Annotated in this window: 49 protein-coding genes and 1 riboswitch (1 of these 50 running past the window's edge); of the genes, 28 read left to right on the top strand and 21 right to left on the bottom strand. The window is 71.8% G+C overall.

What is annotated here, in order from left to right:
• Positions 1 to 161: 161 nt before the first annotated feature.
• On the bottom strand, positions 162 to 881 hold the full coding sequence (locus tag ACIBJC_RS37625) for a copper homeostasis protein CutC (protein ID WP_399300875.1): 720 nt from the start codon (positions 879 to 881) through the stop codon (positions 162 to 164).
• A gap of 275 nt (positions 882 to 1156) precedes the next feature.
• Here ACIBJC_RS37625 and ACIBJC_RS37620 point away from each other — a divergent pair, with 275 nt between their 5' ends.
• The 3 genes from ACIBJC_RS37620 to ACIBJC_RS37610 all read left to right on the top strand — a co-directional run bounded on the left by ACIBJC_RS37620 (position 1157) and on the right by ACIBJC_RS37610 (position 5574).
• The gene (locus ACIBJC_RS37620; RefSeq protein WP_399300892.1) at positions 1157 to 3391 is read left to right on the top strand and encodes a heavy metal translocating P-type ATPase; all 2235 of its coding nucleotides are present in this window, start codon (positions 1157 to 1159) and stop codon (positions 3389 to 3391) included.
• A gap of 55 nt (positions 3392 to 3446) precedes the next feature.
• Positions 3447 to 4097, top strand: a complete 651-nt coding sequence (locus tag ACIBJC_RS37615; protein WP_399300873.1) for a hypothetical protein — start codon at positions 3447 to 3449, stop codon at positions 4095 to 4097.
• Positions 4098 to 4275: 178 nt separating this feature from the next.
• Positions 4276 to 5574, top strand: a complete 1299-nt coding sequence (locus ACIBJC_RS37610) for a Cmx/CmrA family chloramphenicol efflux MFS transporter (RefSeq protein ID WP_399300890.1) — start codon at positions 4276 to 4278, stop codon at positions 5572 to 5574.
• Here ACIBJC_RS37610 and ACIBJC_RS37605 read toward each other — a convergent pair.
• The 3 genes from ACIBJC_RS37605 to ACIBJC_RS37595 are packed head-to-tail and all read right to left on the bottom strand — an operon-like array spanning position 5528 to position 6933.
• Complete coding sequence (locus tag ACIBJC_RS37605; protein ID WP_399300870.1) at positions 5528 to 6187, bottom strand: TetR/AcrR family transcriptional regulator; 660 nt, start codon at positions 6185 to 6187, stop codon at positions 5528 to 5530. The genes ACIBJC_RS37610 and ACIBJC_RS37605 overlap by 47 nt on opposite strands.
• Before the next feature lie 39 nt (positions 6188 to 6226).
• Complete coding sequence (locus tag ACIBJC_RS37600) at positions 6227 to 6529, bottom strand: DUF4031 domain-containing protein (protein ID WP_399300868.1); 303 nt, start codon at positions 6527 to 6529, stop codon at positions 6227 to 6229.
• A complete protein-coding gene (locus ACIBJC_RS37595; protein WP_399300888.1) occupies positions 6526 to 6933 on the bottom strand; it encodes a hypothetical protein in 408 nt (135 codons plus the stop codon). Before ACIBJC_RS37595 ends, ACIBJC_RS37600 begins: the two co-directional genes overlap by 4 nt.
• A 169-nt stretch (positions 6934 to 7102) precedes the next feature.
• Between ACIBJC_RS37595 and ACIBJC_RS37590 the strand changes: the two genes are divergently transcribed.
• From ACIBJC_RS37590 to ACIBJC_RS37580, 3 genes are all read left to right on the top strand, one after another.
• Entirely contained in the window at positions 7103 to 8026 is a 924-nt protein-coding gene (locus tag ACIBJC_RS37590; protein ID WP_329824916.1) for a MurR/RpiR family transcriptional regulator, read from the top strand.
• A gap of 156 nt (positions 8027 to 8182) precedes the next feature.
• Positions 8183 to 9181 carry an N-acetylmuramic acid 6-phosphate etherase gene (gene murQ, locus ACIBJC_RS37585; RefSeq protein ID WP_399300865.1) on the top strand — a complete coding sequence of 333 codons (999 nt, stop codon included), beginning with the start codon at positions 8183 to 8185 and terminating at the stop codon, positions 9179 to 9181.
• Positions 9182 to 9214: 33 nt separating this feature from the next.
• Positions 9215 to 10762 carry a PTS transporter subunit EIIC gene (locus ACIBJC_RS37580; RefSeq protein WP_399300863.1) on the top strand — a complete coding sequence of 516 codons (1548 nt, stop codon included), beginning with the start codon at positions 9215 to 9217 and terminating at the stop codon, positions 10760 to 10762.
• A 75-nt stretch (positions 10763 to 10837) separates the two neighbouring features.
• Here the strand turns inward: ACIBJC_RS37580 and ACIBJC_RS37575 are convergent, their stop codons facing one another.
• Positions 10838 to 11245: an amidase gene (locus ACIBJC_RS37575; RefSeq protein WP_399300861.1), complete on the bottom strand. Its 408-nt coding sequence runs from the start codon at positions 11243 to 11245 to the stop codon at positions 10838 to 10840.
• 145 nt (positions 11246 to 11390) lie between these two features.
• On the opposite strand from ACIBJC_RS37575, the gene ACIBJC_RS37570 reads away from it, so the two are divergent.
• Genes ACIBJC_RS37570 through ACIBJC_RS37555 form a run of 4 tightly spaced genes read left to right on the top strand, consistent with a single transcriptional unit; the run spans position 11391 to position 16115 of the window.
• The gene (locus ACIBJC_RS37570) at positions 11391 to 12233 is read left to right on the top strand and encodes a helix-turn-helix domain-containing protein (RefSeq protein ID WP_399300859.1); all 843 of its coding nucleotides are present in this window, start codon (positions 11391 to 11393) and stop codon (positions 12231 to 12233) included.
• Positions 12214 to 12522 carry a DUF397 domain-containing protein gene (locus ACIBJC_RS37565; protein ID WP_399300857.1) on the top strand — a complete coding sequence of 103 codons (309 nt, stop codon included), beginning with the start codon at positions 12214 to 12216 and terminating at the stop codon, positions 12520 to 12522. Before ACIBJC_RS37570 ends, ACIBJC_RS37565 begins: the two co-directional genes overlap by 20 nt.
• Before the next feature lie 28 nt (positions 12523 to 12550).
• Entirely contained in the window at positions 12551 to 13162 is a 612-nt protein-coding gene (locus ACIBJC_RS37560) for a hypothetical protein (RefSeq protein ID WP_399300855.1), read from the top strand.
• Positions 13163 to 13175: 13 nt separating this feature from the next.
• Entirely contained in the window at positions 13176 to 16115 is a 2940-nt protein-coding gene (locus tag ACIBJC_RS37555) for a M48 family metallopeptidase (protein ID WP_399300886.1), read from the top strand.
• Between the two features lie 4 nt (positions 16116 to 16119).
• Here ACIBJC_RS37555 and ACIBJC_RS37550 read toward each other — a convergent pair whose 3' ends face one another.
• Positions 16120 to 17595 carry an FG-GAP repeat protein gene (locus ACIBJC_RS37550; RefSeq protein WP_399300853.1) on the bottom strand — a complete coding sequence of 492 codons (1476 nt, stop codon included), beginning with the start codon at positions 17593 to 17595 and terminating at the stop codon, positions 16120 to 16122.
• A 381-nt stretch (positions 17596 to 17976) separates the two neighbouring features.
• Between ACIBJC_RS37550 and ACIBJC_RS37545 the strand changes: the two genes are divergently transcribed.
• On the top strand, positions 17977 to 18492 hold the full coding sequence (locus ACIBJC_RS37545; protein ID WP_329824907.1) for a hypothetical protein: 516 nt from the start codon (positions 17977 to 17979) through the stop codon (positions 18490 to 18492).
• On the top strand, positions 18492 to 19157 hold the full coding sequence (locus ACIBJC_RS37540) for a hypothetical protein (RefSeq protein WP_399300851.1): 666 nt from the start codon (positions 18492 to 18494) through the stop codon (positions 19155 to 19157). Before ACIBJC_RS37545 ends, ACIBJC_RS37540 begins: the two co-directional genes overlap by 1 nt.
• Positions 19158 to 19281: 124 nt before the next feature.
• Here the strand turns inward: ACIBJC_RS37540 and ACIBJC_RS37535 are convergent, their stop codons facing one another.
• Both ACIBJC_RS37535 and ACIBJC_RS37530 read right to left on the bottom strand, forming a co-directional pair.
• A complete protein-coding gene (locus tag ACIBJC_RS37535; protein ID WP_399300849.1) occupies positions 19282 to 19971 on the bottom strand; it encodes a hypothetical protein in 690 nt (229 codons plus the stop codon).
• A complete protein-coding gene (locus ACIBJC_RS37530; RefSeq protein ID WP_399300847.1) occupies positions 19971 to 20480 on the bottom strand; it encodes an RNA polymerase sigma factor in 510 nt (169 codons plus the stop codon). The genes ACIBJC_RS37535 and ACIBJC_RS37530 overlap by 1 nt, the downstream gene beginning before the upstream one ends.
• Positions 20481 to 20766: 286 nt before the next feature.
• On the opposite strand from ACIBJC_RS37530, the gene ACIBJC_RS37525 reads away from it, so the two are divergent.
• Together ACIBJC_RS37525 and ACIBJC_RS37520 are read left to right on the top strand one after the other, a co-directional pair.
• The gene (locus tag ACIBJC_RS37525; protein WP_399300845.1) at positions 20767 to 21699 is read left to right on the top strand and encodes a hypothetical protein; all 933 of its coding nucleotides are present in this window, start codon (positions 20767 to 20769) and stop codon (positions 21697 to 21699) included.
• Between the two features lie 56 nt (positions 21700 to 21755).
• Entirely contained in the window at positions 21756 to 22331 is a 576-nt protein-coding gene (locus ACIBJC_RS37520) for a Uma2 family endonuclease (protein ID WP_399300843.1), read from the top strand.
• Positions 22332 to 22484: 153 nt separating this feature from the next.
• Here ACIBJC_RS37520 and groL read toward each other — a convergent pair whose 3' ends face one another.
• The 4 genes from groL to thrC all read right to left on the bottom strand — a co-directional run bounded on the left by groL (position 22485) and on the right by thrC (position 26731).
• Positions 22485 to 24110 carry a chaperonin GroEL gene (gene groL / locus ACIBJC_RS37515; RefSeq protein WP_385007689.1) on the bottom strand — a complete coding sequence of 542 codons (1626 nt, stop codon included), beginning with the start codon at positions 24108 to 24110 and terminating at the stop codon, positions 22485 to 22487.
• Positions 24111 to 24540: 430 nt separating this feature from the next.
• Positions 24541 to 24744, bottom strand: a complete 204-nt coding sequence (locus tag ACIBJC_RS37510) for a cold-shock protein (RefSeq protein ID WP_005315736.1) — start codon at positions 24742 to 24744, stop codon at positions 24541 to 24543.
• A gap of 359 nt (positions 24745 to 25103) precedes the next feature.
• On the bottom strand, positions 25104 to 25379 hold the full coding sequence (locus tag ACIBJC_RS37505; RefSeq protein WP_385007531.1) for a ubiquitin-like small modifier protein 1: 276 nt from the start codon (positions 25377 to 25379) through the stop codon (positions 25104 to 25106).
• Between the two features lie 44 nt (positions 25380 to 25423).
• Complete coding sequence (gene thrC, locus ACIBJC_RS37500) at positions 25424 to 26731, bottom strand: threonine synthase (RefSeq protein ID WP_399300840.1); 1308 nt, start codon at positions 26729 to 26731, stop codon at positions 25424 to 25426.
• 17 nt (positions 26732 to 26748) lie between these two features.
• Positions 26749 to 26876, bottom strand: a riboswitch (SAM riboswitch).
• Positions 26877 to 27073: 197 nt separating this feature from the next.
• On the opposite strand from thrC, the gene ACIBJC_RS37495 reads away from it, so the two are divergent.
• The 3 genes from ACIBJC_RS37495 to ACIBJC_RS37485 all read left to right on the top strand — a co-directional run bounded on the left by ACIBJC_RS37495 (position 27074) and on the right by ACIBJC_RS37485 (position 29909).
• A complete protein-coding gene (locus ACIBJC_RS37495; RefSeq protein ID WP_399300838.1) occupies positions 27074 to 28042 on the top strand; it encodes a glucosyl-3-phosphoglycerate synthase in 969 nt (322 codons plus the stop codon).
• Between the two features lie 38 nt (positions 28043 to 28080).
• The gene (locus ACIBJC_RS37490; protein ID WP_329824899.1) at positions 28081 to 28242 is read left to right on the top strand and encodes a hypothetical protein; all 162 of its coding nucleotides are present in this window, start codon (positions 28081 to 28083) and stop codon (positions 28240 to 28242) included.
• 137 nt (positions 28243 to 28379) lie between these two features.
• Positions 28380 to 29909: a trehalose-6-phosphate synthase gene (locus ACIBJC_RS37485; RefSeq protein WP_399300836.1), complete on the top strand. Its 1530-nt coding sequence runs from the start codon at positions 28380 to 28382 to the stop codon at positions 29907 to 29909.
• A 22-nt stretch (positions 29910 to 29931) separates the two neighbouring features.
• Here ACIBJC_RS37485 and otsB read toward each other — a convergent pair whose 3' ends face one another.
• Genes otsB through ACIBJC_RS37470 form a run of 3 tightly spaced genes read right to left on the bottom strand, consistent with a single transcriptional unit; the run spans position 29932 to position 32393 of the window.
• Positions 29932 to 30777: a trehalose-phosphatase gene (gene otsB / locus ACIBJC_RS37480; RefSeq protein ID WP_399300834.1), complete on the bottom strand. Its 846-nt coding sequence runs from the start codon at positions 30775 to 30777 to the stop codon at positions 29932 to 29934.
• Between the two features lie 54 nt (positions 30778 to 30831).
• Positions 30832 to 31155 carry a DUF3263 domain-containing protein gene (locus ACIBJC_RS37475; protein WP_399300832.1) on the bottom strand — a complete coding sequence of 108 codons (324 nt, stop codon included), beginning with the start codon at positions 31153 to 31155 and terminating at the stop codon, positions 30832 to 30834.
• 20 nt (positions 31156 to 31175) lie between these two features.
• Positions 31176 to 32393 (bottom strand): extracellular solute-binding protein, encoded by a 1218-nt coding sequence (locus ACIBJC_RS37470; protein WP_399300884.1) that lies wholly within the window; start codon positions 32391 to 32393, stop codon positions 31176 to 31178.
• Between the two features lie 420 nt (positions 32394 to 32813).
• On the opposite strand from ACIBJC_RS37470, the gene ACIBJC_RS37465 reads away from it, so the two are divergent.
• The 4 genes from ACIBJC_RS37465 (at position 32814) to ACIBJC_RS37450 (ending at position 37152) form a co-directional block, all read left to right on the top strand.
• Positions 32814 to 33878, top strand: coding sequence for an ROK family protein (locus ACIBJC_RS37465; RefSeq protein WP_399300830.1), 1065 nt, complete (start codon positions 32814 to 32816; stop codon positions 33876 to 33878).
• Positions 33878 to 35050, top strand: coding sequence for an N-acetylglucosamine-6-phosphate deacetylase (gene nagA, locus ACIBJC_RS37460; protein WP_399300828.1), 1173 nt, complete (start codon positions 33878 to 33880; stop codon positions 35048 to 35050). The genes ACIBJC_RS37465 and nagA overlap by 1 nt, the downstream gene beginning before the upstream one ends.
• Before the next feature lie 175 nt (positions 35051 to 35225).
• Complete coding sequence (locus ACIBJC_RS37455) at positions 35226 to 36200, top strand: 1-phosphofructokinase family hexose kinase (RefSeq protein WP_399300826.1); 975 nt, start codon at positions 35226 to 35228, stop codon at positions 36198 to 36200.
• Positions 36201 to 36252: 52 nt separating this feature from the next.
• A complete protein-coding gene (locus ACIBJC_RS37450) occupies positions 36253 to 37152 on the top strand; it encodes a ketose-bisphosphate aldolase (protein ID WP_399300825.1) in 900 nt (299 codons plus the stop codon).
• A 28-nt stretch (positions 37153 to 37180) separates the two neighbouring features.
• On the opposite strand, the gene ACIBJC_RS37445 is transcribed toward ACIBJC_RS37450, so the two are convergent.
• Together ACIBJC_RS37445 and cdgB are read right to left on the bottom strand one after the other, a co-directional pair.
• Positions 37181 to 38170, bottom strand: a complete 990-nt coding sequence (locus ACIBJC_RS37445; protein ID WP_399300823.1) for a CBM35 domain-containing protein — start codon at positions 38168 to 38170, stop codon at positions 37181 to 37183.
• A gap of 255 nt (positions 38171 to 38425) precedes the next feature.
• Entirely contained in the window at positions 38426 to 40288 is a 1863-nt protein-coding gene (gene cdgB, locus ACIBJC_RS37440) for a diguanylate cyclase CdgB (protein WP_399300821.1), read from the bottom strand.
• 299 nt (positions 40289 to 40587) lie between these two features.
• Here cdgB and ACIBJC_RS37435 point away from each other — a divergent pair, with 299 nt between their 5' ends.
• Entirely contained in the window at positions 40588 to 41157 is a 570-nt protein-coding gene (locus tag ACIBJC_RS37435; RefSeq protein ID WP_399300819.1) for a flavin reductase family protein, read from the top strand.
• 37 nt (positions 41158 to 41194) lie between these two features.
• Here ACIBJC_RS37435 and arfB read toward each other — a convergent pair whose 3' ends face one another.
• Entirely contained in the window at positions 41195 to 41623 is a 429-nt protein-coding gene (arfB, locus tag ACIBJC_RS37430) for an alternative ribosome rescue aminoacyl-tRNA hydrolase ArfB (RefSeq protein ID WP_399300817.1), read from the bottom strand.
• 196 nt (positions 41624 to 41819) lie between these two features.
• Between arfB and ACIBJC_RS37425 the strand changes: the two genes are divergently transcribed.
• Entirely contained in the window at positions 41820 to 42395 is a 576-nt protein-coding gene (locus ACIBJC_RS37425; RefSeq protein ID WP_399300815.1) for a TerD family protein, read from the top strand.
• 283 nt (positions 42396 to 42678) lie between these two features.
• Complete coding sequence (locus tag ACIBJC_RS37420) at positions 42679 to 43176, top strand: hypothetical protein (RefSeq protein ID WP_329824886.1); 498 nt, start codon at positions 42679 to 42681, stop codon at positions 43174 to 43176.
• Between the two features lie 305 nt (positions 43177 to 43481).
• Here the strand turns inward: ACIBJC_RS37420 and ACIBJC_RS37415 are convergent, their stop codons facing one another.
• The gene (locus tag ACIBJC_RS37415) at positions 43482 to 44153 is read right to left on the bottom strand and encodes a pentapeptide repeat-containing protein (protein WP_399300813.1); all 672 of its coding nucleotides are present in this window, start codon (positions 44151 to 44153) and stop codon (positions 43482 to 43484) included.
• 106 nt (positions 44154 to 44259) lie between these two features.
• On the opposite strand from ACIBJC_RS37415, the gene ACIBJC_RS37410 reads away from it, so the two are divergent.
• On the top strand, positions 44260 to 45456 hold the full coding sequence (locus ACIBJC_RS37410) for an FAD-dependent oxidoreductase (protein ID WP_399300811.1): 1197 nt from the start codon (positions 44260 to 44262) through the stop codon (positions 45454 to 45456).
• A gap of 23 nt (positions 45457 to 45479) precedes the next feature.
• On the opposite strand, the gene ACIBJC_RS37405 is transcribed toward ACIBJC_RS37410, so the two are convergent.
• Complete coding sequence (locus ACIBJC_RS37405) at positions 45480 to 46019, bottom strand: ATP-binding protein (RefSeq protein ID WP_399300809.1); 540 nt, start codon at positions 46017 to 46019, stop codon at positions 45480 to 45482.
• Between the two features lie 215 nt (positions 46020 to 46234).
• Here ACIBJC_RS37405 and ACIBJC_RS37400 point away from each other — a divergent pair, with 215 nt between their 5' ends.
• From ACIBJC_RS37400 to ACIBJC_RS37390, 3 genes are read left to right on the top strand one after another with little or no spacing between them, the layout of a single operon-like run.
• Positions 46235 to 47086, top strand: a complete 852-nt coding sequence (locus tag ACIBJC_RS37400) for a helix-turn-helix domain-containing protein (RefSeq protein ID WP_399300806.1) — start codon at positions 46235 to 46237, stop codon at positions 47084 to 47086.
• 11 nt (positions 47087 to 47097) lie between these two features.
• Positions 47098 to 47289 (top strand): hypothetical protein, encoded by a 192-nt coding sequence (locus ACIBJC_RS37395; RefSeq protein ID WP_329824881.1) that lies wholly within the window; start codon positions 47098 to 47100, stop codon positions 47287 to 47289.
• Between the two features lie 25 nt (positions 47290 to 47314).
• Positions 47315 to 47506: a hypothetical protein gene (locus ACIBJC_RS37390; protein WP_399300804.1), complete on the top strand. Its 192-nt coding sequence runs from the start codon at positions 47315 to 47317 to the stop codon at positions 47504 to 47506.
• Between the two features lie 16 nt (positions 47507 to 47522).
• Here the strand turns inward: ACIBJC_RS37390 and ACIBJC_RS37385 are convergent, their stop codons facing one another.
• Positions 47523 to 47789 carry the 3' portion of an SCO0607 family lipoprotein gene (locus ACIBJC_RS37385; RefSeq protein ID WP_399300802.1) on the bottom strand. The gene runs 69 nt beyond the window's last position, so the window shows 267 of its 336 coding nt (coding positions 70–336); the start codon falls outside the window, past its right edge — the gene reads right to left on this strand; the stop codon is at positions 47523 to 47525.

The raw sequence follows: 47789 nt of genomic DNA, 5'->3' as shown, positions 1-47789 counted from the left end.
GCGCGTCCCCCCCCACAAACCCCTTGTGGGGCGTTTGTCCCCCCACTTTTTGGCGGGGGGGCCCGGGGTTGGGGGGGGGGGGGGTGGGGGGTTGGGGGGGGGGGGGGGGGGGGGGGGGGGGGGGGGGGGGGGGGCCCCCCCCCCCCCACCCCACCCGCCCGCTACGTGTCGGCGGTCACCGTGTCGAGCGCCGCGCGCCACTCCCGTACCGCCGCCGCCGAGACCGGCGCGCCCCAGCCCGCCGGGCGGGCCGCGCCGCCGATGTGGAACGCCGTCACGCCCGCCGCGCGCAGGACCGGTACGTGGGGCAGCGACAGGCCGCCGCCGGCCATGAGGCGTGGCCCGTACCCCGGTTCACCGCGGGCGCCGGCCGCCGCCTCCGCCAGGAGGGTGGGCAGGCCCTCGGTGACGCCGGCCGGGGAGCCCGCCGTGAGGTAGGTGTCCAGGCCGGGCAGGTCCGCGAGGCTTTTACGCAGCGCGTCGCGGTCGGCCGCGTGGTCGATCGCCCGGTGGAAGGTCCAGCGGCAGCCGTCCAGTTCGGCGGTCAGCCGCTCGACCGTCACCAGGTCCGGGGTGCCGTCCGGGTCGAGGAAGCCGAGGACGAACTCGTCCGCGCCCTCGGCCCGCAGCGCCCGCGCCGCTTCGACCAGCGCCCGGGCGCCGTCGGGGCCGCCCGCCGCGAATCCGTCCGTCAGCCGGAGCATCACCCGCAGGGGGAGCGGGACGGCCTGGCGGATCTTCGCGAAGGTCGCGGTGGCCGGGGTCAGCCCGTCGGCCGCCATGTCGGTGACCAGTTCGAGGCGGTCCGCACCTCCGTTCCGTGCGGCGATCGCGTCCTCCGCGTCGAGGGCGATCACCTCCAGGACTGCGCGCTTGCTCATCAGAGGGGACCTCATTCGTCGGGGAGGGGACGGGGAGACAGGTCTAGTCCAATATTCAAGCCTAAAGAGCCGCACGGGTCACCACCACCTCTTGAATTACATACGGGTGGGGGGTATACAAGAAGGGAGTTCATACCCCTAGGGGGTACGATGAAGTATCGGTCGAAAAGGTCGAAGAGAAGGAGCCGCCGCCCATGAGCAGCACCCGGACCACCGGCAGCCCGACCGGCACCCCGGCCGGCGCCGCACCAGGCTCCACCGCCGAAGTCGAGCTCATGATCGGCGGCATGACCTGCGCCTCATGCGCCGCGCGCGTCGAGAAGAAGCTCAACCGGATGGACGGCGTCGAGGCCACCGTCAACTACTCGACCGAAAAAGCCAAGGTCAGTTACGCCGACGGGCTCTCCGTGGACGATCTGATCGCCACCGTCGAGGCCACCGGCTACACGGCGCACCAGCCCCCGGCCGCACGCCCCGCACCGACCGGAAGTGGCTCCGGCGAGGAGACCAAGGAAGCGGAAGAGGACGACGCCGAGCTGCGGACCCTGCGCGAACGGCTGATCACCGCCGTCGTCCTCTCCCTCCCGGTCATCGCGATGGCAATGATCCCGCCGCTCCAGTTCGACAACTGGCAGTGGCTGTCGCTCACCCTCGCCGCCCCCGTCGTCACCTACGCGGGCTGGCCCTTCCACCGCGCCGCCTGGACCAACGCCCGGCACGGCGCCGCGACGATGGACACGCTCATCTCGGTCGGCACCTCGGCCGCGTTCCTCTGGTCGCTGTGGGCGCTCTTCTTCGGTACGGCGGGCATGCACGGCATGACCCACCCCTTCGAGCTGACGATCAGCCGCGGCGACGGCTCCGGGAACATCTATCTCGAAGCCGCCGCCGGGGTCACCGCCTTCATCCTCGCCGGCCGCTACTTCGAGGTCCGCTCCAAGCGCAAGGCCGGCGCCGCCCTGCGCGCACTGCTCGACCTCGGCGCCAAGGAGGTCACCGTCCTGCACGACGGCCGGGAGACCACCGTCCCCACGGCGGAACTCCAGGTCGGCGACCGTTTCCTGGTACGGCCCGGCGAGAAGATCGCCACCGACGGCACCGTCGTCGAGGGCTCCTCCGCCGTGGACGCGTCGATGCTGACCGGCGAGTCCGTCCCGGTCGAGGTGGCCGTGGGCGACGGCGTCACCGGGGCGACGCTCAACGCGGGCGGCCGGCTCGTCGTGGAGGCCACCCGTATCGGCTCCGACACCCAGCTCGCCCGCATGGCGCGCATGGTGGAGGACGCCCAGAACGGCAAGGCGTCCGTGCAGCGCCTCGCCGACCGGATCTCCGCCGTCTTCGTGCCGGTCGTGATCGTGCTCGCGCTGGCCACGCTCGGCGGCTGGCTGGCGGCGGGCGGCGGTCTGACGGCCGCGTTCACGGCCGCCGTCGCCGTACTGATCATCGCCTGCCCGTGCGCCCTCGGCCTGGCCACGCCCACCGCCCTCATGGTCGGTACGGGGCGCGGCGCGCAGCTCGGCATCCTCATCAAGGGGCCCGAGGTGCTGGAGTCGACGCGGCGCGTGGACACCATCGTCCTGGACAAGACCGGCACCGTCACCACCGGCAGGATGACCCTGCTGGCCACGCACAGCGCGGACTCCACCACCGACGACGAGGTGCTGCGGCTGGCGGGCGCCCTGGAGCACTCCTCCGAGCATCCCATCGCCCGCGCCGTCGCGGAGGGCGCCGCCGAGCGCGTCGGTGCGCTCCCCGCGCCCGAGGAGTTCGCGAACGTGCCCGGCCTCGGTGTGCAGGGTGTGGTCGAGGGCCACGCGGTCCTCGTCGGCCGGACGAAGCTGCTCGCGGAGTGGGAGATCCACCTGCCCGAGGAGCTGGCGCGGCGCAAGGCGGAGGCCGAGGCGGCGGGCCGTACGGCCATCGCGGTGGCCTGGGACGGCGAGGCGCGGGCCGTCCTCGAAGTAGCGGACGCGGTGAAGGAGACCAGCGCGGAGGCGGTACGGCGGCTGCGCGCGCTGGGTCTGACACCGGTCCTGCTCACCGGTGACCACCGGGCCGTCGCCGCGTCCGTGGCCGCCGAGGTCGGGATCGACGCCGACCGGGTGATCGCGGAGGTCATGCCCGAGGACAAGGTCGAGGCGGTCAGGAAGCTCCAGGCGGAGGGCCGGTCGGTGGCGATGGTCGGTGACGGCGTCAACGACGCCGCCGCCCTCGCCCAGGCCGATCTGGGCCTCGCGATGGGCACCGGCACGGACGCCGCGATCGAGGCCGGCGACCTCACGCTCGTACGGGGCGACCTGCGCGTGGCGGCCGACGCGATCCGCCTGGCGCGCAGAACGCTCTCCACGATCCGGGGGAACCTGTTCTGGGCGTTCGCGTACAACGTGGCGGCGCTGCCGCTGGCCGCCGCCGGACTCCTCAACCCGATGATCGCGGGCGCGGCGATGGCGTTCTCGTCGGTCTTCGTCGTCGGCAACAGCCTGCGGCTGAGGCGCTTCAAGGCGTCCTGACCGCGCCGCCACCGGCTGCCCGGGGCCTGGGCCGTGACTGGCCTAGGCTTTCGGCATGCCTGATTCCGCCGCTCTTCGCGACCGCTTCGCGATCACCCTCCGGTCCCTGCTCCCGGGGCCGGGCGACGCGGCCCCCGATCCGTATGTGTACGCCGACGACCTGCTCGCCCGCTGGGCCGAGCCGCAGCGCCGGTACCACACCACCGATCACCTGACCGCCGTCCTGGACCGCGTCGACACGCTCGCCGAGTACGCGGAGGACGCGGCGCTCGTACGCCTCGCCGCCTGGTTCCACGACGCGGTCTACCGCCCGGACCGCTCCGAGAACGAGGAGCGCTCCGCCCGGCTCGCCGAACGCGCCCTGCCCGAGGCCGGGTTGAGCGCGGACGGTACGGCCGAGGTCGCCCGGCTCGTCCGGCTCACCGCCGGGCACGCCACCGGCCCCGGCGACCGGAACGGCGCCGTCCTGTGCGACGCCGACCTCGCGATCCTGGCCTCGGCGCCGGACGCGTACGCCGCGTACACGGCGGCCGTACGGGAGGAGTACGGCTTCGTCCCCGACCCGGACTTCCGCGCGGGCCGGGCGGCCGTACTGGAGCAACTGCTCGCGCTGCCCGGCCTGTTCCGTACCCCGTACGGCGCCCGGGAGTGGGAGGCGCGGGCCCGCGACAACATGGCGTCGGAGCTTCGCGGTCTCACCATCTGAACAGATGACGGGGGCCGGAATGTCATGGCCGACGGCACAGGTTGCACCTGGCATGCCCGAATCCGCCGATCCCGGCTCCCCGGCCCCGACCAGCGCCCCCGACCCCGCTTCCGCACCGCCTTCCGCAGCGGCTCCCGCTTCCGAACCGCCCTCCGAGGCCGCTCCCCCGGCGGCCCGTATGCCGTTGGCCGTCTACATCCTCGGCCTCTCGGTCTTCGCGCTCGGCACCAGCGAGTTCATGCTCTCCGGCCTGCTGCCGCCGCTCGCCGCCGACATGGACGTGTCCATCCCGACCGCAGGACTGCTCATCTCCGCGTTCGCGATCGGCATGGTCATCGGCGCCCCGCTGCTCGCCGTGGCCACCCTGCGCCTGCCCCGCCGCACCACGCTCATCGCCCTGATCTCGGTCTTCGGCCTCGGTCAGGTCGCGGGCGCGCTCGCCCCGTCGTACGAGGTGCTGTTCGTGTCCCGGGTGGTCAGCGCGTTCGCGTGCGCCGGGTTCTGGGCGGTCGGCGCGGCCGTCGCCATCGCCATGGTCGCGCCGAACGCGCGGGCCCGTGCGATGGCCGTCATGATCGGCGGGCTCTCCATCGCCAACGTGCTCGGCGTTCCCGCCGGTGCGTTCCTCGGTGAGCACCTGGGCTGGCGCTCGGCGTTCTGGGCGGTCGGCGCGGCCTCCGCGGTCGCCCTGGTCGGTGTGACGACCCTGATCCCGCGCATCCCTCTGCCCGCCGAGAAGCCGCGGCTCAAGCGGGAGCTGGCCATCTACCGGGACCGTCAGGTCTGGCTCTCCATCGCCATGACCGCGCTCGCGGCGGGCGGTGTCTTCTGCGCCTTCTCGTATCTCGCCCCGCTGCTCACGGACGTGGCGGGCCTGGACAGCGACTGGGTCCCGACGGTGCTCGGCCTCTTCGGCATCGGCGCGCTGGTCGGTACGGCGCTGGGCGGCCGGTACGCGGACGCGCACCTCTTCGGTGTTCTGATCAGCGGCGTCACCGCGTCGACGGTGCTGCTCGCGCTGCTGGCGCTGACCGCCGCGAACCCGGTCGCCGTCATCGTCCTGACGTTCCTGCTCGGTGTCTCGGCGTTCTACACGGCGCCCGCGCTCAACGCCCGTATGTTCAACATCGCCGCCGCGGCCCCCACCCTGGCGGGCGCCACCACGACGGCCGCCTTCAACCTCGGCAACACGGGCGGGCCCTGGCTCGGCGGCACGGTGATCGACGCGGACCTCGGCTTCGCCTCGACGGCGTGGGCGGGCGCGGCGATGACCGTGGTCGCGATCGGCCTGGCGGCGCTGTCGCTCCGGCTCCACCGCGCGACGGCCAGCCGGGTGGTGACCGGTTCGGCGGCGTGCGCGGCTGTCGACTCGGCCGCCGCCCGCGCCGCCGACCCGGACGCCGGCACGGCGCCCGGGACCGTACAGCCGGTCAGCGAGCGGCCGGCGGACCGACGAGGCCTGTCAGCTCGGCCGTGAACAGCAGGGCGGGATCGAACCCCATCCCGGTGAAGTGGCCCGCGAGTTCCAGCGACAGCACGCCGTGCAGCCGGGTCCAGAGGGTCAGGGCCCGGCCGAGGGCGGCGGGCACGGCGGGATGACCGGCCACCCACTGCCGGTGGTCCGCGAGGTGGGCCTCGAACGGGGTCTGCGGGCCGTCCTCGGGCGGTGCGCCGTACGCGTCGAGCAGCGTCGTCATGATCTCGCGGGAGATCGCGGTGATGTCGTCGGGTGCGTGGTAGCCCGGGACGGGGGTGCCGTAGATGAGGAGGTACCGGTGGGGGTCGTCCAGGGCCCATCGGCGCAGGGCGTGCGCCAGCGCGGTCACATCGCCGCCGGAGGCCTCGACCGCGTGGAAGGTGTCGGCGAGGCTGCGGTACGCGTCCCTGATCAGCTCCGTGATCAGCTCGTCGCGGCCGGCGAAGTAGCGGTAGAGCGCGGGGCCGCTCATGCCCATCAGCTTGGCGATCGCGTTGAGCGAGAGCGCGGACGCGCCCGCCGTGGCGATCTGCTCCCAGGCGCGCTCCTTGATCTCCGTGCGCACCTGGGCGCGGTAGCGCTCGCGGGGGGTCTGCATGCCGGTCTCCGCCATGGCCTGTCACCTTCCGAGCGCTATACCGTCAAGATATAATTAGACGTTATCACGGGGATCGGTGCCGGGATCGGTGCACGCCGGGCGGCCCTTCGGACGGCGCAGGCCCGCCCCCGTGAGCCGGCGGACGAGCTCCTTCGGGCCGATCTCCACCGCGCCCGCCCGTACCGCGTCGCCGTAACGGTCCGACGGTATGTCGTAGTGATCCCGCTCGAAGGCGCGCGGCGGGCAGCCGATCGACGCGGCGAAGGTGTGCAGCTCACCGAAGGAGACGTCGCTGACCAGGTGCGACCACATACGGCCGTGGCCCGGCCAGGTGGGCGGATCGATGTACACCGTCATACGGATCCCGCCCGGCCCGGTCCGTCGGGTCCGCCCAGTCCGCCCGGCGCTTCCGGTCCGCCCGGTCCGCCCAGCGCGCCGACCGCCGCGACCACCACCCCCGCCTTCCCGCACACCCAGTGCGGGTCGGGCCCCAGCTCCGGCTCGACCTCCAGCGCGTGCGGCTCGGCCTCCGCGCAGACCGGGCAGAGCGGCCAGCGCCCGTACCGCTCCATCAGCGCGTCCTGGACGTCCTGGGCGACCAGCCCCGCCACGTACGCCACACCCTCCGGCCACTGCCCGACCCACCAGCGGCGGTGCGAGACCGACTCCTCGACCAGGGACACGACCTCGGGGCGCGCCACGTCCCCGGCCGCCAGGTCGGCGAGGACCAGCGCGCGGGCGGTGTGCAGCGCCGACTCCAGCGGGTCGGGACTCGGGGGCGCGTCCGGGCTCGGACCCCGGGTCGCGTCGGGGGTCGCGTCCGGGTCCGGACCAGGGTTCTCGTCGTCCATCCCGCAATTGTCACCCGGGTGCCGCCCCACGCCCCCCGAGGGGGTTGACGACCCCCAGGGTCGAAAATATCTTTCAAGAGTGACCCAAGACGTGAAGGAAAGTTTCAGCGGTGACGCTCCCCCCGCCCCCGCCGCCCTCGCCGCCAAGGTGCGGACCCTCGCACCGACCATGACGCGCTCCATGCAGCTCGTCGCGGAAGCCGTCGCCGGTGACCCGGCCGGCTGCGCGGCCCTGACCGTCACCGGCCTCGCCGAACTGACCGGCACCAGCGAGGCCACCGTCGTCCGCACCGCCCGGCTCCTCGGCTACCCCGGCTACCGCGATCTCCGCCTCGCCCTCGCCGGTCTCGCCGCCCAGCAGCAGTCCGGCCGCGCGCCCTCCGTCACCGCCGACATAGCCGTGGACGACCCCATCGGGGACGTCGTCGCGAAGCTCGCCTACGACGAACAGCAGACCCTCGCCGACACCGCCGCCGGGCTCGACACCGTCCAGCTCGGTGCCGTCGTCGCCGCGTCCGTCGCCGCCCGCAGGATCGACATCTACGGCGTCGGCGCGTCCTCCCTCGTCGGCATGGACCTCGCGCAGAAACTGCTCCGTATCGGACTCATCGCGCACTCCCACAGCGACCCGCACCTCGCCGTCACCAACGCCGTCCAGCTCCAGCCCGGAGACGTGGCCATCGCGATCACCCACTCGGGCTCCACCGGCGATGTCATCGAACCGCTCCGCGCCGCCTTCGACCGGGGCGCGACGACGGTCGCGATCACCGGCCGCCCGGACAGCCCGGTCTCCCAGTACGCCGACCATGTGCTGACGACCTCCACCGCCCGCGAGAGCGAGCTGCGCCCGGCCGCCATGTCCAGCCGTACGAGCCAGCTCCTCGTCGTCGACTGCCTGTTCATAGGCGTGGCGCAGCGCACGTACGAGACGGCCGCGCCCGCGCTCTCCGCCTCGTACGAAGCGCTCGCGCACCGCCACAGCCCGCGCAGCAGCGCCCGCTGACGCACCGTTCCACCACGGCGCGGCTCCACCACGGACTCCACGACTGGATCCGCCACCGGATCCGCCGCGCGGCTCCATCGCGTATCTCCTTCACACCGGCACCCGCACCCCCGGAAACCGGCGCCCGCACCCCCGGAAAGAAAGAGCCGCTGCCCCATGTCCTCGACGCGCCGCACCAACCACACGCAGCACACGCACCACACGCACAACGGCGAGACCGGAGCGTACGGCGACCTCCGCGCCCAGCTCGACACGCTCACCACCGAGGCGTTCCGCCCCGAACTGGCCGAGATCGACCGGCTCCCCACGCTCGACATCGCACGGATCATGAACGGTGAGGACGCCACCGTCCCGGCCGCCGTCGCCGCCCAGCTCCCCCGTATCGCCGCCGCCATCGACGCCACGGCCGAGCGCGTGACCCACGGGGGACGGCTGATCTACGCGGGCGCCGGCACGGCGGGGCGGCTCGGTGTGCTGGACGCCAGCGAGTGCCCGCCGACGTTCAACACCGACCCGGGCGAGGTCGTCGGCCTGATCGCGGGCGGCCCCGGCGCACTGGTCACCTCGGTCGAGGGCGCCGAGGACTCCAGGGAGCTGGCGGCGGCCGACCTGACGGCGATAAAGCTGACCTCGGCGGACACGGTCGTCGGCGTCTCCGCCTCCGGCCGCACCCCGTACGCGGTCGGCGCCGTCGAGCACGCCCGCTCCCTCGGCGCGCTCACCATCGGCCTCTCCTGCAACGAGGGCAGCGCGCTCGCGGCGGCGGCCGAACACGGCATCGAGGTCGTCGTCGGGCCCGAACTGCTCACGGGCTCCACTCGTCTCAAGGCCGGTACGGCGCAGAAGCTCGTCCTCAACATGCTCTCGACGATCACGATGATCCGGCGCGGCAAGACGTACGGAAACCTCATGGTCGACGTCCGCGCCTCCAACGAGAAGCTGCGCGCCCGCTCCCGCCGGATCGTCTCCCTCGCCACGGGCGCGTCCGACGACGAGATCGAGTCGGCGCTCGCCGCCACCGACGGCGAGGTCAAGAACGCCATCCTGCTCATCCTCGGCGCGGTCGACGGACCGACGGCCGCGCGACTGCTGACGGAGCACGACGGGCACCTGCGCGCGGCGCTCCTGCGGACCCACCCGTCCCCCGCCCCCTGACCTCCGGGTCCCTCCGAAGCAAGGCAGCGCCCCATGGACAAGAACCGCGCCACGGCGGAAGCGATCCTCCCGCTCGTCGGGGGCGCCGCGAACGTCTCCTCCGTGGCCCACTGCATGACGCGGCTCCGCCTCGGCCTGCACGACCGCTCCCTGGTGCGGGAGGCGGAACTGCGGGCGCTGCCCGCGGTGCTCGGGGTGGTGGCGGACGAGACGTACCAGATCGTGCTGGGCCCGGGGACGGTGGCGCGGGTGACCCCGGAGTTCGAGTCCCTGCTGACGCGGTCCCGTACGCCGTCCCCGTCCTCGTCCCCTTCCCCTTCCCCTTCCCCGAGCCTGCCTCCGTCCCCTTCCCTCTCCCGCTCCCCTTCCCCTTCCTCGCCGACCGCTGACGGCCTGGCGGCGAAGGGCGAGGCGATGAGGTCGTCGCGGAAGGCCAGGAACGCCACCCCGGTCAAACTCCTCCTGCGCAGGATCGCCAACATCTTCGTCCCGCTGATCCCCGCCCTCATCGGCTGCGGCATCGTCGCGGGCCTGGGCGGTCTGCTCACCAACCTCCACCAACTGCCCTCCCTCGCCCCCGCGCTCGCCGCGCTCGCCTCCGGATTCCTGTCGCTGATCGCGGTCTTCGTCGGCTACAACACGGCGAAGGAGTTCGGCGGCACCCCCGTCCTGGGCGGCGCCGTCGCCGCGGTCATCGTCTTCCCGGGCGTCGCGCAGGTCGACGCGTTCGGCCGTCACCTCGCCCCGGGCCAGGGCGGGGTACTGGGCGCGCTCGCTGCGGCGGCCCTCGCGGTGCGGGTCGAGAAGTGGTGCCGCAGGCGGGTACCGGAGGCGCTGGACGTCCTGGTCACCCCGACCCTGACCGTCCTCGTCTCCGGCCTGGCCACGCTGTACGGCCTGATGTACCTGGCCGGCGCGGTCGCCGGCGCCATCGGTGACTTCGCCACCTGGCTGCTCAGGTACGGCGGTTCGGGCGCGGGCCTGGTCCTGGGCGGGCTGTTCCTGCCGCTGGTGATGCTGGGCCTGCACCAGGCGCTCATCCCCCTCCACACGACGCTCATCGAACAGCAGGGCCACACCGTGCTGCTCCCGATCCTCGCGATGGCCGGAGCGGGCCAGGTCGGCGCCGCGGCGGCGGTCTACGTACGCCTCCCCCGGAACACCTCCCTCCGAGGCACCATCCGCTCCGCCCTCCCCGCGGGCCTCCTCGGCGTGGGCGAACCCCTGATCTACGGCGTCTCGCTCCCCCTGGGCCGCCCCTTCGTCACGGCGTGCGTGGGCGGTGCGGCCGGCGGCGCCTTCGTCGGCCTGTTCCACCAGCTCGGCGCGGCGGTCGGCGCCACGGCGATCGGCCCGTCGGGCTGGGCGCTGTTCCCGCTCCTGGCCGGCGACCGGGGCCTGGGCGAGGCGCTCGCGGTGTACGGGGGCGGGCTGCTGACCGGATACGTCGCGGGGTTCGTCGCCACGTACTGCTTCGGCTTCACGCACACGATGCTGGCCGAACTCAACACGCCCCCGCCCGCGACCGCCCCGCCCACACCCCCGCGGCCGGACACGGAAACGGCACCGTCGACGACCTGACGACCTGACGGCCTGATGCGCTGACGACCTGACGGCCGCGCGCTCAAGCCGCCGCGCGCTCGACCCGCGACGCCCTCAACCCGCGGCAGCCGTACGCAGGAACGCCACCAGGTCGTCCACCCCGTACCCGAGCAGCGGTCCCCGCTCGGCGGCCATCAGCAGCAACTGGCCCACGATCTCCGCGCCGTGGCCGTCCACACCGTCGCCGGTCCAGTCCCAGAGCCCTTCGATCCCCAGGTCGTTCATGAGGACCCCGTACTCCTCCCGGATCTCGGCGCACAGCGGCGCCACCGCGGCGAGCAGGGTGGTGCCGGGGCGCTCGCAGCGCAGGCAGAAGTAGTCGCCGAAGCGCTCGACCGAACACCCCTGCGGCGGACGGGCCCTGAGCAGCTCGTAGCGGGGCGCGTAGAAGTCCGGTGTGCCCTCGGCCTGGCAGTGGATCAGCCGGAAACGGTGCAGGATCTCGCCTGTTCGGGACGTCACATCCGCATCCTTTGTGTCCCGCGTCGCGTTCATTGTTTGCTCCCACGCTCTGTATCGATTGCGTGCACACAGAGTGTCCGAGTGTGGTTAGCCTGAAAAGAGACGGCGGCCCAACACCGCCCCCTGTCCGAACCGGGAGATCCCCATGCCTGGACCGAAACCCCTCGACCCCTCCTCGTCGCCCCGCGCCATGCTCGGCGCGGAACTCAGACACCAGCGGAGCGAAGCGGACATGTCCCAGGACGAGTTGGGTGCGGCGCTTTTCGTCAGCGGCTCGTTCATCGGCCAGTTGGAGGCCGGTACGCGCAGGATGCAGCCCGAGTACGCGACGTACTTCGACCAGACCTTCAAGACGGACGGCTTCTTCTTCCGGAACTGCGAGGCACTGAAGAAGTCGAAGTACCCGGACCACTTCGCCGAGGCGGCGGAGGCAGAGGCGGTCGCGACGATGATCCGGGAGTACGCGCCGCTGCTGATCCCGGGCCTGTTGCAGACGGGGCCGTACGCCACGGCGGTGTTCCGCGCGTACCACCCGACGGCTCCGGAGGAGGCGATCGAGGAGCTGCTGGCGGCGCGCATGGAGCGGGCCGCATTGTTGAAGGACCCAACAAAACCGATGGTTTGGACCGTGCTCGACGAGGCGGTGCTGCGGCGGCCCGTGGACAGTCCGGCCATGATGGCCCAGGCGCTGCGCCATGTGGCGGCCATGGCCAGGCGGCACCGGATCCTCGTACAGGTGCTGCCGTTCACCGCGGGCGCGCATGCCGCGATGAACGGCGCGCTCAAGCTGATGGGGTTCGAGGACGCGCCTCCGCTCGCCTACCTCGAAAGCCTGGGATCGGGGCAATTGCTGGACGATCCGGCCACCGTCGCACGGTACGAACTGACCTACGATCTACTGGGGGCCACCGCACTGTCACCGAGAGCATCCTTGGCCCTGATCGAATCAGTGGCGGAGGATTACGCGCATGAAGAGCAGCAGCCGTGAGTACGACCTGAGCGCGGCGACCTGGCACAAGGCCAGTTACAGCGGCGGGGACGGTGGCAACTGCCTCGAAGTAGCCCGGGAGTTCCCGGGATCCGCGGCCTGGCGGAAGTCCACGTACAGCGGGGGTACCGGCGGCAACTGCCTGGAGGTGGCCGACGGCCTGGCCGGCATAGTCCCCGTCCGTGACTCCAAGACCCCGCACGCCCGGGGCCTCGTCTTCCAGGCGGGGACCTGGACCGCCTTCGTCACCGAACTCAAGACCGACCCGTCCGCGCCGAACGTGAAGTGATCTTGTCCAGTGATCTTTGGGGGATGACATGGGTTCCGAAGCGCTCTCGTCCGGGGACCGCCCGGTACGCGACCTGGTCCACGAAGTGGTCGCCGACCTCTCGCCGGGTGAACTGCCTATGCTGGAGGGGCTGTTCGACCTCGATGACAGCACCGCCGTCCGGCGCCTGAGTGGTCAGGGGCAGCGGCGGGAGCCTCTGGGATTCGGCATGGGGGAGATCGCGGTGCTGATCACCCCGGTGGTCTGGCTGACGCTGGACCAGGCGGCCAGACGCTTCGCGGACACCGCCGTGGACGTGACGTCGCGGCAGTCGACCGCGCTGCTGCGCCGGCTGTTCCGCAGAGGCCGGGCGCCGGTCACGGTGCCCGCGCTGACCCGCGAACAGCTCGCCGAGGTACGCCGGTTGGTGCTGGAGTCGGCCGCGCAGCGCGGACTCCCCGCCCAGCGCGCCTCGGAGGTCGCGGACTCGGTGGTGGCCAGGCTGGTCCTGGCCGAACCGAGCGACTCAGGCTCGGGACCGGCATCGGGCCCGGACTCGGACTCGGGACCAGGCTCGGCATCGACGTCGGCTTCGACGTCGACCTCGGCCGAGGCCAGACCGGACACCCCCGCCGTCACCGGTACCGCCCAAGAGGACTGAGCCCGCCGTGGGCATGCCCGCCGCCCGGTCCCGGATCGACGAACGGGCGATGGGCGCGGGGACCACCGTGCGCTTCGCGCTGCTGGTGGCCCTGCTGCTGGCCGCCGGCGGAGCCATGATGCTGCCCGCCGTCAACTCCCTCCACAGCTCGGACCGCGTGGGCTGCCAACTCGCCCTGGGGATCGACCCGGACCGGGCCGGGGACCTGACCTCGGCGGTCAACGCCCTCAGCCAGGCGGTCCCGTACGAGGCGTGCATGGCCAAGTACGCGCCGCCGCCCGCGCAGTGGCAGATCTTCGGCTGGCCGGTGCTGCTCTCCGCCGCGGCCGCGCTGCTGTTCGTCCTTCTGCCCGTACTGAAAGCCCGGCGACGCCGTGCCGTGCCACTGGAGTCGGTCGACAAGAACGGTGAACTCAAGCTTATTCTCGCCGAGTTGGCGGAGACCGCAGGGCTGGCCCGGCTGCCGCGCGTGGTCGTGGACCGGGCCTCCGTCTCCACCGGCGCCGTGGTCTTCGGCCGCAACCGGCGACCGGTCGTGTGTCTGTACGGCGGCCTGCTCGCCTGCCGGGCCACCGACCCGGAACGCTTCCGGGCGGTGCTGCTGCACGAGTTCGCCCACATCGCCAACCGGGACATCACCGTCACGTACGGCACGGTCGCCCTGTGGCGGGTGTTCCTCGCCCTGGTGCTCGTGCCCTACCTGGTGTGGGAGAGCACCCAGGTCCGCGGCGTCCTGAGGTGGGGGACGTGGTCCACCGACGCACCGGCACTGACCCGTGGACTGCTGCTCCCCGTCGTCACCGTCGCGCTCGTCCACCTCGCCCGGTCGGATGTGCTGCGCAGCCGGGAGGTGTACGCGGACCTGGCGGCGGTGCGCTGGGGTGCGAACCCCCGGGGCTGGGACGCCACCACCCGGGCCCCGGAGGGCGGCCGGCTCCGGCGCGCGCTCGGTTCGCTGCGGGAGCACTGGGGCACGCATCCGCGCTGGGAGGAGCGCCGTGACGCCCTGACGGACCCGGCGCCGCTGTTCGGGGCGCGGGCCCTGCCGGTGTTCCTGACCGGGGCCGCCGCCTCGATGGTCAACTTCCATCTGCTGACCTATCTGTCGACGTACAACATGTACAACCTCTGGCGGGTCCAACTGGTCGCCCTGGCCCCCGCCGCACTGGTCGCCGGGGTGATCGGGACCGCGCTGTGGCGGACGGTGGCGTACGCCGTCCTCACCGGTGACCCGGTGCCCTCAGGGGTACGGACGGGGCTGTGGCTGGGCGCCGGTCTGGGAGCGGGCGGGCTGTTCATCGGATTCGGCATGGGCGGCTCCGAATGGCTGCCGCAGCGGCCCGCGGTGCTGCTCCTGGTCCTCGGCGCCGGGGTCGCGTTCGCCTGGTGGGTCACGCGATGCGCCCACCTGTGGGCCAGTACCTGGCGCGGGCGTTCGCTCCGTCCGCCGCTGCTGATCGGCCTGGTGTCCTCGACGCTGGTGCTGGCCGCGTGGTTCGCCTGGTGGACCATGGACGGGTGGTCCTGGGCGGCCGGGGCGTCGTACAACAGCACCGGTATGCGCCAGACGGCCCTGCGGATGGTGCCCGGCGCGGACGCGGCGCGGCAGGGCACCGACGCGGCGCGGTCGGCCATGGTCTCGGCGGTCGTCACCGCGCGCCCGGTGCTGAACGGCTTCGTCGCCTCACCGCTGATCCCCGCCGCGATCGCGGCGCTGTGGCTCATGCCGCTGGCCGCCTGGGCGATCGGCCGGGCCCCGGGCACTCCCCGCTGGGTGGCCGGCGCGCTGCCCGGCGGCGGCCGGACCGTTCCGGCCGGGGAGCCGGTGCCGCCGCTGCGCCGGGCGCTGCGGCCGGGGCTGCTGGGCGGGGCGGTGTGCTGGCTCGCCCTGGTGGGTGTGCAGGCCCATCTGCACACGTCGCAGCCCGGTCCGCGGCAGCGCGACAGTGTGTACGAAGTCCGCTACCTGGTCTGGCTGTTCGTGGTCCTGGTGGGGGCGGCGGCGGTCGCGGCGGTCGTCGCGGGGGTACGGACCGGCCGCGCGCACCGCCTGGCCGGCACTCTGATCGCGGCGGAGTCGGCGGCGCTGCTGGGTATCGCGGGGATGATCCTGCTCGTCTCGGCGGACGGCTGCGTCGAGCCGCTGAACACCCTGAGGACCAGTTGTTCCTGGCAGCCCGCCTGGCAGTCACTCGGGTGGACGCTGCCGTATCTGATCAACGGGCCCCTCGCCCTCGCGGCGATCATCGCCTTCCTGGTGGCCGCGGCCGGATCGCCCGTCGGACGCGCGCGGCGGCGGTGGGCGCGCCCGGCGGGCGGGGCGGGCGGCCCGCGCCCTCGGTCCGCCGGGCAGGCGCCCGGGGCCCGAAGCTTCGGCGTACGCCTGGGCGCGGGCGGGTTCGCCGCGGCGGCGGTGGGGATCGCCGTGGTGATGCCGCTCTCCCTGGCACGGTTCCACACCCTGGTCCCCGACGCCGCCACGGCCCCGTGGGCGACCCGCCAGTGGTCGAATGTGGCCGCCGTGCCGGTGTCCACCGCCACCAGGGCCCGGCAGGTCCACGCCTGGCACCGCCTCGGCGGCCGGTATCTGCTGGAGCATGCCGCGGCCGACTTCAGGTACCTCGGAGACGTGCTGCGTACGGCCGCGGACACCAAGAACGCCAACCTGACCTACCTGGCCCGGCTCCGGCCCACCTGCGCCGACTTCGGCAGAATCGCCGGGTGGGTGAACGGCGCCTACTTCCGGGTACCGGACCCCGAGGCCCAGTCGGCCTGGCAGGCCCTCGGCACCCAGGCGCGGAACGGCAGTCTGAACTGCGAACGCGCCCTGAGGGAGTGGGACTACGACCTCTTCGCCACCTCGCTGGGTGAGCTGATCGCGGCCGGAAGGAGCGCCGAGAAGGTCACCAACAGGGTCAACACGGTGCTGTCCGAGGCGGGTTACGGGGGCTAGTCGGTCAGCCCGCGATGCGGTAGCCGAAGTTTCCGCCGGTGGCGGGGCCTCCGAGGGTGCCCAGGTGGAAGCTGGTGGCTCCCGTACCGGTGACACCGGTCGACGCGCCCGTCGGGAGGGTCCAGACGCGGCCCTTGTAGCCGTCCTCGCCGTTGCCGCCGACGTAGACCTCCGGGTTCCCGTCCCGGTCCGTGTCGAGCACCGCCGCCGCGGAGCCGAAGTGGTCGTTGTTCTCCGAGGTGCTGGGGACGCCCTTGCTGTTCTGGGTGAAGGACGTCGCGCCGGTGGTGGTGATCCCGGAGGCGCTGCCGCGCAGCACGGTGATCGCGCCCGACGCGGTGGTGGTCGCCGGGTCGGCGCCGGTCTCGTACGAGGCGCCGATGATCACGTCGTCGTAGCCGTCCTGGTCGGTGTCGCCGATGGCCAGCGCGGAGCCGAAGCGGTCGCCTTCCTCGTCCAGGCCGGGAACGCCGGTGCCGGCCTGGGTGTAGGAGCGGGCCTTCGGGGTGCTGCCGATGCCGTTGGGGCCGCCGTACGCCACGTAGATCTTGTTGTCCTCCGGATGGCCCGTCACCAGGTCCTGGTAGCCGTCCTTGTTCAGGTCGCCGAGGGCCGAGGGGTAGAAGGTGCTGTACTTCTGCGGTCCGCCGAAGCCGCTGCCCTTGACGAGTCCGGTGGCCGAGCCCTTCAGCACCACGCCCCCGGGCGTGCCGTTCCCGAGGACGACCCCGCCGCCGGCCACGATGTCGTCGATGCCGTCGCCGGTCAGATCGCCCACATGGACGACGGAGGTCAGGAGCTTGTCCAGGGAACCGGTGTTGCGGAACCAGACACCGGCCGACGCGCCCGTCGTACGGTCGAGCGGGCCGAGCCGTACGGAGAGGCCGTACGAGGCGCCGTTGTTGCCGCGCGTGATGAAGTCGTCGACCCCGTCGCCGTTGACGTCGCCCACGCCGACGGTGCCGCCGAGGACCTTCGGGTCGTGGGGCCGGTAGGTGCCGGGCGTGACGGTGGTGCCCGCGGTGAGACCGTCGGCGCTTCCCCAGAGCACCGTGTGCCGCTCCGCCCAGTTGACCACCAGGTCGTCGTAGCCGTCACCGTCGAGGTCGCCGTGGGCGCTGACCGCGCGCCACCTGCCGTCCTCGGTGGGGTCACCGGGGACGCCGGGTGTGGCCTGGCTGATGATCGCGGCCGTGTCGTGCTTCAGGCCGGTGGCGGAGCCGTACGCGACGGTGACGACGCCCGCCCGCTTCACGCCGTCGACGGTCGCGGTGTGCGCGCCGATGGCGAGGTCCGGATAGCCGTCGCCGTTGAAGTCGGCTCCGGAGCCCGCTCCGGCTCCGGATCCGGCTCCGGAGCCCGCCCCGGCTGCCCCCACCGGGCCCGTACGGTCGGCCGCCGCGGCGGCCGGTGTCACGCCGCCGGCGCCGAGCAGTGTGACCGCGCAGACGGCCGCGGTGGTGAGCGCTCTTGCGCGCATCAGAACCCCCCAGGTTCCCGGTGGCGGCCCCCGGGAGAGGCCGCCTGAATACCGAACGGATGTGATCATACGGGCACCTCAGGACCGCCTCGAGCTACCGAGGGTTCTTTACATGCGGAGCCAACCCCCCTGTTTATTACGTGAATTTGACGGTGGATTCCCTTTGACGACGGGACCTGACGGACCATAGGGTCGGATGTGTCGGGTGAGCTGACCGACGGGGGACCAACCGGGGGATCGAAAGGGGAAGTTCAGCTCTTCAGGGATGCGTGCCGTATATCCGCATCCTCATTCTCGATCGTGCATGCGCGCGGCATCGAGCTGCCGCATGCCCAATTCACGGGGAAAAAATTGAATCGGAGATTCGCACGCGCATCGCTCGTGCTCACTTCCTGCACCGCGCTGGCCGTCGCCGGCACACTGGCCGGATCGACATCCGCGCAGGCCACGTACTACAGCGGAGGCATGCCGAAGCGGTCGTTCAACGTCAAGACCGTCGGCATCAACAACGAGTGGGTCAAGTACTTCGACACCGGCCGCAAGAACTGGAACGACGCCGGGGTAAAGGCGAAGATAGGCCGGAAGTCCACCGCCAAGGCCTCGTTCACGGCCGGTCGCTACAGCGCGAGTTGGTACGGGGTTTACGCACCGTCCGGCTCTCGCGCCAATCGGGTCTTCAAGATCCAGGTGAATGCCAGGACTCTCGACCGGGATGCCGGTTCGAAGTACGACCAGTGGGTCCGCAGCACCACCACGCACGAACTCGGGCACGCGCTGAGTCTCGACGACAACCCGAATACCAGCAAAGCGTCGCTCATGAAGCACAGCCGTAATCGCACGACGGTGCAGAAGCCGCTGGCGTACGACAAGTCCGAGGTGAAGAGGATCTACTCGTGATGGCGAACCGGAACCTTCTCGTCACCGGCGCCGCGGCCCTCGCCGCGTTCGGCGTCGTCGGCTGCTCCTCGGACGGCGGCCCCGCGAACGGCACCGGGGCCGGATCCTCGGCGGACGTCGTGGCGTACCACGCGGACTACCCCGCCTACGACTCGCTCGACGCGGTCATCGGCGAGTCCGACCTCGTCGTCCGGGGCACCGTGGTCGGCTCCCGGGTCGAGCCCCTGCTGCCCGAGACCTCGGCCGGCGGCGACCCGGCCACCAACCCGCAGGCGGGTCTCTCCCCGAAGGAGATCGCCAAGGCCGAGGCCGAGTCGGCGGCCGACCCGGTGGTCGTCACCGTCTCCACGGTGAAGGTCTCCCAGGTGCTCGCCGGGGACGCCGCCGTCGGGGACACCGTCGAGGTCAGCCAGCTCGGCGGTACGTACAAGGGCGTCACGTACAAGGAGCGGGACACCACGGCGCTCGCCGGGGGCGGCACCGAGTACGTGCTGATGCTCGCCGACAACGGCGGCGCCAACCCGTACGACCTGCTCAACCCGGAGCAGGCGCTCTACACCGTCGGGTCCGGCGGCGCGGTCAAGGCCGTGTCGGGCGGCGGCTTCGACAACGCGGGCAGGATCAGCCAGCTCGCCGACCGGACGCAGCGGATCAGCGCCAGGTAGGCGGCGCGCGCCCACCGCACCGGAGCCGCACCCGGGCGGCGGGGCGTCACGGAGGACATCGCCCTCCGTGACGCCCCGCCCTCGTCTCCCCGCGCCACTCCCCACCACCCCGCTCCCCACCGCGCTACTCCGTGAGCCGAAGCGCCTTGAGGACCCCGGGGCTCAGGGCCACATCGTTGTCGTTCCCGGCCACCGCCCGCCGGCCGTCGCCGCCCACGCCGTACCAGCCCTGCGTGGTGTTCACCAGGACGTACCCCCCGTCGCCGCTCTCCTCCAGCAGCAGGACGTACTCCTTGCCCGCCGTGAGCCCGGCCGTCTCGGGCCCGGAGCCCGGGGTGGTGTACGCGACCTCGATCGAGTCGCCCGGGGTCTTCCCCTTGGCGGTCGCGACCACGTCCGCCGTCGCGACGGTCGTCATGATGTCGTCGGCGTCCTCCTCCCGGCCGGCGCCGAGCCTCGCCCGTACGATCACGGTCGCGACGCCCTCCAACTGGGCCGTGGTCCCGAAGTACGGCTCGTCGGCGACGGCTCCGCCGCCCGGTCCGGCGCCCGGCCCCTCGCCGGGGGCCGCCGGATCGTCCGGGAGCAGGAAGAGGGTGGCACCGCCGATGACGGCGGCGGCCCCGCACGCGACGACGGCCGTCATGAAGCCGCGCCGGGGCGACCGGCGGGCGGCCACCGTACGGACCGGGCGCGCACCCTCGTCCACGGGCCCCACCAGAGCGGCGAGTTCGGCCGCCGCGCGCGGCGACAGCTCCCCGGGCTCCGGGGCAGGTACCGGATTGGCCTTCTGGATCATCGACTTCACGCGCATCACACCGACTCCTCGGGCAGGTCGTACACATCACGGAACGCTTTGCGGGCCCGGTGCAGCCGCACCCACACCGCGGGCGCCGAACAGCCCAGCGCCTGACCGGCCTCGGCGGCGCTCAGCCCGTCCCAGTAGCTCAGCAGCAGCACCTCGCGGTGGTGGGACGGCAGCCGGTCGAGCGCGTCAAGGACGGCTTCGTCCGGTCCTGAGGCAGGCTTACGGTCCAGCTCGTCGCCGATCCGCCGGTGCAGCTCCGTCAGCCGCTCCATCGAGCGGTAGTGGTTGCTCAGCAGATTCCGCGCGGTGACGAACAGCCAGCCCGTACCGACCTCCTGGCCGTCCGTCATGCGCTCCCAGGCCGTACGGAAGACCTCGGCGGTCAGCTCCTCGGCCGCCGCCCGGTCCCCCGACCTCCGGTGCACGAAGGCGGACACCCGCGGGTGGTCACGGACGTACAAGGCGGTGAACCGCGCGGCGCGGTCCCGCTCACTCCCGGTCTTCAAGGTCTCCACACCCCATAGATGTCATGGACCGGGCGCATCCTTACATCCCGAAGCTCAAGAACTGAGATCCGAGCGTTTTTTTCAAGGATCGGTTGGTGGGTCTCCCCCCACCCACCCTCCCTTGCCCTGGGCGGCGCGAAGTTGACGTTTCGTGTTCGGTTTGCCACGGAGGGTGGTCACGCTTTAGCGTGCCCCTCAGAACGTGGAACGGCCCCCGCAGGTGTTACGAGCACCATCGCGAGGGCCTGACCACAAGATCAACGGCAACTCTCTCAGAACGGAACGCCGGATCAATATGGCTGTCAGCCAGCTTAGTGCCGAGCAGGGCCCGCCGCACGCCGCCCCGCCCATTTCCGCCGCATCTCACTCCTCTCACCCGTCAGCCGCTCCTGGCTACGGCAAACGTTCGACACCCGGTCAACAGCCCCGTACCGCACACGACTTCGCGGACCTCCCGGGACGCGAGGCGGCCATCGCCGCCTACATCGACCGGCTCCCGGACGGCGCCGACATATCCGTGAAGACCCTCGCCAAGCATCTCCCCTACGGGCAGTGCGCGTTGGGCACGGCGTTACGGACGCTGCGGGCCACCGGCCATCTGCGCCTGGGCCGGGAACTCGTCTTCTCCGCGTCGGGGAGCGGGCATTGGGTGACGCGTACGTGGTTCTCCCGTACGGCGCGGAGCATGGCGTGGTGGACGGCCTTCGTCTCCGGCGAACTCCCGCAGCCGGACCAGCGGCTGCCCCCTGAGCCGGAACCGCCGCCCCACCGCCCGCCGACCCGCTCCCGCGCCCTCGTTCTGCTGGCCGCGCTCGGCCGCCGCGCGCCGGTCCTGTCGCTGTCCGCCGCCGACTGCGCGGCACTGGAGCCCGAAGCCGTCAAGTGGTTCGAGCGCGGCGCCGACGAGGAGACCGTCCTGCGCGCCCTCACCACCGGACTCCCCACACCCGTCCACCATCCGGCGGCGCTCGTCCGCTCCCGCCTGGTCTCCAAGCTCCCGCCCGAACCGGTCACCGCGCCACGCCCGGCCGTTCTGCGCCTGATGGAGTGCGCACGGTGCCGGGCCCCCGGCCGCCCCGAAGCCCTGCTGGACGGCGAGTGTGGCACCTGCCGGGGTGCACCGCCCCTGAACACCCGCCCCGCCACGCTCTCTCCGGCCCGGGTCCGTGACCGGACGACGGAGCTGCGTGCGGCGGCATCCCCTCCACGAGAAAGGAATCGCGCATGACCGTACAGCTCGCCGAGACAAGAGACGCGGCACGATGGAGGGGAGGAGGCGACGCCATGACCCCCAGTACCGCCGATCAGCCCCAGATGCCTGTCGAGGAATTCGAACGAATCGCTCGCACGGCCGAGACGGTGCGGCTCGAATTCCTCAACGGAAGGCTAGAGGTCAAGCCCGTGCCCGACGGTGATCACGGAGCCATCGTCATGTGGCTGCTCCGCCAGTGCATGCTGCACCGTCCGGAACTCGCGCTGTACCCGGAGCAAGGCCTGCTCACCGAGACCTACCGCAACGGCCGCGCCCGGCCCGACGGAGCACTGGCGCCTCTCGACCACTTCGTGGGCCATGGCGAATGGGCCTCGGCCGACGGTGTCCTCATGACCCTGGAAGTCACCTCCCACGACCGCGACACCGATCGCCGCGACCGCGTGGAGAAGCGCGACGGCTACGCCGGTACCGACATCCCCGTGTACCTGCTCGTCGACCGGGACGCCGAAACGCTGGTGGTGTACTCCGAGCCACGCGGAGGGAAGTACATGAGCCGTCTCACGCACCCGTACGGAGCCACGGTCAAGCTCCCCCACCCCGTCGGCATCACCCTGGAGACCGAGAAGCTCAAGGACTACACCCGCTGACCGCCGACGGTCGCGGAAAAGCCCGAGGGCGGCACCCCTTCGAAAGCCGAGGCTCGAAAGCCGAAGGCTCGAAGAAGGGGTGCCGCCCTCGGTCAGGACGGTCGATCGACCGGCCGGCCGGACGCGGCGGGCGTCCGGGCGGCCTCAGGTCGATCAGAAGTCCATGTCACCGCCCGGCATGCCGCCGCCGGCCGGGGCCGCACCGGCCTTCTCCGGCTTGTCGGCGATGACGGCCTCGGTGGTGAGGAACAGCGCGGCGATGGACGCGGCGTTCTGGAGAGCGGAGCGCGTGACCTTCGCCGGGTCGATGATGCCCTCGGCGATCATGTCGACGTACTCGCCGGTCGCGGCGTTCAGGCCGTGACCGACCGTCAGGTTGCGGACCTTCTCCACGACGACGCCGCCCTCAAGACCACCGTTGACGGCGATCTGCTTGAGCGGAGCCTCCAGCGCGAGCTTGACGGCCTGCGCGCCGGTCGCCTCGTCGCCCGTCAGCTCAAGCTTCTCGAAGACCGAGGAAGCCTGGAGCAGAGCCACGCCACCACCGGCGACGATGCCCTCCTCGACGGCGGCCTTGGCGTTGCGCACCGCGTCCTCGATGCGGTGCTTGCGCTCCTTGAGCTCGACCTCGGTCGCGGCGCCGGCCTTGATGACGGCCACGCCGCCGGCCAGCTTCGCGAGGCGCTCCTGGAGCTTCTCGCGGTCGTAGTCCGAGTCGCTGTTCTCGATCTCGGCACGGATCTGGCTGACACGGCCCGCGACCTGGTCGCTGTCGCCGCCACCGTCGACGATGGTCGTCTCGTCCTTGGTGATGACGACGTTACGGGCGCGGCCGAGCAGGTCGAGACCGGCGTTCTCCAGCTTGAGGCCGACCTCCTCGGAGATGACCGTACCGCCGGTGAGGATGGCGATGTCGTTCAGCATCGCCTTGCGGCGGTCACCGAAGCCCGGGGCCTTGACGGCGACGGACTTGAAGGTGCCCTTGAGCTTGTTGACGACCAGGGTCGACAGGGCCTCGCCCTCGACGTCCTCGGCGATGATCAGCAGGGGCTTGCCGGACTGGATGACCTTCTCCAGCAGGGGAAGGAGGTCCTTCACGCTGCCGATCTTGGAGTTGGCGATCAGGATGTACGGGTCGTCGAGCGACGCCTCCATACGCTCCATGTCCGTGGCGAAGTACGCCGAGATGTAGCCCTTGTCGAAGCGCATGCCCTCGGTGAGCTCAAGCTCAAGGCCGAAGGTCTGCGACTCCTCGACGGTGATGACGCCTTCCTTGCCGACCTTGTCCATCGCCTCGGCGATGAGCTCGCCGATCTGGGTGTCGGCGGCGGAGATGGAGGCCGTCGAAGCGATCTGCTCCTTGGTCTCCACGTCCTTGGCCTGCTCCAGCAGGGCGCCGGAGACGGCCTCGACGGCCTTCTCGATGCCGCGCTTGAGGGCCATCGGGTTGGCGCCGGCCGCCACGTTGCGCAGGCCCTCGCGGACGAGCGCCTGGGCGAGGACGGTCGCGGTGGTCGTACCGTCACCGGCGACGTCGTCCGTCTTCTTGGCGACTTCCTTGACCAGCTCGGCGCCGATCTTCTCGTACGGGTCCTCGAGCTCGATCTCCTTGGCGATGGACACACCATCGTTGGTGATCGTGGGGGCGCCCCACTTCTTCTCGAGGACGACGTTGCGGCCCTTGGGACCAAGGGTGACCTTGACGGCGTCGGCGAGCTGGTTCATCCCGCGCTCGAGACCGCGCCGTGCCTCCTCGTCGAACGCGATGATCTTGGCCATGTGAAGTGGTCCTCCCGGACTGGGGTGGATTGCTCCGGACCGCGCTGGCGCCCGCGACGGACGGCCTGAGAGTCGGCGGTTCCTTGCCCCACCGGCTCTTCGGGCCTCACCGACCCGGTCCTAAGTTGTCACTCTCACTTGCAGAGTGCTAACGCCAATAATTAGCACTCGACCCCCGAGAGTGCAAGCGCCCGCAGGGCATCGTTGGAGGGGTGGTGGTCGGGCGACGGGTGGGCGCAAGCGCCCGCAGGGCATCGTTGGAGGGGTGGTGGTCGGGCGACGGGTGGGCGCAAGCGCCCACAGGGCATCGTTGGAGGGTCACGCATGAGGGGCCCGCATCCCTGGTGCGGGATGCGGGCCCCTCATGCGTGAGTGCGATGCGGAGTCTGTACCGAGTACGTGAGTGCGTCGGTGGCCGATCGCGCCGGGATCAGACGGCGAGCTTGACCATGTCCGCCTGCGGACCCTTCTGGCCCTGCGAGATCTCGAACTCCACTCGCTGACCTTCTTCAAGGGTGCGGTAGCCGTCCATCTGAATCGCGCTGTAGTGGACGAATACATCCGCACCACCGTCGACCGCGATGAAGCCGTAGCCCTTCTCCGCGTTGAACCACTTGACGGTGCCCTGAGCCATGCCAACTCCCCTATTACTGGCCCTTGCACGGGGCCACACTTCGCGCCGGAACGCGTCGACCGCGGCTGAATGTATCTGCCCAACTGCCCTCTGCAACAGGTCAATCGGACGAGAATTCTGGGCGTGGCCGAACACGCATAGTGCTGAATCCACTGCGTTCCGGGACAAGTCGGGCCGGGCAAAGCGTACGTACGCCGCAAAAGGCTCCAGGACTTTGCCCTCATGTTGTCGCGTTCTCGCTCGCGTACGGAGCGGGCGACAGCGGGGCGTTCCCACACTCTACCGTGCTCAACCATGTAGAACGGCCCCCTCCGCTTCTGCTTGCGGAGGGGGCCGTTCTGCGTTGCGTTCCGGCGGCGTCAGCCTCCGGCGACCGCCGGGATGATCGAGATGCCCGCGCCCGCCGGCGTGGCGGTCTCCAGGCCCTGTTCGAAGCGGACGTCGTCGTCGTTCACGTACACGTTGACGAAGCGGCGCAGCTTGCCCTGGTCGTCCAGGACGCGCCCGGCGATGCCCGGGTGGTTCGCCTCCAGCGACTGGATGACCTCGGAGAGGGTGGCGCCCTCCGCCGGAACCTCGGCCTGGCCACCGGTGTAGGTGCGCAGGATGGTGGGGATACGGACCTTGACGCTCATGGTGGGAAGCCTTTCTCGGTGTCGGTGGTCAGCTCGCGACGTGGTCAGCTCGCGGCGAGGCCCGCGGCGCGGAACGCGTCGAGGCTCGGGCGGATCGTCGCCGTCGGGCCGGTCGTCGGCGCCACGGCGTCCAGCGTCTTCAGCCCGTCACCGGTGTTGAGGACGACGGTGGTGAGGGCCGGGTCGAGCACGCCCGCCTCGATGAGCTTCTTCGTCACGCCGACGGTCACGCCGCCCGCGGTCTCCGCGAAGATGCCCTCGGTGCGCGCCAGCAGCTTGATCGCGTCGACGATCTGCTCGTCGTTGACGTCCTCCACCGCGCCGCCGGTGCGCCGGGCGATGTCCAGGACGTACGGCCCGTCGGCCGGGTTGCCGATCGCCAGGGACTTGGCGATGGTGTCCGGCTTCTGCGGCCGTACGACGTCGTGCCCGGCCTTGAAGGCGGTGGAGACCGGCGAGCAGCCCTCGGCCTGGGCGCCGAAGATCTTGTACGGCCGGTCCTCGACGAGGCCGAGCTTGATCAGCTCCTGGAGCCCCTTGTCGATCTTCGTGAGCTGCGACCCCGAGGCGATCGGGATGACGATCTGGTCCGGCAGCCGCCAGCCGAGCTGTTCGCAGATCTCGTACGCGAGGGTCTTGGAGCCCTCTCCGTAGTACGGCCGCAGGTTGACGTTGACGAAGCCCCAGCCCTCGCCCAGCGGGTCGCCGATGAGCTCGGAGCAGAAGCGGTTGACGTCGTCGTAGTTGCCCTCGATGCCGACCAGGTCCCCGCCGTACACCGCGGCCATGACGACCTTGCCCTGCTCCAGGTCGTGCGGGATGAACACGCAGGAGCGGAAGCCGGCGCGGGCCGCGGCGGCGCCGACAGCGCCGGCGAGGTTGCCGGTGGAGGAGCAGGAGAGGGTGGTGAAGCCGAAGGCGCGGGCGGCCTCGACGGCGATGGCGACGACACGGTCCTTGAAGGAGTGCGTCGGGTTGCCGGAGTCGTCCTTGATGTGGAGCGAGCCGGTGACGCCCAGTTCACGGGCGAGGTTGTCGGCCTTGACCAGCTTCGTGAAACCGGGGTTGATGTTGGGCTTCGAGGCGACGTCGGCGGGGACGGGCAGCAGCGGCGCGTACCGCCAGATGTTGTCCGGGCCCTCGGCGATGCGCTTCTTCAGCTCTTCGGGGCTGCCGCTCGGCAGGTCGTACGCGACTTCGAGCGGCCCGAAACAGCTCACGCAGGCGAAGATGGGGCCGAGGTCGAAGCGCTCTCCGCATTCGCGGCACGAGAGTGCGGTGGCGGGTCCGAGGTCGACGGTCTCGTTGGCACCGGTCTCGTTCGTACCGGTCGGGACGGTCTGCACAGCCATGATGGCGAGGCCCTTTCTCCTCATCTTCCTCGCGACGTACTTCGCCGCAAGACGGAATTGGCACCTTCCCCACCGTGACCTCGCGGTCGGCGGGAGGGTTGCCGGGACTTCAACGGGCCGTTCCCTCAGTCCCTCTGGATGAGCGCTATGGCGCCGGAGCCTGGGTCCGGTGCGTTTGTTCACGTGATGACCCCGGCATGCGGTGGTCATTCGTGTTGTTCAAGACTGTAACCGAAGGGGTGGAGGGTTGAGATAGTCGTCCGCACCGCGAGATGGATCACGTCGTGGCACATGTCGTGGCACATACCGCACATATCAAGGACCGCGCAGGGAGTACCGAACGTGCTGGAAGAGGTGGAGCACTGGCTGACCAGGCGTTCCTGGTCGGCGGGGGACCGTACGCCCGACCGGCTCCTGGCGGCGAAGGCGGCGCGCGGCAGCACGGTCAGCGTGGTCCTGCCGGCGCTCGACGAGGAGGAGACGGTCGGCGCGATCGTCGCCGTCATCCGGCGTGAGCTGATGGAGCGGGTCCGGCTCGTGGACGAGCTGGTGGTGATCGACTCCGGCTCCACCGACCGTACGGCCGAGGTCGCCGCGGCGGCGGGCGCGCGGGTGGTGCACCGGGACGCGATCCTGCCGCGGCTGCCCGCGCTGCCCGGCAAGGGCGAGGTGCTGTGGCGGTCGCTGCTGGTGACGAGCGGCGACATCGTGTGCTTCGTCGATGCCGACCTGCGGGAGTTCTCGCCGGACTTCGTCTCCGGGATCGTGGGCCCGCTGCTCACCGATCCTGAGGTGCAGTTCGTGAAGGCGATGTACGACCGCCCGCTGGGCGGGGGTACGGGCGGCGGTACGGAGGGCGGGGCCGGCCAGGGCGGGCGGGTGACGGAGCTGGTGGCGCGCCCGCTGCTCAATCTGCACTGGCCGCGGCTGGCCGGTTTCGTCCAGCCGCTGGGCGGCGAGTACGCGGCGCGGCGCTCGCTGCTGGAGCGGCTGCCGTTCCCCGTGGGGTACGGCGTGGAGCTGGGCCTGCTGGTGGACGCGCTGCACACGGTGGGGCTCGACGCGCTGGCCCAGGTGGACGTGGGTGTACGGCTCCACCGTCACCAGGACGACCGGGCGCTGGGCCGGATGGCAGCGGCGATCTACCGTACGGCGCAGCTCCGGCTCCAGCGGGGCCATCTGGTACGGCCGCGGCTCACGCAGTTCGAGCGGGGCGAGGACGGTTTCACGCCGCGGACGCACGCGGTGGACACGGAGGAGCGTCCGCCGGTGCGGGAGATCGCGGAGTACACGGCCGGACGCGCGGCGTAACGTCGGATCATCGCACTACTTGCCTAGATTCCTCCCTCATGGGCATGAATCTTGCGTTGTCGGGAGCTTCGGAGTTCACGCGGGTGCTGGCGCAGGCCGGGTCCACGGCCGAGCGGCTGTGGCTGCTGGGCGGCATGGCGTTCGCGCTGACCGGCGCCGGGGTGGTCGCGCTGGCCGCGGCGCGCGGGCGGCGCGACTGAGCGGGACGGCGTCGGCTGAGCGGGGCGGCGGGACCGAGCGGGCGCCGCGACCGATACGGACTGGCGCGACCGGGCCGGCGGGGACGTCACACGCACCGTACGTTTGAGCGTTTCCGCGACGGGCTAGGTTTCGCGACATGGCTACCGAGCAGTCCGGCACCCCCGCGCCCGCCCGCGTCCTCGTGGCGTCCAACCGCGGCCCCGTCTCGTACACGCGGCGCGACGACGGCACGCTGGCGGCCAAACGAGGCGGCGGCGGTCTGGTGTCGGGCCTGTCGGCCATCGGGGCGGACGACGATGCCGTCTGGGTGTGCGCGGCGCTCGGCGAGGGCGACCGGGAGGCCGTCCGGCGTACGGAGGGCCGCCTCGACCCGGCCGACACGGGCGGGCAGCGGGTACGGATGCTGGGCATCGAGCCCGAGGTGTACACGGCCGCGTACAACGACGTGGCCAACTCGACCCTCTGGTTCGTCCACCACATGCTCTACCAGACCCCGCTGGAGCCGTCCTTCGGCCCGGAGTTCCGCGCCCAGTGGGCCGCGTACGAGACGTACAACCGCGCCTTCGCCGAGGCGCTGGCGCAGGAGGCGGCCGAGGCCGCGGCGGTCCTGGTGCAGGACTACCACCTGGCGCTCGTCCCCGGGATGCTGCGGGCGCTCCGCCCCGACCTCAGGATCGGGCACTTCTCGCACACGCCGTGGGCGCCCGCGGAGTACTTCCGGCTGCTGCCCGACGACATCGCGGAGCGGCTGCTGCTGGGCATGCTGGGCGCCGACCGGCTGGGCTTCCTGACCTGGCGGTGGGCGGAGGCGTTCAAGGAGTGCGCCCGCTCGGTGCTGGCGGACCGGGGCCTGACGGCGCACTGGCCGGAGGACGGAGCCGGGGACGGCGGGCGCCATCTCACCTTCCCGCGCGGGAACACCCCCGGCCCCTCCGGCGGCCGGACGTATCTCGCGGTCCACGGCCTGGGCGCCGACGGCGACTTCCTGCGCGAGCGCGCGCACCGCCCGGACGTGGCCGAGCGGATGGTGACCCTGCGCGAGCAGATCGGCAGCACCCCGGACGGGGCCGACCGGAGGACGATCGTCCGGGTGGACCGTACGGAGCTGTCCAAGAACATCGTCCGGGGCCTGTTCTCCTACCGGCAGCTCCTGCTCGACCACCCCGAATGGCGCGGGCGCGTCGTCCACGTGGCCTTCGCCTACCCCTCCCGGCAGGACCTGGCGATCTACCGCTCCTACACGGAGGAGGTCCAGCGGGTCGCCGACGGGATCAACGCGGAGCTGGGCACGGACGGCTGGACCCCGGTCGTCCTGCACGTCCAGGACGACTTCGCGCGCTCCCTGGCCGCGTACCGCCTGGCCGACGTGGCGCTGGTCAACCCCATCCGCGACGGCATGAACCTGGTCGCGAAGGAGATCCCCGTCCTCTCCGAGCGCGCCTGCGCGCTGGTGCTGTCGCGGGAGGCGGGCGCCTACGCGGAGCTGGGCGAGGACGCCCTGGTGGTGAACCCGTACGACATCAGCGCGACGGCCGCCGCCCTCCACGAGGCCCTGACGATGCCCACGGCGGAGCGCACGGACCGCGCCAAGCGCCTGGCCGCCGCTGCGACGGCCCTGCCGCCGCAGCGCTGGTTCCTGGACCAGTTGGAGGCGCTGCGGGCCTGAGGTCTCCTGAGAGACCTCGGGTCTACGGGGCTGCCGTGCGCGCCAGTTCCGCCAGGAAGTCCGCCAGGGCCGCCGGGCCCGGGAGGACGAGGTCGGCCCGTTCGACCAGTTCGGGGACTTCGGTGCCGCTGCACACCAGCAGGCCCGGGTGGCCGTCCGAGCGGAGTTTCTCGACCGCCGCGTAGGCCGGCAGGTCGCCCAGGTCGTCGCCCGCGTACAGGACCGTCTCGGCGCCCGTCTCGCGGACGTACTCCAGCAGCGCCACGCCCTTGTCGACGCCCGGCGGGCGCAGCTCCAGGACCATGCGGCCCGGTTCGACGATCAGGCCGTGGCGTGCGGCGAGTCCGGCCAGCGGTTCGCGCAGCGCCTCGAAGGCCGCCTGCGGGTCGGTGGCACGGCGGGTGTGGACGGCGACCGCGCGGCCCTTCTCCTCGATCCAGGTACCGCGCCAGGCGCCGAACTGTTCGAGGAATCCGGGGAGTTCGGCGCGTACGGCCGCGACGCCCTCGTGCGGGGCGGGGGCGTGGACCGTACCGGAGACGGCGTCCCAGCGCTCGGCGCCGTAGTGGCCGAGGACGACCAGGTGTTCCAGCCCCGGCACCCCGGCGAAGCCGCCGTACCGTACCGCCACTCCGGCGGGGCGGCCCGTGACCACCGCGACGGAGGCGACGCGTGGTGCGAGGGCGGCGAGGGCGGGGACCGCGCGCTCGTGGGCGCGGGCCTGTTCGGGGTCGGGGACGATCTCGGCGAGGGTGCCGTCGAAGTCGAGCGCGACGACGGCGGCGCCGGGCCGGGCGAGAAGCGCGGCCAGGCCGTCGGCGCCGGCGGGGGTGGTCGGTTCCGGCAGGGAGTACGCGTGGCTGCCCATGCCCCCGACCTTATCCACGTCCACCGGCGTACGGACAGACATGTGGCCCGTCCGTCAGCGCAGGTCGCGGCGGGCCGCTCTGACCCTGCGGAGCCGGTTCACCGTCACCGGGTCGTGCTCCGCCGCCCTCGGGTCGTCGAGCAGCGCGTTCAGGAGCTGGTAGTAGCGCGTCGGCGAGAGGCCCAGGCGCTCGCGGATCTCCCGCTCCTTGGCGCCGGGGCCCGGCCAGCCGCGCCCTTCCATGGCGAGTACGGCCCGGTCCCGCCCGGACAGGGCCGCGGCGGGCCCGGGCTCAGCGGCGGGTTCCGGCTCAGGGGCGGGCTCCGGATCCGGCTCAGCGGCGGGGTCGGGATCGGGGTCGGGGGCAGGCGTGGTCATATCGATGACACGCTACTCGGCTACTCGGAGGCCTCCGCCGCCGAAGCGTCCCTGGCGATCTGCCCCAGCACCGCCCCCGGGCTCGCGCCGGGCTCGACGGCCCTGCCGATGTTCTTCTTGAAGCTCTCGCTCACCTGCGACCACGAGTTCTTGCCGTACGGGAACAGCTCCGACTCGGGCAGCGCCGTCAGGAACGTCTTCAGGTCCTGGTGCTCCGGGTCGGCGAGCATCCCCGCGTTCGCGCTGTAGGTGACCGGCAGCAGGTCGTACTGGCCGGCGAAGCTGAGCACGTTCTTGTCCTCGTACGCGAAGTCCAGGAACGCGCCGATCTCCTGGCGGTGGCCGTTCTGCTTGAACGCCATGATCCAGTCCGAGACGCCGACCGACTTCGGCTTGCCGCTCTCGCCGGGCATCGGCACCATGCCGACCTTGATGCCCCGCTTCGCCGCGTCCTTCATCAGCGTCGGGTGCCCGTTGAGCATGCCGACCTGGCCGCTGGTGAACGCCTTGAAGGCGGTGGCGCGGTCCAGTTTCCCGGGCGCGACCGGGCCGGTCAGCCCCGGCTTGACGAGGTTCTTCTGGAGCCAGGTGAAGGTGCTGACGTTCACGGGCGAGTCGATGCTGTACGAGCCGTCGGCGGTGTCCGTGACGCCGCCCCCGCCGCTCAGCAGCCACATCAGGGCCTCGCCCTGCGCCTCCTCGGTGCCGAGCGGCAGCGCGAAGGGGGTCGTCACGCCGTCCGCCTTGAGCGCCTCGGCGTCGGTCTTGATGTCGTCCCAGTCCTTCGGGGCGCTCACCCCGGCCGACTCGAAGAGGTCCTTGTTGTAGAAGAGCAGCCGGGTGGAGGCGACGAACGGCATCCCGTACTGAATACGGTTGACCTCGCCGGCCTCGGAGAGCTGGTCGAGGAAGTTCGCCTGGGTGGGTACGGAGAGAAGTTCGTCGGCCGCGTAGAGCTTGTCGTCCTTGGCGAAGTTGGAGTACGAGCCGATCTGCGCGATGTCGGGGGCGTTGCCCTCCTTGACCATCCGCGCGACATCGGAGTCGATCGTCTTCCACGGCCGGATGTATATGTCGATCTTGATTCCGGGATTGTCCGCCTGGAACGAGCTCGCCACGGATTCCCAGTAATTCCGGGAACTGTCCTCGGAGTTGGTGCCGTACTCCGCGGCGACCACCTTGAGCGTGACATCTCCGCTGCTTGAGGGACCGCCGCAGCCCGCCAGCGACGCCGTCATGCCGAACGCGGCCACTGCCGCCGCTGCGGTCCGGTGGCCGCGGTATCCCCGGTGGCGCTCTCGTACAGGTCGCACAGGTCTGTTCCCCGCCTTTGTGGTTGCCTTTGTCGTTCTCGCCGTTGCGCGTAAGGCCTCCGACCGGCCCCCCGTGACGCAATGTCGAACAAGTGATTTTCCCCCATACGGAGGTTTGAGGTCTACCGGGCGGCGGTTTCGCTTCCACAACGCCCGATTTCCCGCGTGTGCGCGGCGTGAATGTTCTGTTCTTTTGTATGGACTGACAACAATCCGGAGCCATCGTCGGAGCTATCACCCGGAGCCATCACCTGAAGTCATCACCGAAGTCATCACCGGGGCCATCAGGAGGCATCAGGTGTAGTGGACTAGACCTTTCACGGGTTCACACGCGAGACTGTCCCCGTGAGATCCGACAGGCACGCCAGACACGTCATCGCCCTGGATGTGGGCGGCACCGGCATGAAAGCCGCCCTCGTCGGCGCGGACGGCGCGCTGCTGTACGAGGCGCGGCGCGCGACGGGCAGGGAGCGCGGCCCCGAGGCCGTTGTCGAGACCGTCCTCGCCTTCGCGGCGGAGCTGCGTGCGTACGGCGCCGAGCACTTCGGGCGGGGCGCGGTGGCCGCCGGGGTCGCCGTGCCCGGCATCGTCGACGCCGAGCGCGGGATCGCCCGGTACGCCGCCAACCTGGGCTGGCGCGACCTGCCGCTACGGGATCTGCTCACGGCCCGGCTGGGCGGCGTACCGGTGGCGCTGGGGCACGACGTACGCACCGGCGGCCTCGCGGAGGGGCGGCTCGGCGCGGGCCGGGGCGCGGACCGCTTCCTGTTCGTACCGCTGGGCACCGGGATCGCCGGGGCCATCGGCGTCGGCGGCGCCATAGAGGCGGGCGCGCACGGCTCGGCGGGCGAGATCGGCCATGTCGTGGTGCGCCCCGACGGCCCCGCGTGCGACTGCGGGCAGCGCGGCTGTCTGGAGACCCTGGCGTCCGCCGCCGCGGTGACCCGCGCGTGGCGGGCGGCGAGCGGCGACCCGGAGGCGGACGCGGCGGACTGCGCGAAGGCCGTCGACTCCGGCGACCCGGAGGCCGTACGGGTGTGGCACGACGCGATCGACGCGCTGGCCGCGGGCCTGGTCACCGCGCTCACCCTGCTGGACCCGCGCACCCTGATCATCGGCGGCGGGCTCGCCGAGGCCGGGGACACCCTGTTCACCCCGCTGCGCGCGGCGGTGGCGGAGCGGGTCACGTTCCAGACGCTCCCCGAGATCGTCCCGGCGGCGCTCGGCGACACGGCGGGCTGTCTGGGGGCGGGCCTGCTCGCCTGGGACCTGGTGGACGCGGTGGACGCGGGGACCGCCCCCGCCCCTCCCTCACGCCCCGCCCCTCCCGCCCCTCCCTCATCCCCCGCCCCGCACGCAGCACCGTCCGACACCCACACCCCGTCACTCGCCCCGGAGGTAACCGCCTGATGGCCGCTCGCGTCACATCCGCCGTACGCGCCGAACCCACCGTCCTCACCGGCGCCCGGGTGGTGCTGCCCACCGGGACCGTGGACGGCGGGCGGGTGATCGTCCAGGGCGGCCGGATCGCGGGCCACGCCCCGGCGGACGCCGCCACGCTGGATCTGACGGGCCACTGGCTCGTCCCCGGCTTCGTCGACCTCCACAACCACGGCGGCGGGGGCGCCTCCTTCACCTCCGGTTCCGTGGACGACGTACTCCAGGGCATCCGTACGCACCGCGAGCACGGCACCACCACGCTCGTCGCCTCCGCCGTCACCGGCGAGATGGACTTCCTCGCCCAGCGCGCCGGGCTCCTCTCCGAACTGGTCGAGCAGGGCGACCTCGCCGGCATCCACTTCGAGGGCCCCTTCATCTCCCCCTGCCGCAAGGGCGCCCACAGCGAGGAGCTGCTGCGCGACCCCGACCCGGCCGAGGTGCGCAAGCTGATCGACGCGGCGCGCGGCACGGCGAGGATGGTCACGCTCGCCACCGAACTCCCGGGCGGCATCGACTCCGTACGGCTGCTGGCGGAGCACGGCGTGATCGCCGCGATCGGGCACACGGACGCGACGTACGAGCAGACCGTCGAGGCCATCGGCGCGGGCGCGACCGTCGCCACGCACCTCTTCAACGCGATGCCGCCGCTCGGCCACCGGGCGCCCGGGCCGATCGCCGCGCTGCTGGAGGACGAGCGGGTCACCGTCGAGCTGATCAACGACGGTACGCATCTGCACCCGGCCGCCCTGGAGTTGGCGTTCCACCGCGCGGGCGCGGACCGCGTCGCGTTCGTGACGGACGCGATGGACGCGGCGGGCTTCGGCGACGGGCGGTACGAACTCGGCCCGCTCGCCGTCGATGTGACGGACGGGGTCGCCCGGCTGGTGGACGGCGGCTCGATCGCGGGCTCGACGCTGACGCAGGACACCGCGTTCCGGCGGGCGGCGACGGTGGACCGGCTGCCGGTGGAGGACATCGTCCGGGCCATCTCCGCGAACCCGGCGAAACTGCTCGGCGCGTACGACAGGGTCGGCTCGCTGGAGCCGGGCAAGGACGCCGACGCGGTGGTGCTGGACGCGGACTTCAGGCTCAAGGGCGTGCTGCACAAGGGGGAATGGGTGATCGACCCGCGCGTCGGCTGACCCCGTACGGATACGGAGTCGGATACGTACGCGGTCGTGAAAGCGGATACGGGAGCGGTCGCTCCGGGGTCTGGGCCAACCGCTTTCTTTTTGGCATGATCGTCCCGGCGCTCCGCCACGCGACCGCGTACCCAGCACCGCGTACCCAGCATCGCGTACCCAGGCAGGGGGATGGATGATCCTCACGGTGACGCTCAACGCCGCGCTGGACATCACGTACCGCACGCCCGCGCTCGTCCCGCACACCACCCACCGCGTCAGCGAGGTCGCCGAGCGCCCCGGCGGCAAGGGCGTGAACGTCGCGCGGGTGCTCTCCGCGCTGGGGCACGAGACCGTGGTGACGGGGTTCGCGGGCGGCCGGACCGGCGACGTACTGCGGGAGTTGCTGGGCGGCAGCGGCGGGCCCGCCGCCTGGAGCGGCCGGTCCCGCGCGGCCCGTCCGGTCGACGCGCTGCTGCCGATCTCCGGGGCCACCCGCCGCACCATCGCCGTCGTGGACGCCTCGACCGGCGACACCACCCAGCTCAACGAGCCGGGCCCGGTCGTCTCCGCCGCCGAGTGGACCGGCTTCCTCTCCCACTACGACCGGCTGCTGCGCACCGGCGCCGAGGCCGTGGCGCTCTGCGGCAGCCTGCCGCCCGGCATCCACGTCGGCGCGTACGCCGAGCTGATCCGCCGCGCCCGCGCCGCCGGGGTCCCCGTACTCCTCGACACCAGCGGCGAACCGCTGCGCCGGGGCGTCGCCGCCCGCCCCGACCTCGTCAAGCCCAACGCGGACGAACTCGCCCGCCTCACCGGCTCCCGCGAGCCGCTGCGCGCCACTCAGGGCGCCCGGCGGCGCGGCGCCCACGCGGTCGTCGCCTCGCTGGGCCCCGACGGGCTCCTCGCGCTCACCCCGGAGGGCGGCTGGCGCGCGGCGCCGCCGGACACCGTCCGGGGCAATCCGACGGGCGCGGGCGACTCGGCGGTGGCCGGGCTGCTCTCGGGGCTCGTCGAGCGCCTGCCGTGGCCGGCCAGGCTCAGCCGCGCGGTCGCGCTGTCGGCGGCGACGGTACTGGCCCCGGCGGCGGGCGAGTTCGACGCGCGGGTGTACGAGGAGTTGCTGCCCCGCGTCAAGGTGACGGAGACCGGGCGGCCGGAGCCCGAATGAGCCAGATCCCGAGCCGGGACCCGCAGGAGAACAATCGCGAACTGGGGACCACATGCCACTCGTCACCACCGCTGAACTCGTCTCGGATGCCGCGGCCCGGGGCCACGGCATCGCCGCGTTCAACGTGATCACCCTGGAGCACGCGGAGGCGATCGCGGAGGGCGCCGAGCGGGCCGGGGTGCCGGCGATCCTGCAGATATCGGAGAACGCGGTGCGGTTCCACGGCGGCCGGCTCACCGCCGTGGCCGCCGCGACCGCCGCGGTGGCCCGCGCCGCCGCCGTACCGCTCGCGCTCCACCTCGACCACGTCGAATCCGCCGAACTGCTGCGCGCCGCACCGGCCGAGGGGTTCAGCTCGGTGATGTTCGACGCGTCGAAGCTGCCGTACGCGGAGAACCTGAAGGCGACCGCCGAGGCCGTGCGGTGGGGCCATGACCACGGTGTCTGGATCGAGGCCGAACTGGGCGCGGTGGGCGGCAAGGAGGGCGACGGCAGCCAGGGCGACGGCGGCCCGGAGGGCGGCGCCGGGCCCGCGCTGGACGCGCACGCGCCCGGTGTACGGACGGACCCGGCCGAGGCGGTGCTCTTCGTAGCCGAGACGGGCGTGGACGCGCTGGCGGTCGCCGTCGGCTCGTCCCACGCGATGACCCGGCGCACGGCCGCCCTCGACCACGCCCTGATCGCCGCCCTGCGCGGGTCCGTCCCCGTTCCGCTGGTCCTGCACGGCTCCTCGGGCGTCCCTGACGAGGAGATCCGCCGGGCCGTCGCCGCGGGCATGGTCAAGATCAACGTCGGTACGGCGCTCAACACGGCCTACACGGAAGCGGTACGGACCCACCTGGCCGGGCATCCGGCGACGGTCGACCCCCGGAAATACCTCGTCCCGGCTCGCGAGGCGATGGCCGGGACGGTGGCGGGTTTCCTGCGGGTCGTCAGCGCCGCGGAGGCGTGAGCGCCGCGAGGCTTCGGGGACGTGCCGGTCAGGTCTTCGGGGGCGTGACTTCGAGCCAGTCGAGGATGGCGTCGCACTGGTTGCCCTGCTCGCAGGAGATCTTGAGCGTGTTCTTGCCCGCCTGGAGCTCGACCGGTGCCCAGGTGGTCTGCCAGTTCTTCGACAGATCCGGGTCGTCGGACTTGATGAAGTTCTTCAGCCCGAGGGGTGAGTTGTTCGCCTTGCCGTTGACGGTCAGCGTGGCGTTCGCGTCCTTGGCCGGGATGGCGTAGCGCACGGACAGCGCGTAGTTGCCGGCTTCCTTGATGTCGGCGGTCCAGGTCACGGAGGCGCCGACCGCGTTGAACCCGGTCACGTACGAGCCGTTGGTGCCCTCGGCTCCGTCTATGTCCGTGGCAAGCGCGGCGGGCGGCCCCAGCTTGAGGGTCGCCGCGTCCTGCTTGGGCAGCTCGATGCCGTCCGCGGCCTTGTCGCCGCCGTTCTCTTCGTCCTTGCCGGACGCGGGCGCGCTCGGGTCCGCCGACTGCTCGACCGACGCGCCGGGGTCCGACGGCTGTGCGTCGTTGTCGTTGTCGTCGTTGCTGGAGAGCAGCGCCGCTGTGATGCCGATCACCACGACCGCGACCACCGCGATCGCGCCGATCAGCAGGCCCCTGGTGTTCGGGCCGCCGCCGCTGCCGCGTCCGCCGCGGCGCTGGGCGGGGACCTGGGCGGTGGTGGCGCCGTACTGCTGCGGGGGCGCCTGCTGGCCGTGGGGAGGAGCCTGGCCGTACGCCTGCTGCTGGCCGTACGCCGCCTGCTGCGGCGGCACCGCCTGCTGCCCGTACTGGCGCTCGCCGACCGTCCTGACCTGGTTGTACGACGTTCTGGGGACGCCCGGCTGCGTGGCCGGACCCGGGTAGCCGTAACCGCCCTGGCGCCGCTGACCGGCGCCCGCCGCTGCCTGTCCGTCTTCGTACAGGTAGCCGAACGGGTCGTCGTCCTCGGGCTTGTTCGCGCCGTTGTTCCCGGCCGTCATCGGTGGTCACTCCTTACCATCTCGCCAGCGTCGCCGACCGGCCGAGCCTACCTCGTGCGGGCAAGCCTACGGACGGGTCTTGACGGGTGGCTGCCAGTCTGGGGCCCTTGGGTGAACAACCGATCGCGGACATGTCCCAGCCCTGTCCCGAACGGACACCGCCCGTTGGTCCCCGGTTGTCGCCCTGTCCTGCCGTGTACCCCGAGGGGCGCGTCCGGCACGGCCCCGGGCGCCGAGGGGACACCCCCCGTCGTGTTATCCCGCCCGCCGCTGCACCTGCTTGCGCGAGCGCTTCTCGACGTACATCCGCTGGTCGGCGGATTGCAGGACCTCCTCGACCGACATGCCGCAGGCCGCCCAACTGATGCCGAAGCTGGCACCGACCCGGACCGCCCTGCCGTCGACTCTGATCGGCGGGATGATCGCGTTCCGCAGCCGTACGGCGAGGTCGGCGGCGTCCGCCGAGCCGAGGCCGTCGGCGAGGACGACGAACTCGTCGCCGCCGAGCCGGGCCACGGTGTCGCCGTCGCGTACGCCGGTGGTGAGCCGGCGCGCGACCTCGATCAGTACCTCGTCGCCGGTGTTGTGGCCGAAGCGGTCGTTGATGGACTTGAACCCGTCGAGGTCGCAGAAGAGGACCGCGAGCCCCTTCGTGCCGTCGTCCGCCTCGCCCTCGGCGGGTGCGACCAGGTGGACGTGGTGGTCGAAGGGGCCGGCGCCGGACGGCGGGAGCAGGCCACCGCCGTCGCGTACGCCGCCACGGCCGCCCGCGTGCTCCTCGTAGCCGTCGTGGCCGGAGTAGCCGTCGCCCGGGCCGCTGGGGCTGTGGGTGGCCGTGTACCCGTCGCTGCTGCCGCCGTCGTAACCGTTGCCGTTGCCGGCGTAACCGTTGCCGTTGCCGTATCCGGCGTACGTGTCGTAGCCGGGCTCGTACAGGACCGTGCCCTCGTACCCCCCGTACGCCGCGTCCAGGGCCTCGACGGGGGTCTTCTCCCGCGTGGCGAACGGGCGCGAGCAGAGCCGGGCGCTGAGGCGGGAGCGCAGCTCGGCGCTGTTGGGCAGGCCGGTGAGGGAGTCGTGCGAGGCGCGGTGGGCGAGCTGGAGTTCGCGGCCCTTGCGCTCCTCTATGTCCTCCACGTGGGTGAGGAGGAAGCGGGGGCCGTCCGCCGTGTCAGCGACGACGGAGTTGCGCAGCGAGACCCAGACGTAGGAGCCGTCGCGGCGCGCGAGGCGCAGCTCGGCGCGGCCCCCCTCGGCGGAGGTGCGCAGCAGGGTGCCGATGTCCTCGGGGTGGACGAGGTCGGAGAAGGAGTGGCGGCGCATCACGGAGGCGGGGCGGCCCAGAAGGCGGCAGAGCGCGTCGTTGGTGCGCAGCAGCCGGCCGTGCTGGTCGCCGCCCATCTCGGCGACGGCCATGCCGCTGGGCGCGTACTCGAAGGCCTGGCGGAAGGATTCCTCACTGGCCCGGAGCGCCTGTTTGTCGCGCTCCAGACGGACGAGGGCGCGCTGCATGTTTGCCCTGAGGCGGGCGTTACTGATCGCAATGGCCGCCTGGGACGCGTACATCTGGAGCGCTTCCTGCCCCCAGGGGCCGGGGCGGCGGCCACCGCGCGGGCGGTCGACGGATATCACGCCGAGCAGCTCGCCCCCGCGCCCCGCGGCGTGCGCCGGCGGGTCCTTGCGGGCGGTGGAGTACATCGGGGCGTAGAGGCGGTCGGCGGGGTGCCACTCGTCCTCGAAGCGGGGCTCGGGGCCTTCGGTGTACCACTGCGGTACGTCGTCCTCCAGCAGCACCCAGCCCTCGGTGTGCGGTATGAACCGCAGGTCACCCCAGGTCTCCCCCATGGCGAGCCGGCGCTCCCAGGAGGTGCGGGAGCCGACCCGTCCGGTGATCAGCGCCTCGGCGGCGGCGCTCCCCGCGAAGGCGGCGACGACGAGGTCGCCGTCGGCCTGCACGACATTCACACACGCGAGTTCATAGCCGAGCCCCGTGACGACGCCGTCGGCGACGGTCTGCAGGGTGTCCGCCAGACTGCGGGCGGTGTTGAGCTCTGCGACGGCCTCGTGCAACTGCCGCAGGGTCGCAAGACGGACATACGGCTCCGACTCGGTCTCCATTGCTCGCTCTCCCCGAGACCTCGACAGCAACTCCAGGATTCTCATCGGCGCTTGTGTGGCACTGTCCTCGCAACTGAATCACAGCGAGCTGTTCGGCAGGTACACAGGGTCAACAATTACCTCGCTCTGTGTCTCAAGTCACATACCCGGGGAGGGGAGGAACGCCTGGTGGAAGCGCTCCCGCGGCTTTGCGGAACGCAATTCCCGGCCGTGGGGGACCGATCGGAGCGTGGTCCTAGGACCTGGCTGGTCCCCTGGTCCGATGCGGGCGCGGGACCGCCGAGACTAGCGTCTCCCCTGTGTCCCAGACGAGTCCCGCCCCCCGTACCCGAGCCGTCCCGCATGCTGAGGGGGTGAGTGACGACGAGTTCCGCGCAGCCCTCGCCCGGCTGGCCGCCGGTGTAGTGCTGGTGACGGCGCACGAACCCGCCCTGAGCGCGGACGGACCGCGCGGTGAGGACGCGGGCATGACGGCGACGGCCTTCCTGTCCGTCTCCCTGGATCCGCCGCTGGTCCTGGTCAGCGTCCGCAACGGCTCCCGGATGGACGACCTGCTCGTCGAACAGCCTTTGTGGGCCGCGTCCTTGCTCTCGGAGAACCAGCGGCACATCGCGGGCCGGTTCGCGATGAAGGGTCGGATCAGCGACCGGCTGCTGTTCCAGGACCTCCCGTACCGGCGGGGCGAGGTGAGCGGCGCGCCGCTGGTGGAGGGGGCGCTGGCGACGCTGGAGTGCCGTACGGAGCAGCGGGTCGAGGCGGGCGACCACACGCTGGTGATCGGGCGGGTGCTGACGGCGGACCTGCCGGGCGGGGACGCCGGGCCGCTGACGTACTTCAAGGGCCGCTACCGCCAGTTGGGCCAGGGCTGAGGCGCGGGGGCCGTGTCGGCCCCGGCTCCTCGTCCGTCTACCAGTCGCGCCCGGTACGGCCGCGCTTCGTCTGCGCGCGCGCCTTCTTCTCGCGCAGCCTGCGCTCGTTGATCCCGCGCGGGATCTTCGTCTTGCGGCGGGGGCGCGGCGGCGGGGCCGTCGCCTCGGCCAGCAGGGCGGCCAGCCGTACCGACGCCGTCTCGCGGTTGCGCCACTGGGAGCGGTGCTCCGACGCCCGTACGGTGACCACGCCGTCCACCAGCCGGCTCGCGAGCCGGTCCAGCGCGCGCTCCTTCCAGACGGGCGGCAGGGCCTCGGTCCTCGCCAGGTCGAAGCGCAGCTCCACCTGGGAGTCGCTGGTGTTGACGTGCTGGCCGCCGGGCCCCGACGAGCGCGAGAAACGCCACATCAGCTCGGCCTCCGGCAGGGAGACCGAACCGCGGATGACATGAGGAGGCCCGGACATGGCCCCATGGTCGCGCGTCCGCGCCCCTCACGTCACCTCTTTAATCCCCGGGCCCCTTGAGCGGCGGGCCCCTGGGCCGCCCGGGTAAAGAAAGTAAAGGGGTACGGAACCTCCGGGGCCTCTGCCCGCGTTATGTCGGATGACGGTAGCTTCGGGTCCACCCGAAGCCCGCACACGACTACGAAAGGGACATCCCATGGCTGTAAGCCTGTCCAAGGGCGGCAACGTCTCACTCACCAAGGAGGCGCCCGGCCTCACCGCCGTCACGGTCGGCCTCGGCTGGGACGTCCGCACGACCACCGGTACGGACTTCGACCTCGACGCCTCGGCGATCGCGGTGAACGACGCCGGGAAGGTCTTCTCGGACGGTCACTTCGTCTTCTTCAACAACAAGGCGACGCCGGACCAGACCATCGTCCACACCGGTGACAACCGGACGGGCGAGGGCGACGGCGACGACGAGGCCATCAACGTCAACCTGGCGGGCCTGCCGGCGGACATCACCAAGATCGTCTTCCCGGTCTCGATCTACGACGCCGAGACCCGCAGCCAGAACTTCGGCCAGGTGCGCAACGCGTACATCCGCATCCTGAACCAGGCGGGCGGCGCGGAGATCGCCCGCTACGACCTGAGCGAGGACGCGGCCACGGAGACGGCGATGGTCTTCGGCGAGCTGTACCGCAACGGCGCGGAGTGGAAGTTCCGCGCGGTCGGCCAGGGCTACGCCTCGGGCCTGGTGGGCATCGCGACGGACTTCGGCGTCAACCTCTGATCACCGGTCGCTCCTGATCGCTGATCACCGGCGTCCGACGACGCAACCACGCAGGGCCCCGGCTCCGGCCGGGGCCCTGCGTGGTTCCGCGTTCCCACACGACCGGGCCGCGCCCCGCGCGTCCTGGTCGATTCATAGCCGCATGACTCGTAGTCGCACGCAGCGCGTTCCCCAGCAGACGGTGCCACGGCGGACCTCCCTCGCACCTGGCGACACTGCCTGAGCAGACCAGGCCCCGGGCAGGGAAACGCGGCGGTTCACTCGAACGTGACACCATCGGGTCGTGCTCGACATCGGCTACTCCCTCTCCCGGCGCTTTCCCGATCCCCCGCAGACCGACTACCGCCGCGCGGAGGTCAAGGAGCTGCGGCACGATCTGTTCTGCGGGGACGTCTATCTCGCCGACACCTCCGCCGACCGTGAGGTGTCCACCGCGTGGGGATGGGTGCCCGTGCTCGACTTCGCATGGGCCCTGTGCGACATCGTCGAGCGGATCGACCAGGACCCCCGGGGCAGCCGGGCCGCGACTCCTCAGTACGCCGAGCTGGACTTCACGGAGTCGGCGGACCGGATGTTCTTCCAGCGGCGCTTCGGGTGGGTCGACATCGAGGCCGACTGGATGCACGGCGACGAGCCGCCGCTCACGTTCAGCCACCGGCTGCTGCGCCGGGAGTCGCGGGACTTCCTGCACGATCTGATCGCGGACCTCACCGACCTGCACGACGGACTGGCCGACAACCCGGCCGTCTGGGACCTCCAGAGCCGCTTCCCCCGCTGCTGAGGCGCGGGCGGCAACACGCCCTCCTGGACCTCCCGGAATCCTCCTGAAACCCCGTGAGGCCCGTGGCGTCCCACAGCCACCACAGAGTCGTCGCACAGTCGTCACACAGCCCACTCACGGATCCCGGCGTCCGCAGGCGTACATCGCGCGTCCCCGGGCAGATGCAGTCTGCCGGGGCACTGCCGGGGACGCGGGCGACCGCTTCCCTCCCCCCACCGAAACGGCGTGCCTCTGGAGTACCGCGTGGGCCTCGGCCTATCCCCCCGGGCCGGGGCCCACGGCGTACCCCCTGACGACCGGACCGGTCAGTCCTCCACCCGTACGCCGATCTGCGCCGCGAACGCCGGTGCGAGATGCAGCAGTTGCGCCGAGCTGATCACCGCTCCCGCCAGCCGGTCCAGACCGCGCGCGATGTCCAGCTCGGCGACCGTCCGCAGATCGACGTCCTTCATCCGGACCCCGCTCAGATCGACCCGCCGGAGCACGCAGTCCCGGAACTCCACCCGCTCCAGCTCCGCTCCCGCGAAGTCCGGCTCGGCCAGCACGCACCCCTCGAACACCACATCCTTCAGCCGTGCCTTGCGCAGATTCAGGTAGTCGATCTTCCCGCCCTTGATCAGCACGCGCTCCAGCACCGCCCCGTGCAACTGGAGCCCGCCCAGCCGCGCGTCCACCACCTCCACATCCCGCAGGGACGCCCCCGCGAGGTCCGTGCCCACACCCCGGACGCCGGTCAGGACACAGTCGACGAACCGCGCCCGCCCCAGCGCCGTCCCGTCCAGCCCGCACTCCCGCAGCGCGCAGTCGATGAACCGCGCGCCCGGCCCTTCCTGGCCGCCCAGGTCCAGGCCCTGGAACTCCAGCCCGTCGTAGTCCCCGTCCGGCTCCAGATCGCCGCCGTACGGACTCAGCGGCGGGAGCCGCACCTCCGCCCGCCGCGCCGCAACCGTCCCGCTCTTCGCCGTCTTCCTCGCCATACCCCCATGGTGGCCTACGGCACTGACAACGCCCCGATGTCACATCCGACAGGCCGTGCCACGTCACCTCAGTGACCGCGCGAACGAACGAGGGAGAGAGGTCACCATGGGTAGCAGCCCCAGCCCCAGCACCAGCCCCAGCACCGGTATCACCGTCATCGGCGGCGGACTCGCCGGACTCACCGCCGCCATCACCGCCGCCGAGGCGGGCGCCCGTGTCACCCTGCACGAGGCCCATCACACCCTCGGCGGCCGGGCCAGGACCGCCGAAGGCCCGTACGCGGTCAACGACGGCCCGCACGCCCTCTACCGGCGCGGCCCCCACTGGGACTGGCTCCGGCAGCGCGGGCTCCTCGGGCCCCTGGCGAACCCGCCCCTGCGCGAGGCCGCGCGTTTCCGCTTCCACCACGGCGGCGCGCTGCGCCGTATCCCGCCCGTCGGGCTGTTCGCCCTCGCCCGCCGCAGCGCCGAACAGGCCCCGGCCGACGTCGACTTCCTCACCTGGGCGACGGAGCGGGCCGGGGAAGCGACCGCCCGCGCCGCCGCGCACTACGTCGCCGTGGCCCTCTTCCACCACGACCCGGGCTCGCTCTCCGCCGCGTTCGTCCAGGAGCGGCTGCGGCGCGCCGCAGCGCTGCCGCCGGAGGCCCGGTACCCGGTGGGCGGCTGGGGCAGGCTCACCGAGCGGATGGCCGGGCACGCGTGGAACCTGGGGGTACGGATCGAGACCTCCACCCGGATCGACACACTGCCGGACGGACCCGTCATCGTGGCCACCTCCTTGGACGCGGCCCGGAGCCTCCTCAAGGACGACGGGCTGCGCTGGCCCAGCGGCCGTACGGTCCTGCTCGACCTGGCGCTCCGTACCCGCCGGGGCGACCCGTTCGTCGTCTCGGACCTGGACGCCCCGGGGTGGCTCGAACGGTTCACCGCGCAGGACCCCTCCCTCGCCCCGGCCGGCGAACAGCTCATCCAGGGCCAGATCCCGATCGGCCCCGACGCACCCCGCGCCGAAGGGCTCGCGCGCGCCGAGCGCCTGCTCGACCTGGGCTTCCCCGGCTGGCGCGAGCGGACCGTCTGGCGGCGCGAAGCACTGGCGAACGGCCGTACGGGCGCGGTCGACCCGCCCGGCACCACCTGGCGGGACCGGCCCCGCATCGACCGGGGCGGGTCCGGGGTCTTCCTCGCGGGGGACCAGGTGGCGGCGCCGGGGGTGCTCTCGGAGGTGGCGTTCACCAGCGGGATCACAGCGGCGTCGCTGGCGCTCAAGGCGCTCGCCGGGGTGTCCACGGGCGGTGCCTGACCTCCGGCGAACGTGAGGCGCGGTCAGGCGGCCCAGCGGCGCGGAGTGTGCACGAGGGTGGCCCAGGTGCGGGTGCCGGTGCCGGAACCGGCACCCGCACCGTAGTGGTGCGCGGCCCCGAACCCCCAGCTTCCGTGGTGGGTCTCCACCAGTTCGGGCACGCCTTCGAGCGCGTCCAGGCGGCGTTCGTCGCACGCGGCGGCGAGGCGGGGGTGGGTGTGGGCGGCGTGGGTGTCGTGCACGGTGACCCGCAGGGCGCCCTCCAGGTCGTGGTGGAGGGCGAGGTGGATCTGCTCCCCGGACGCGGTAAAAGCGCAGGCGTAGGCGACGAGTTCGCGTACGAGGCGCAGGGCCGGGTCGATCAGCAGATCGGCCACGCAGTGGACATCGAGGATGACCTCGGCGGCCTCCCGCGCGATGGCGGGCGTGGCGACGGCGGAGGGCAGGGCGAGACCGTACGCGAGGTTCCCGGGAGCGGGCTCCTCGGGGTCCTGCGGGGGCGGAGGGCACTGGGTGAAGCGCGGGACGGGGTACGCGGCGGGGGCGGTTCCGTTTTCGGGCATGACAACTCCGCTCGGCGGTGGGGTGGTTGTTCGTGCCGGTGGACACAGGTGGCACGCTTGCGCAACGCTCTCCACGCTTGCCTTGCGTGAGCGTCGCACTACTGAAGGTAGGGTATTGAGTGCATCATGCGCCACCCCAACGCTCGGATAGTGCGTCACCAGTAGCCCCGTATCGTGATGCCCGCCAGACTGAGCATCGGACAGGAAGGATCTCCATGCCCCCACGGACCACGCCCACGCAGCGGCAGAAGCGTCTCGGCGCCGAGATCAAGAAGTTGCGCATGGTCGCGGGCATGACCGCCGAACGGGTCGCCGAGTTGATCGGCGTCGACCGGGGCAAGATCTCGAACATCGAGGCGGGGGTCCGCAACATCAGCCCGGAACGGCTGCGCGCGCTGGCCGCCCACTGCGGCTGCACGGACGAGCGTTACGTGGACGCCCTCTTGGAACTCGGCACGATCCACCAGCGGAACTGGTGGGACGAGTACCGAAAGAAACTGTCACCCGGGTTCATGGACATCGCCGAACTGGAATGGCACTCAACCCGGATCCAGACCATCCAGACGGTTCACATCCCTGGCCTGCTCCAGACCGAGGACTACGCCCGCAGCGTCTTTTCCGCAGTGCTTCCCGCCTTCTCGCGTCTCGAAGTCGAACTGCATGTGGCCCATCGGATGGACCGCCAGCGCGTACTCACCCGCGAACAGCCCGCCGGTTACACGGGTTACGTGCACGAGGCCGCCCTGCGGATGCGCTTCGGGGGCCGCGATACGACCAAGAAGCAGCTCAGCACCCTGGTCGAAGTGAGCGAGCGGGACAACGTCACCGTCCGCATAGTGCCTATCGAACTCGGCAGCTTCCCCGGCGCCGGACACGCCCTTCTCTATGCCGAGGGGGCCGTCCCCCAACTCGACACCGTCCAGCTCGATTCGGCGCACGGCCCGGATTTCATGCACACCGCAGAACAACTCTCCAAGTACCGAGCACACTTGGACTGGATGGACGAGGCGTGTCTGTCCTCGCCTGCCTCCCGAGACGTCATCCACAGCATCATCCGCGAACTGTAAGGACCTCAGCCATGCCCAAGATCACCTGGGAAGACCCGTTCTGCGGCGCGGGCAACAACTGCTTCCGCATCGGCACCGACCCCGACGGCAACGCCTACATAGCGGTCGCAGGCCAGGAGGACACCTACCTCACCGACACCCGCGAAGCCCTCGCCACCCTCATCCGCGACATCAAAGCCGGCAAGGCCGACCACCTGCTCTAGCCAGTCCACCGGAAGGGATCCAGCCATGCCAGACATCACCTGGGAAGACCTGTTCTGCGCGGAGAGTTCGAACTGCTTCCGCATCGGCACCGATCCCGAAGGCAACGCCTACATAGCGGTCGCAGGCCAGGAGGACACCTACCTCACCGACACCCGCGAAGCCCTCGCCACCCTCATCCGCGACATCAAGGCCGGCAAGGCCGACCACCTGCTCTAGCGGGTCGAGGCGATCGTCACTTGTCGTCGGGGGCGTCGATGATGTCGCCCTTCTCGTCGATGGTGTGGGTCTCCCAGTAGAGGTCCCACTTGTCGCCGACGCGCTTCGGCTCCTTGCCCTCCGGGAAGCGGGTGTACCCCTTCGGGGGTTCCTCGCCCTTGGGTACGCAGGCCTGACCGGTGCTGCCCACCGTGATCACCCCGTACTCGCCGCCGCCGCAACTCGCGTCCTCCATCGAGCAACTGGTCAGCGTCGCGACGGCCGCGCAGGCCAGGGCCAGGCC

Source organism: Streptomyces sp. NPDC050509 (assembly GCF_044457965.1).
In the GTDB taxonomy this organism is placed as follows: domain Bacteria; phylum Actinomycetota; class Actinomycetes; order Streptomycetales; family Streptomycetaceae; genus Streptomyces.
This window is presented reverse-complemented; position numbering and strand designations above follow the sequence as displayed.

What these genes read in the sequence shown, in the direction of transcription:
- ACIBJC_RS37410 (WP_399300811.1), top strand. Translation starts at nt 44,260, where the DNA reads ATGGGTAGCAGCCCCAGCCCCAGCACCAGCCCCAGCACCGGTATCACC.
- ACIBJC_RS37505 (WP_385007531.1), bottom strand. Translation starts at nt 25,379, where the DNA reads ATGAGCGTCAAGGTCCGTATCCCCACCATCCTGCGCACCTACACCGGT.
- ACIBJC_RS37400 (WP_399300806.1), top strand. Translation starts at nt 46,235, where the DNA reads ATGCCCCCACGGACCACGCCCACGCAGCGGCAGAAGCGTCTCGGCGCC.
- ACIBJC_RS37570 (WP_399300859.1), top strand. Translation starts at nt 11,391, where the DNA reads ATGCCTGGACCGAAACCCCTCGACCCCTCCTCGTCGCCCCGCGCCATG.
- otsB (WP_399300834.1), bottom strand. Translation starts at nt 30,777, where the DNA reads ATGGGCAGCCACGCGTACTCCCTGCCGGAACCGACCACCCCCGCCGGC.
- murQ (WP_399300865.1), top strand. Translation starts at nt 8,183, where the DNA reads ATGTCCTCGACGCGCCGCACCAACCACACGCAGCACACGCACCACACG.
- ACIBJC_RS37490 (WP_329824899.1), top strand. Translation starts at nt 28,081, where the DNA reads ATGGGCATGAATCTTGCGTTGTCGGGAGCTTCGGAGTTCACGCGGGTG.
- ACIBJC_RS37395 (WP_329824881.1), top strand. Translation starts at nt 47,098, where the DNA reads ATGCCCAAGATCACCTGGGAAGACCCGTTCTGCGGCGCGGGCAACAAC.
- ACIBJC_RS37485 (WP_399300836.1), top strand. Translation starts at nt 28,380, where the DNA reads ATGGCTACCGAGCAGTCCGGCACCCCCGCGCCCGCCCGCGTCCTCGTG.
- ACIBJC_RS37445 (WP_399300823.1), bottom strand. Translation starts at nt 38,170, where the DNA reads ATGACGGCCGGGAACAACGGCGCGAACAAGCCCGAGGACGACGACCCG.
- ACIBJC_RS37560 (WP_399300855.1), top strand. Translation starts at nt 12,551, where the DNA reads ATGGGTTCCGAAGCGCTCTCGTCCGGGGACCGCCCGGTACGCGACCTG.
- ACIBJC_RS37450 (WP_399300825.1), top strand. Translation starts at nt 36,253, where the DNA reads ATGCCACTCGTCACCACCGCTGAACTCGTCTCGGATGCCGCGGCCCGG.
- ACIBJC_RS37615 (WP_399300873.1), top strand. Translation starts at nt 3,447, where the DNA reads ATGCCTGATTCCGCCGCTCTTCGCGACCGCTTCGCGATCACCCTCCGG.
- ACIBJC_RS37475 (WP_399300832.1), bottom strand. Translation starts at nt 31,155, where the DNA reads ATGACCACGCCTGCCCCCGACCCCGATCCCGACCCCGCCGCTGAGCCG.
- ACIBJC_RS37470 (WP_399300884.1), bottom strand. Translation starts at nt 32,393, where the DNA reads ATGACGGCGTCGCTGGCGGGCTGCGGCGGTCCCTCAAGCAGCGGAGAT.
- ACIBJC_RS37625 (WP_399300875.1), bottom strand. Translation starts at nt 881, where the DNA reads ATGAGCAAGCGCGCAGTCCTGGAGGTGATCGCCCTCGACGCGGAGGAC.
- ACIBJC_RS37610 (WP_399300890.1), top strand. Translation starts at nt 4,276, where the DNA reads ATGCCGTTGGCCGTCTACATCCTCGGCCTCTCGGTCTTCGCGCTCGGC.
- ACIBJC_RS37525 (WP_399300845.1), top strand. Translation starts at nt 20,767, where the DNA reads ATGGCTGTCAGCCAGCTTAGTGCCGAGCAGGGCCCGCCGCACGCCGCC.
- ACIBJC_RS37550 (WP_399300853.1), bottom strand. Translation starts at nt 17,595, where the DNA reads ATGCGCGCAAGAGCGCTCACCACCGCGGCCGTCTGCGCGGTCACACTG.
- ACIBJC_RS37455 (WP_399300826.1), top strand. Translation starts at nt 35,226, where the DNA reads ATGATCCTCACGGTGACGCTCAACGCCGCGCTGGACATCACGTACCGC.
- ACIBJC_RS37555 (WP_399300886.1), top strand. Translation starts at nt 13,176, where the DNA reads ATGCCCGCCGCCCGGTCCCGGATCGACGAACGGGCGATGGGCGCGGGG.
- nagA (WP_399300828.1), top strand. Translation starts at nt 33,878, where the DNA reads ATGGCCGCTCGCGTCACATCCGCCGTACGCGCCGAACCCACCGTCCTC.
- ACIBJC_RS37605 (WP_399300870.1), bottom strand. Translation starts at nt 6,187, where the DNA reads ATGGCGGAGACCGGCATGCAGACCCCCCGCGAGCGCTACCGCGCCCAG.
- ACIBJC_RS37565 (WP_399300857.1), top strand. Translation starts at nt 12,214, where the DNA reads ATGAAGAGCAGCAGCCGTGAGTACGACCTGAGCGCGGCGACCTGGCAC.
- ACIBJC_RS37510 (WP_005315736.1), bottom strand. Translation starts at nt 24,744, where the DNA reads ATGGCTCAGGGCACCGTCAAGTGGTTCAACGCGGAGAAGGGCTACGGC.
- ACIBJC_RS37600 (WP_399300868.1), bottom strand. Translation starts at nt 6,529, where the DNA reads ATGACGGTGTACATCGATCCGCCCACCTGGCCGGGCCACGGCCGTATG.
- ACIBJC_RS37520 (WP_399300843.1), top strand. Translation starts at nt 21,756, where the DNA reads ATGACCCCCAGTACCGCCGATCAGCCCCAGATGCCTGTCGAGGAATTC.
- ACIBJC_RS37425 (WP_399300815.1), top strand. Translation starts at nt 41,820, where the DNA reads ATGGCTGTAAGCCTGTCCAAGGGCGGCAACGTCTCACTCACCAAGGAG.
- groL (WP_385007689.1), bottom strand. Translation starts at nt 24,110, where the DNA reads ATGGCCAAGATCATCGCGTTCGACGAGGAGGCACGGCGCGGTCTCGAG.
- ACIBJC_RS37415 (WP_399300813.1), bottom strand. Translation starts at nt 44,153, where the DNA reads ATGGCGAGGAAGACGGCGAAGAGCGGGACGGTTGCGGCGCGGCGGGCG.
- thrC (WP_399300840.1), bottom strand. Translation starts at nt 26,731, where the DNA reads ATGGCTGTGCAGACCGTCCCGACCGGTACGAACGAGACCGGTGCCAAC.
- ACIBJC_RS37620 (WP_399300892.1), top strand. Translation starts at nt 1,157, where the DNA reads ATGATCGGCGGCATGACCTGCGCCTCATGCGCCGCGCGCGTCGAGAAG.
- ACIBJC_RS37390 (WP_399300804.1), top strand. Translation starts at nt 47,315, where the DNA reads ATGCCAGACATCACCTGGGAAGACCTGTTCTGCGCGGAGAGTTCGAAC.
- cdgB (WP_399300821.1), bottom strand. Translation starts at nt 40,288, where the DNA reads ATGGAGACCGAGTCGGAGCCGTATGTCCGTCTTGCGACCCTGCGGCAG.
- ACIBJC_RS37535 (WP_399300849.1), bottom strand. Translation starts at nt 19,971, where the DNA reads ATGCGCGTGAAGTCGATGATCCAGAAGGCCAATCCGGTACCTGCCCCG.
- ACIBJC_RS37540 (WP_399300851.1), top strand. Translation starts at nt 18,492, where the DNA reads ATGGCGAACCGGAACCTTCTCGTCACCGGCGCCGCGGCCCTCGCCGCG.
- arfB (WP_399300817.1), bottom strand. Translation starts at nt 41,623, where the DNA reads ATGTCCGGGCCTCCTCATGTCATCCGCGGTTCGGTCTCCCTGCCGGAG.
- ACIBJC_RS37405 (WP_399300809.1), bottom strand. Translation starts at nt 46,019, where the DNA reads ATGCCCGAAAACGGAACCGCCCCCGCCGCGTACCCCGTCCCGCGCTTC.
- ACIBJC_RS37580 (WP_399300863.1), top strand. Translation starts at nt 9,215, where the DNA reads ATGGACAAGAACCGCGCCACGGCGGAAGCGATCCTCCCGCTCGTCGGG.